The sequence below is a fragment of the Methanosarcina baltica genome, assembly GCF_055394095.1.
Window position 1 is genome coordinate 57,672 of record NZ_AP042463.1, and the last position, 57,671, is coordinate 115,342.

Consider the following 57,671-nt stretch of genomic DNA (forward strand, 5'->3'; position numbering starts at 1 on the left):
TGCTCCCTTACAACCGGCAGGTTGAGCTCCCCGAAGTCCCTTAACTTCGGGACGGCCAGAGGGTTGTTCTCCTTTCGAAGTAGCAGGTCCCGACCCCGGAACGCAAACCAGAGGGCAGACGCGGTCCGGTTGGAAGGTGGTTCAAGGCCGATTATGAATCTTGAAATCTTATCCCTGTGTGTGGGGTCCATATTGGTTATAGATTTCTTATTCTTCCTATATTACCTTATTACCGTTTTTTGAACATTATGGTATTTTTTACATAATATGCAGGTCCGATACGATTCCTCCAACGTGCGAAATCAGAACAATTTGTTAAAATAATCCCGAATAGCGGTTCTGGGGTGGTCCATTTGTATTCGGTTGGTGTTATTTTAAATAATCGGAATAGAGCCTTTGGCTCCTTTTGTCCATTTTTTGCTGCGACCGGAACCAACCTGCACCCAGAGTCCAAAAACACAGGCAAAAGACAAATTGGATATTTCACCATGAAAACATCAACCATTCAGCACTGGACGACCGACGACCAAAAAATTAATTCTGCCGGAAAATTGCGTTCCTGTTCATACAATATTATTGGAAAATTGGGACTAAGGGGAAATAAAAAAAGCTTAATTATATCTCAAATCGGCCCATAATATCCGTAATCCAGTTTAATGTGGTGTCTGATATGAGCCTGATATCTTTTGACCCGGAAAAGTGTACAGCCTGTGGGACCTGTTCGGAGATCTGTCCCATGCATATTATCATGCCCGGAGAGGACGGAGGGGCCCCCTCTGTTCCACCAGAAAATGAACCGTTTTGCGCTCGCTGTGGCCACTGCGAAGCTATCTGCCCGGCAGACGCTATCCAGGGAAATTATAAGACTTATCCTCCGGAAAACAATCTTTCCGACACCGAACAGATCAGCCCGGAAGTGCTCAAAAAGTATACCCAGAGCAGGCGCTCGATTAGGGTCTTTAAGGATAAACCGGTTGAAAGGGAGAAGCTTGAAGAAATTCTGGAAACGGTGCGTTTTGCCCCTTCAGGTATGAACGTCCAGCCCGTAAAGTGGCTTGTAATAAACGATGCCGTAAAGGTCAAAAAGCTGGCAGACCTCGCAATCGACTGGATGCGTCTGATGGCCGAAAAGGACACAGACCACCCGCTAAAACAGGTTTTACCCGCCCTCATTGCTCACCGGGATGCCGGACACGATCCGATCTGTCGTGGGGCCCCCTGCCTTGTATATGCCTATGCCGAAAACGAACTTGCGTATACCGACAGCATAATTGCCCTGAGTACTTTTGACCTGATGGCCCCCTCCTTCGACCTGGGCACCTGCTGGGCCGGACTTTTACAGATCGCTACCCTGATGTATCAACCCCTGAAAGAAGCCCTGGAGCTCCCCGAAGGAAACATTCCGCAGTATGCACTGATGGTCGGGTATCCGGAATATCAGTTCAGGAGGATTCCCGGAAGAAAACAGGCCGATGTAATCTGGAAATAACCCTCTGGAGCTGATCCGAAACCGCCTGGCCTGAAAAACAGTACCCAAATCTCAAATGTACTGCCAGATTAAGGCTAATAAGCACAGTACTTCCGGAAAAGAGGGCGAAAAAACATTATTTATCTACTTTTATATAATATCAAGTATTATTAGAGGATAAGGGCATCTGAGAAAAGCTTTTTTTCTCATATATTTTCCTCCAAACTACTTTACCCCCCACAACATCCCTCAAAAATCAGATGCCCAACCCCCCATATTACTTCTTTTTTTATAATCGTGCTCCACAATGCTTACAGAATTTAGCGTCAATGTCATGCCCCTCAAAACTGCAATTTTGACACACCCTTCCTTTGGAGTATTTGCTTGCATAAGTAAGCTCAGATGTGATAATACCTGTCGGAACCGCTATGATACTGTAACCTGTTATCATGACGAGTGACGCCAGGGCCTGACCGAGATTCGTCTCAGGGACAATGTCTCCGTATCCTACGGTTGTAAGGGTTATGATTGCCCAGTAGATACTCCGGGGTATGCTGGTAAACCCGCTCTCTGCCCCTTCAATAACGTACATCAGAGAACCTAATATTATCACCAGGGTCAAAACAGTAAATAGGAACAGGGTTATTTTTCGCTGGCTTGCACGTAAAGCTCTTATCAATATATCAGCTTCACCCATATATTGAGCAAGTTTGAGCACCCTGAAAACCCTGAGTAATCGTAAACTCCGGATCACCACCAGATACTGGCTACCTGGCAAGAGCAGGCTAAGATATGTCGGGATAATTGCCAGCAGGTCTATGATACCAAAAAAACTTGTGGCGTATCGGGTGGGCCGACCAACACAGATCAGGCGCAAAAGATATTCCAGTGTGAATAGTATCGTAAAAATCCATTCCAGGGTATAGAACAAATCGCCATATATAGCCGCGATACTACTTACGCTATCAAGCATAACAATAATAATGCTCAGCAGGATGCTAAGAATCAGGACTTCATCAAAAAATTTGCCAGCTGGTGTGTCTGCTTCAAATATTATTGTATATAAGGTGTTTCGCCAATTATTATCAGGTGGCCTATTTAGTGGGTTATTTTTTACTGAAACAGCCATTGTTAACATCCACGCAGCAAGAGTTTGATATGCAATTTAAGTTTTCGAAGCTGCGCTTATGATGCAGCATCTTTCAAAACAGTTACGTCTACCTATGCTTTAAAAGGTAATGCTATGAAAAGTTCTAATTATACTCGTTCAGGATTATAAATCCGAATTATATGTAATGAATTCATATATACATCAATGAAAAAAGGACAACGACTTTACAGGATAAAACTCACCCCCGAAGAGAGGCAACAGTTACTGGAGTTAGAAAAAACAACAGCTAACAAGAAACCTTACAAAAGAATTTTGGCAATTAAAATGCTTGATGAAAACAAGAAAAACAAAGAAGTTGCCGAAAGTTTGTCTATTTGTATTGATACAATTACTGATTGGGTAGAGATTTATCGAAAAGATGGTATTGAAGGTTTAGTTAATTTTCAATATAAGGGAAGGCCTTCGAAGTTAAGCGCCGAGCAAATCTCAAAAATTAAAGAAGAGGTTAATAAAGGATCATTTGCTGTTGCAGCGGATATACAGCATTACATTGCGGAAAATTTTGGAGTGGAGTATAGTGTAAAATATATCTCAGAATTGGCAAAAAAAATAGGATTATCTTACAAAAAAACGAAATCAATTCCTGGGAAAGCACCATCAATAAACACTCAAAAAAAACGATACATGAAATAACAAATCTTCTTGAAAGCGATTCTATTGTATTGTTCTTTGATCCATGCCATATGATACATAATCTTGTACCTGCAAGAATGTGGCAACTAAGAGGAAGAAAAAGAACCATTAAGATGAAAACAAATACGGGAAGACGAAGAATTAGTATTCTTGGTGCTCTCGATATTCTGGATTTATCAGTAATATCAACAATTACAGAAGAAAATTGCAATTCGGAAAGAGTAGTGGAGTTTTTTGCAAAAATAAGAGACATTTATCCAGACAAAAAAATAGTCATAATATTGGATAATGCACGCTATAACCATGCAAAATTCACAACCAAGTATGCCGAATGGTACAATATTGAACTATATTTCTTGCCTCCATATTCACCGAATTTAAATATAATTGAAAGGTTGTGGCGGTTTACCAAAAAGGAATTGGTAAACAATAAATATTATGAAAATTTTGAGAAGTTTTCAGGTAAAGTTAAAAGTTTCTTTGAAAACATTAATCAATATGAATCTGAATTGAAACAATTATTGACACTAAAATTCGAAATAATATAACTGAGTGAGTATAGTATCACAAACAATCATGAATTTATGATATAAACTGTTCTTTGTATAGGGGGTTAACACTAACAGGGTGAAGCACAACACCCTCTATCCCCTCTGCAAAGGCATTAGGGACTGCTTTTCTAATCATGTTGTATGCTGCATTTACATCAGCATTAAGGAGAACTCCGGTAGCACTCCGGAAAAGTCCTCTTTTTACCCGTTTTCCAATATATTTGTCCCGGTGCTCCATTGGTTCATTATCAAGGAAAGAGCATTTGCTTGTATAGGACTCTTCGATCCTTTCAACTGAAATTCCAACTTCCTCGGCCTTGTACTCGACCATTGAAATAAGAGTACTGTGGGGAATCTGAGCAAACTTCTGGTTATTTTTTTTGCCCATGTTGGATTTTTGTTTCCAGAACGGGTTACTTCCTATGACAATTTTCTCCACTTTCATCTCCTGAGCATAGTCTATTATTGCCCTGCTAAGTTTGTGAAGTGTGTCTTTAATCCTTGAGTTTCGTTTGTGGGTAAGGACTTCTATTTTCTTACCGGTTTTGAGCCCGTGGGACTCATAAATGCTCTGGAGCTTTGCTCTTTCTTTGTTGTAAAACTGGTTTACGGACTTGGCAACTCCGCCCTTAACAATAATTGGAACTTCACCAAAATTGTTTCCAATGGTTACGAGGTTGACAACTCCCAGGTCAATTCCCAGGACTCTTCCAGAATTAATGGGTTCAGGTTCTTCTATTTCGGTTTCAAAAACGATTTCACAGGTGTACCCTACGTGTTTTGGAATGATCCTGACTTCTCTTAAATTTATATCATCAGAAAGTCTTGTCTGGATGGACAATGGAACTACTCTGGGAAACTTGAGTTTTCCGTCTTTAATCCTGACCTGCTGATTGGTAAAAACTAACAGGAACTCTCCATCTTTTTCTTTGTAGTAAGGGGGTTTCGGTTTTCCTGTGAAAAGTTCGGGATTCTTTTTGAAAGCTTTCATAGCTTCAAAAAAAGATTTCCAGTTACTGTCAAGCATTTTTAGAGTCTGTTGAGCAGTTTGGGCCGGAAGCTCTTTGTAAGGCTCCGAATCCTTTACGAGTTTATAGAGTTCTCTGTACCTTATCCATTTCTTGTTTTTGAAAAACTCCTGTCTAACTATGTAGCTTGCAAAGTTATACAGGTTTTTGGATTTATGGCACAAATCACCAATTTCATTGGAACGAAATTGTATTTGCTCAACACGCTTAACCATCACTTTGATTCGACCCCAACTTTATACTATATTCTCCTCTTTTACTATAATGCTTGTGGAATAGCAGTGAAGCATTGAAATTATCTCGTCAAATTTAACTCTGATTTCTCCTTGTTTTACGTACATGGTGTAACGTTATCCTTGTGATTTTAAGAAAGCTTAGAACTCACTCAGCTTATATGTGACACAATATATATTATTATTTGTATACTATATATGATTATTATATGGAATTGGGCACTATATGTATTTTCTTGCAGTGAGTTTAATGTAATAGATGAAAGGCGACCCCGTGGACATTCCATTTCATTCCATTCTCTTTTTCAGGCCTGAAAAAACAGCGCCCCGATGTCAAAGGCACTGCCGGATTAAGGACGATAAGCACAGTACTTCCGGAAAATGAAGTAAACAAACATCATTTCTTTAATTTTATATAATATTGGGCATTATTATAGAGTAAGGGCATCTGAGAAAAGCTTTTTTTCTCATGTATTTTCCTCCAAACAACTTTCCCACCACCCATCAACACCACCTCCTAAAATCAGATACCCTCCCCCACCTTTATTCAGCCTTTTTTCCTAATCGAGAAAGCCTTCCCAGAGGCATTTACAACCCCTTAGTCGGTCCCGTAAACAAGCGACCTGACTTTCCAATATCTGGGAGTTACTTTTAATCCAGCACGACATCTCCCACTTTTATCTCAAGGATTTCTCCCACAAACATGATAATTATCTCCTTCCGGCAGAATACCCCCACTCTAAAACTTTCGCCTGAGGCTCATGTTAAGGAGAAGATTTTGACTCCCTGACAACACGCAGGCTGTACCTGGTCTCGGCCTTGTACATGCCCTCAAGCTCTTCATTTTTCAGGATTCCCCCTGCCAGAAGTTTGCTCATTGCCTTTCGGTCAACAGCCTCAACCTGGTCCCAGAGGTCTTTTTGCAGCAGAAAAAGTTTCAATTTCTTAAGGTTCCAGTTCCGCCATTCAGTCTTCTGCCGCCTTAGCTTGACATCCCCTATCCTTAGCAGGTCAATATCCTTTTCCGCGCAGATGTTCAGGAGATGTCCCCTTAATTCTTCTCTTCTCTTTTCCAGAAGCCTGATCGTGGAAACCAGGTCCTCATACTCAAGCACGATGTCGGAAAGGGCCATTTCCTCAGAGGCCTGTCGGTTGATTTCGATATCCATATCCTCTACTCCTTTCAATTAGTTGCCATCTGAATATTATTAAGGTTTTCTGGCAGCTTCCACCGGTCATTGGAAAATCGTTTTTTCGAATGCTTCTCAATCAGCCAGACCTTTTCGGAAACTTTTATTGACAAAAAGATTAATGTATTGAATAAAGTCAGAAAGAAAAGGTTGTAATAAGAAAAATACGCTTTTCAATTATTTCTTTATTTCTTTATTTCTTTCTTTCACGAAACTTCAGTCCATAAGGTAGTCCCGATGAATCCCGAAGAGAATTCAGAGAATTCAGAAAAAGGAACCGAAGAAGCTCCCCTCCTCTCCCCGACCGAATTTCTGAACAAAGAAAAATCAAAACAGGCCCTTCTGGCTCTTCTCCCTGAGGTGGAAGCCCTCTTTGAGTCCGAACCCGCCGTGCTCAGGCCCGACGCGGACCCTGTCCTCCTTATAGGAGACATCCACGGGGACCTGGAAGCCCTCGAATTTGTCCTGGAAAAAAGGGACGAAATGGGGATTGAACACATACTTTTTCTCGGGGATTACGTGGACAGGGGGCCAAAAGGAGTCGAGGTTCTGCTTGAACTTTTCCGCCTCAAGCTCAGGGAACCTGAAAATGTCCTCCTGCTCAGAGGAAACCATGAGACCGTGGAGATGAACCTGTACTACGGCTTTTTCCAGGAAACAGGTTTTGATGAGCAATTCCTCCAAAAAATTACCCGAACCTTCGAACTCATGCCAGTTGCAGCCGTGCTCCGGGGCGGGACTTTCTGTGTACACGGGGGCCTTCCGGGCCCGGAACCTTTGGAGAACATTACAAAAAAAGAGCCATTTTCCTACCTCTGGAATGACCCCTCGGAAAGGCCCGGACTCACGCCTTCGAGAAGGGGCTCCACGGTGAACGAATTCGGGCCGGACGTGGTTGAGGAATTCCTGCGAATCAATGAGCTGAATATAATCGTAAGGGGGCACACGGCCCTTGCGAGAGGTTACGAATGGTGGTTCGATGAAAAACTCCTTTCCCTTTTTTCCTGCCCCGATTATGTGGGTATGAAAAACAATGGGGCCTTTGCCCTGCACCGGGAAGGAAAAATCGAGATATATTCATTCGGCCATTCAAAAATTGGGGATGAATCTGAATTCTAAAAAATTAAAATCAGTTCCGAATCAGTTAAGAAATATCCAGGATCAGTCCAGAATTATCCAGGAATTTCCTTTTTTCCCCTCGAAGCGAGGGTCGGATTCCAGGGCCAGTTTATACTGTGCTTTTGCTTCCTCGTTTTTTCCCATTTTTTTGAGTAATTTTCCGTAACCATAAAGGCCGTCCTTATTCCCCGGGTCAAGGAAAAGGGCCTCCCTGTACTCCGCTCCGGCCTCTTCCAGACGGCCCGTTTTATTGAGCAGATGACCGTAATTACAGTGTATCTCCGGTTTATCGAAATTCAGGAACAGGGCTTTCATATATTCCCTTTCGGCTTCCGGATACCGGCCACATTCCGAGAGGAGGGTCGCGTAGTTGCAGTGAAGGCTGGCATCTTTCGGGGCCAGTTGCAGGGCTTTTTTGTATTCTGTTTCGGCTTCCCGGACTTTTCCTTCCCTGGAGAGGAGATTTGCGTAGTTGCAGTGGGCGGAAAGGTGGTAGGGGTCCAGAGCAAGCACTTTCCTGTAATGCTCTCCGGCTTCTTCAAAGCGGTTCTTCCCGGCGAGAAAAATTCCGTAATTGTAGTGAGTCCCTGTGTGCTCCGGATCCAAAGCAAGGGTTGCAAGATACTCGGCTTCGGCCTCTTCCGGTCGGCCGAGGTCAAGGAGCAGGTTCGCGTAGTTGGAATGAGCCGGGACATGGTCAGGGTCTGTCGCAAGCGCGGCCAGGTATTCCCTTTCGGCCTCCTCCGGCCGGTCCAGTTCGTCCAGGAGGTAGGCATAATTGCAGCGGGTGCTTACATGGGCCGGATCCAGAACAAGCACCCGGAGGTACTGGGCCTCGGCCTCCTCAAACCTTTCGAGGTCCGTGAGAAGAGAGCCATAATTGCAGAGGGCGGCAAGATGTTCCGGATACCGGGAAAGGAGCTTTCTGTATTCTTCTTCCGCTTCCTCCAGAAAACCCAGGAGATAGGCCATAGCTCCCGCAATAAAGCAGGCGTTGTCCCTGACCTCTTCCTGACCAAGCCTGGTACAGGCCTTTGCAAATACGTACTCTTCCCGGTACATGCCCTCTTTTTCGCAAACGGCCGCAAGCTCAAGAAAAAGTTCAGGAGGATAGGGGCCTTTTTCGCCAGCAAAATCAAGCACAAAATCAACCGCAGAACAGAGTTCGGCTTTACCCGGACCTGCCTTTTTAATTACAGAGGACACAAGTCCATCAACTGCATCAAGGTCCATAGTATCAAAACCTTCTAAAAAGGATTCTGACAGTCTGGCATAAATATCTATTTATATAGTTCTCAAGAAAATTAAGAGGTTTTTAAAATAAATGAGATATTCATAAAAAAATGATAATAAGGGGGAGAAAGCGGGAAAAAAATCTGCTGGAAAAGAATCTGCTGGAAATGAATCTACGAGAAAAGGGGCAGGGAGAAAAGAGCCCGGAAAAAAAATTAAAAATCTGCCCCCTTTTCAAGAAAGCCGGATCAAAAGAAAACCGGGAATGGATCAGAGACAATGGCTTTCGAATAATGTTTTTTGGCCTCTTCTACTCTTTCGAGTTTGAAAAGCAACATGCTGTAGCTGTAGCAGGCATATACGTTATCCGGTTCCTGGGCAAGGGCTTTCCTGTACTTATTCTCGGCTCTGGAATACAGGCCCAGCTTTTTCAACAGGTTCCCGTAGTTGCAGAGGGCCTGCACATGGCAGGGGTCAAGCTCCAGGGCTTCTTTAAAATGGGCCTCGGCTTCCCTGTGGTGCCCGAAATTGAAGAACAGCTGCCCGTAGTTGCAGTGGGTGTCCGCGTCTTTCGGGTCGAGCCTGAGAGCCAGCCTGTAGTGAGTGGAGGCCTCCTCGAACCTGCCGTACTCCGCAAGGAGGTTTGCGTAGTTGCAGTGAGCTTTTGTGTGGCCGGGGGACATTTTTAAGACTTCGAGGTAGTGTTCTTCGGCTTCCTCCGGTCTTTCGGCCTCTTTCAGGAACCCGGCGTAGTTGTAATGGGCGGCCACATGTTCGGGCACCAGTTCAAGTACTGTTTTGAAATGAGCCTCGGCCTCTTCCGGCCTGCCCAGTTCGAGCAGGAGGTTTGCGTAGTTGGAGTGGGTGTTTGCGTGGGCCGGGTCAAGGGCAAGCACCTTTTTAAATTCCTTTTCGGCCTCCCCGGATTTTCCAAGTCCATAGAAAAGGTTTCCGTAGTTGCAGTGGGTGCTCACATGTCCGGGGTCGAGAGCAAGGGCCCGGTCGTAGTTATCCTTTGCGTCAGCCACCTGCCCGAGTTCCGAGTAAACGATTCCCTCGTTACAGAGGGCATTGACATGTTCCGGGTCAAGCCTGAGCACTTCCTCAAATTCCTGCAGGGCCTGGAGCTTCCAGCCGATGAAATAAGCAAGCACCCCTGAGAGGAAATAGGCTTCAATTCGCATCGTCCCCTCCGCAAGGGCCGCACAGGTCTTCATGAAAATATACTCTTCCTTAAACATTTTCTTCGAGTCGCAGAGCTTTGCAAGATTAAGGAGGTAATCGGGAGTTATGCCGTTTTTCCCTGAAAACTCAACTGCAAAATCAACACCGGCACTCAAATCGTTTTCATCTGTCCTGACGCATTCAACAACGTCAAAGACAAGTTTGTTGATTATATCAAAATCCATAAAAACAGGTCTCCCAAAGTAATATGTCAAATAAAGTTTAATTGATGATTATATCAATCTCATAATAATTACAGTGTTGCAGACATATATACTTTTTTATGTGGGATTTGTGCATTTGAGAGGTTAAAACAAGCACAACAGACAAAAATTAATTATTTTCTGAACTGTCGTACTCTTCAACCGGGGCCTTCTCCCCTGAATGAGCTTTTTTACTTTTTAAGGCCCTGTATATAAAAAGCAGGATAAGGAAGAAAAGCAGAACCAGCAGGAAAAGCAGGACCATGTCCAGCATGGAATCATACGCGCTGTAAGGGATCTTTGGTCCGACACTCATATTATTTCACCTGTTAACATTATTTCAGAATAGTTCTCTATTTTGTTGGCTGTCCTATTTGTTGTTTTTGTTGAAAAAAGTCGCATCTAAATTTAGGGTCAGGAGTTTCGCATCCTCCTGATATTGTTTACTCCGGCCCTTAATAAAGTTTGTTTTGTCGTCTGCAAAGGCCGGGTCCGCTTTCCAGTCAATAACCCCTCCCTGCCTCCTCACGGAGTCATGTTAAACCATAGGTTTAACAGGAGTTTCTAATCTTCGATTAGAAACATCGAGGAAGGAGTCTTCTGCGACACGAGATAAATAGATATAGAGGGCAATGCCAGATGCTACAAAAAAGTCAATTAAATTGGAGTATTAATGGACAGCGTTGGATTTTTTATTTATGCCTTTATATCAATTTTTGTGATCGTAAACCCGTTGAGCGCAGTTGTTAGCTTCATATCCCTTACGAACAAAATGACATTTGACGAAAAAAACGATATCGCAAAAAAAGCCGTGGCTCTGGCCTGCGTGATGGCCCTTTTTTTCGCCTTTACGGGAAACTCTATCCTCCACCTCTTCAGCATAGACGTGGACTCCCTGAGGGTTGCGGGAGGAATCCTGCTTTTCACAATCGCTTTTGATATGATGCACGCCAGGGTTTCAAAGGAAAGCATTACGGAAGAAGAGATCTCAGAGTCGAGGGAAAGAGAGGATATCTGGATCTTTCCGATAGCTCTTCCCCTCCTTACAGGCCCGGGGACGATCAGCGCAGTTATCGTCCTCATGGGAAGTACACAGGGGATTGATCAAAAATTGATGGTCATCGTTTCCATCGTGCTAACCTTCATAATCTGCCTCTTCACCTTTCTCTTCTCAAGGAGAATCCACAAGCTGATAGGGTACAACGGGATGCTGGTCTTCACAAGGCTTATGGGCCTGTTCCTCGCAGCGATTGCCGTTGACCTTGTCGCCACGGGAGCTTTGAACATCTTCAAGGAGTTTATGGCCTGAAATCTATCTTTAAAATCTGAGTAAGTTATGGAAGTTTGACCCCGGGTATCTTGAGGGAGTTTCTGGCTTGAAACAGGCCTTTCCAGACCCCCTTTTTTCCTCAGGTCAATAACTATATATTGGTCCGGGCTCAGATTTTGACCGGTATGAGAAAGTTCGGCCCCCTCATAATAAAAACTTTCAAAAAATGGAGAGCGGCCAGCGGCCCTACTGATAGTGCGGCCCTTTCCTTTTACCTGATTCTCAGCCTCCCTTCACTTCTTTTATTTTTAATATCACTGGGCAGCGTGTTCTTAAAAAAGCAGGAAATCCAGACCATCATCTTAAGTTATGCCGGGCTTATTGTGAATGAGGATTTTATAACTATTTTAAATATATTTTTCAGGCAAATTCAGGAAACCCGTTCTCTAACCCTCGGGGTTCTGATCGGTTTTCTGTCTCTCCTCTGGAGTTCGGCCAGCCTCTTCAACAACCTGAAACAAATAATTGATAGGATGTGGGATGTTCCCGAAAAGAAAAAGGGCCCAATCCGCCGTTACGTTAAAAAGAACGTCAAGTCCATCGCCACGGTTTTCGTACTCGGGGGCCTTCTCCTGCTGGGGATCATGCTCGAACCGGTCGTGTACATCATTTTCGAAATTGTGCAACTTATCTTGCCTTTTTCTCCCGGAATCGCCCCTTACATCGGCTTTGCTGTAAACTTCCTGATTCTTGTACTTTTATTCATGCATATTTACAGAGTGTTGCCTGAAATCGACCTCGATTTCAAATCCGTCTTTGTGGGCTCTTTCCTGACGGTAACTTTTATAACTCTGGGTAAATACGTATTCAGGCTGTATCTTTCCTACAGCAGCATTACAAGCATTTTCGGGGCCATCGGCTCAATTCTTGCAATATTCCTGTGGATCTATTACTCCTCAATCATTGTCACATTCATGGTCATATTCACAAAATTTTATTCTGATGACAGGAGGCCGGAAATCGAATCTCCTGAATCTAAATCTCCGATCTGAATCCCCTATCTGAATCCCCTATCTGAATATCCGGAAACAAATTGTCCAAAATCTGAATTTCCAAAATTTGAATCCCCTGAGGCAAAATAATGATTACTCCCGCAGACCCTCTCTACTTAGCAGTTCTCCTCTTTACCGGCGCTTTCACGGGCCTCATATCCGGCCTTCTGGGAGTCGGAGGCGGTTTTATCATGTCTCCGATCCAGTACTGGCTCTTTCAGGCCGAAGGGCTGCCTCCAACGCTTGCGATAAGGCTGGCCTTCGGGACGAGCCTTGCCGTGATCCTCCCAAACGCCATCAGTGGGGTTCTCAAGCACCACAAAAACTCGTCCGTGCTCTGGAAAGAGGCCGGTCTTATAGGAATTTTCGCTCTGTTTTCCAGTTTCGGCGGAGCAGCCCTTGCGGCCCGGCTTTCGGCGGGTATCCTTAGCAAAATCTTCGGGCTGGTCGTGATACTCGGAGCTCTCAAGACTTACAGGACCCCTGCGGTCCGGCCCAAAAAGGGTGAAAATGCTCCGTCTCTCGTATCCGGCACTGCCGTTTATGCGGGCTGCGGGATCATTGTGGGGTTTTTATCCGGGCTTGTAGGAATTGGAGGAGGGGTGGTCTCAATTCCCCTCATGCTGGTCTTCCTGCGTTTCGGGATGCGAGAAGCTGTCGGGACCTCGGCCGCAATCATGCTTTTTACTTCGGCAGGAGGTACCCTGGGTTACGTCCTGAACGGTTGGGGAGAACCCGGCCTTCCTCCTTATTCCCTGGGTTACGTGAACCTTTTGAACCTGGGGCTCCTGGCTCTTCCGGGGATACTGGCAGCAAGGATTGGGGCAGGGCTTACCCACAGGGTCCGGCCCGAGGTCCTCAAGCACTTTTTTGTACTGCTCATGCTGTATATCGGGCTGAAAATGATCGGGGGGTTTTGAAAAAAAATTCGTGAGGTTTTCAAAATCCGTGGCTCTCAACGCCCGCTTGCGGGCGGCCTTCTTACAGATGATGCAAAAAAAAAGCATCTCCAAATGTCCCATACACCTTTTCTTATCCAAATTCAATTTGATTGAGACGTTTTTTGTGATTTTCAGCCAGTGAAAATTCGAATGTTGATTTTGTGGCATTCGTTCCTTACAAGTTTAGGGGTAAGTGTTGTTGTCTTCTATGTTTTGTCAAGAAAATACCGCTCGCAAGCGAGCGTGGACAGGCTCCACCTGAGATGGCCAGTTTCGGTTGCCCTGTCTTTTTGATCTGAATTCTTCAAGACGCCCCGATTTCCATGAATTTCCTTGGTCAAAAGACGCTCTAGCAAAAATATTGACAGTCCTATTTTAAACCACAGAAGGCACGGAAGCACACGGAAAAAAGAGTGAAAAAAGAAAGTAAAAAAGAGTGAAAAAAGAAAGTAAAAAAGAAAGTGAAAAAAGAAAGTGAAAAAAGAAAGTGAAAAAAAGGTTTAGAGCTGCACGTAGTGTGCAACATCTCCCAGGTCTTCCTCGATTCTGAGGAGCTGGTTGTACTTTGCTGTCCTCTCTCCCCGGGCCGGAGCGCCGGTCTTGATCATTTCGGCTCCGATTCCCACGGCAAGGTCCGCGATGGTAGTGTCTTCGGTCTCGGCGGAACGGTGGCTTACGACCACGGTGTAGCCGTTTCTGGCCGCCATGCTTGCCGCGTCAAAGGCCTCGGAGATGCTTCCGATCTGGTTGACCTTGAGGAGGAGAGCGTTTCCGGCCCCCATGTCAACTCCCCTGGAGAGCCTTTCTATGTTGGTTACGAAGAGGTCGTCTCCAATGATGATTGTGTCCCAGAGTTCATTTGTAAGGGCCTCGAAGTCCTCGAAGGCTTCTTCCTGGAAGGGGTCTTCAATGGAGAGGATAGGATAGGCGTCCACGAGTTCGACGTAGTAGTCCAGCAGTTCAGGAGGGGCCAGCTTCTTTCCATCGATTGAGTAAAAACCTTCCTCGTAAAACTCCGAAGCTGCGGCGTCCAGCCCGATAGTGACGTCGGATTCTGCGTATCCTGCGTTCTCGATTCCCTGGACCAAGGCGTCAAGAGCTTCCACGGTTTCGCTCATCCTGGGGGCGTACCCGCCTTCGTAACCCACATTGGTGGAGGAAGGACCATATTTTTCGTCAAGGAATTTCCCGAGAGCATGGTAGATCTCGGCTCCTATCTGCATGGCCTCGTAGAAAGTGCTTGCCCCTTTAGGCTGGATCATGAATTCCTGGATCGCAAGGTCATTTCCGGCGTGCTTGCCTCCGTTGAGGACATTCATGGTGGGGACAGGCAGGGTAAAGGCGTTTGAACCTCCGAAGTAACGATAGAGAGGCATGTTCAGAGAACTTGCCGCAGCTCTTGCGACTGCCATGGAAACCCCGAGGATAGCGTTTGCGCCGAGGTTCGATTTATTGTCTGTGCCATCGAGTTCGATCATCAGCTCATCGATTGCCCGCTGGCTGCGTACATCAATTCCAAGCAGTTCCTTCTGAATTATGGTGTTTACGTTCTTTACCGCGGTCAGGACACCTTTGCCCCCATACCTTTCAGCGTCCCCGTCCCGAAGTTCGAGAGCTTCGTTAGTACCCGTGGAGGCCCCGGAGGGAACACCCGCTCTTCCAAATCCCTTTTCGGTAAAAACATCAACTTCAACGGTAGGATTTCCTCTTGAATCCAGTATTTCTCTGGCATGTATTTTCTGGATCTGATACTCTCCGGAACCCTGCTGTAAACCAATATACGACATCATTTCACCCTTCCTAATATCTATATTATTAATACATATATTCTGTTACTTTAATCGAGCACATTTAGAGTACGTTAAGTTTCTGCCTGTAAGCTTAATCTTAACGTTTAAATGCGTGAACATGTATATAATTTTTCTAGTTATTCAGTTGAATATTTTTCCCTGATAAGAATAATTAAATGGTAAATATAAATTAAAAAAATCTAATTCAGGAAAATTCCATATTTAATAAGTTTAGCTCATAAGGACTTAGAACATCGTTACTTTTCAAATAATCTTGCCCACATGTCGATCAGCGCTTATAGAAAGAAAAGATCATTCTTAAAGCTTATCGTCAACTATCTCCCCTAAAATCGCAGGTTTTAGGGAGGGGTAATTCACATGGCAGAGTTGCCGCATTCCTGCGCCCCGCCTTCGCAAAACTCATGGTTAATTAGTATAAAGTGGGGATCCCTCAATTTTTTTCATTTTCAGTTCCAGTAAAGGTCTGAAATTGTATTTTCCCCGGACCTGCATGTCGATAATGTTTAAAAAATAATTATATCTACATAAATTATATAAACCTGAAAGTATTATTGAATTAAGATGACTGACGATTCTCCTGTTGCTTTGACCGAAAAAGAGTATTCAATCGTTGATATGCTCCAGTCCCTTGGCCTTCCGAGAACCGAATCTACGTCTCTTGTCTGCCTTAAGGATTGTAAGGAACTAAGGTCCCTTCATATCGAATTCGTCTCCGGACTCAGACAGCCTGAGGTGAGCGTGGCCATGCGCCCCCTGAAAGAAAAGGGATGGGTGCAGGAAAGATCCGAGAAGAAAAGTAAGGGAAAGGGAAGGCCCGTAAAGTATTATCAACTTATTGTACCGTTTCAGACTATTATAGAGGTCCTTGAAGATGAATATTTAAAAGAAAACAGAGAAAAACTGGCCGCAATCAGAAGACTCAGGGAACTTGGCGCTGTATTATAAGCTTAAGTTTAAGGAATTTTAATTTAGAATTCTTTCCTGAAAAACTGATTCATTTCCGAAAGGAACTCCTTTCATCTTTTATTTCGTATAAGGAGTTCTGACCTTCTTTTTTTCCTTCGTTTTGTATTTTTTTATAATAACGTCGTAACTTCTTTGATTAAGCTTAAACTACGAAAAGACTAAACGAAAAAATAGAATGAATATTTTTTCAACTCATTCAGCAGGATTCCCCTCCCTCAAAAACCTGAGTCGTCAGGCGAAGATTTTAGGGGGATGTAGTTGACTCAAAGTTCCCTGTCAAAGCTGATAGGTGCAAACCCCTGCTCCGGGTCCATGATTCGCCGGGCGGAAATGCCCTCTATTTCAAAAATAAATACTTCGGCGACCATAAACACTTCACTCTCGCCTCTGAGACAACCGAGTTTTACCGTATCTCCCCGACCTGCCCCGGTGTGCAGATGGAATTTAGGCTTTCCGTCTTCGAGAAACAGGTTCCCTATCCCGATGACTTCACGGGTCTCATCGAAGCCGAACCAGACTGGCTGAGGTGGCCTTACGTCTTCCTTCGGGCCAACCACAAGTTCACCTTTTTTAAGGGCCCCGAGCAGCACGAAAACGGCGGACTCGATCTTCTCAAGTTCTGCAAGTTTACCAAGTTCTCCGAGCAGGTCTTCCCCGTGATCTACCCTTACCGTAAAGACCCTTCCAATTTTTCCTTTGCTGTATTCCATTTTTTGTCCTCCTTTCCTGTTTTTTCGTTTCTTTTTTTCTATCCGAACCCTTACTGGCTAACGATTTTCCCGTCCACAACCCTGTCAACCCTGTCAGCTTTGAACGGCCAGCTTCCTCATTATGGGTGACCACTATGAACTACCCCCCTATAAATAAGGGGGCTTCCTGCTTTATCCCCCGGAGCAAACTCCACGAGTCCACAGGCTTGACCCCACGTTCCGCAGGGATTATGTTACTATTAAGGAATGAGTCAAATATAATATCAAGTATTTTTGTTTGCCATTTCTTAACCACGGAAAAACACGGAAGGACACGGAGTGCACAACCGGCCTGATGGCCGGTGAGTACGCCGGTCCTTTAAATAATAGATTCAAAGCCATTGTGGACAAAAAACCAGAACAATCTTAATTGGTGTCTTCCGGGATTCTTTTTCCGTGTGTTCCGTGTGTTCCGTGGTTTGAATGCACACACCAAATGTCTCAATCAACAAAAATACAACCTGTAGGGGTATAAAGTGATTTCCTACCTGAAAATATGAAGTTATTTTTCAGCCATTCCGAAGTTATTCTTTTTAAAATAATTTGATGCCCCTATACGGAAACGGGCGCCGGGACCAGGTCAGAAACCGGCACGTTTATTCCTCTTTTCCCGAAGAATTTCCCCTTCGAAAAGGCCTCTCAAAACTTACAAGGACCGCAGCCGCAAGGATAAAAACGCAGCCGAGGACCGTTCCCGTATAGAGCGGATTTTTCAGGATCGTGTAGTCGAAAAAGATTCCGAAGACCGGTTCAAGGAGGGCAAGAATGCTGCCGGGCCGGGCCCGGAGTCCGGAAAAGCCTTTCAGATGGAGCAGGATCGCGAAGGTTGCGGTAAGCCCCAGGAGGAAAAGGACGCTGAGGTTTTCAAAGAGCACGGGGAGAGGTGTGAAAAAGGCAAAGGGAAATGTGAGGATCAGGCCCAGGCCCGTGAGCCAGAAGGTCTTTGCAAGCCCCGTATAATCATCTTTGAGGTAGCGGATCGTCAGGATGACCCCGCTGAAGGAAAGCCCTGAGAGCAGACCGGCTGCCAGACCCAGGAAGGATGATGTGTCCCTTTCCGGACCCAGACCCGAGCCCAGACCTTCGATCAGGTTTTCCGGCCGGGCGACCAGCACAACCCCGACAAGGGCCAGAATAAGAGGCAGCGGGTTTTTGCTGCTGCTCTTTTCCCCAAGGACATGGGGAGCAAGAAAATTCACGTAGACCGGGGCCGTGTAGAGGAGCAGGACCGCAACGGACATGCCGCTTAACTGGATTGCCGTAAAATAAGCAAAGCCCGTAAAGGCGTTCAGGACAGCGAGCAGGACCAGGTACTTCCTGTATTTTCCCGGCCTTAGCTGCCCCAGGCCTCTGCTTAAGGAGAGGTAAAGCAAAAGGACACAGAGCCCGAAGAGCAACCTATAAAAAAGGATGGAACCCGCGGACATTTCCCGGATATGGTCCAGGAATATCCCGAATGTCCCGTAAATCATGCAGCCTATTATGACTTCGCTGTGAGATTTGAAAGGGCCGGCCTTCATAGGCAGAGTAGGAGGTTTTAATTATATATTAATATGGGGAAGTGTGGGCTTCGGAATAGGCCGTTTTTCCGGAATTGTTCAGCTTTCAAAAATTACTCAGTCTGTGGGAACTCCTTGATTTCCGGCCCATAAATAACAAAAAAATTAAGGATTGTCATTTGCGTTTTTAAACAGTTTGTGATACTATCCTCAACACTCAAAAGGCACCAGATATACTCCATCTTCTCTTTTTTGCCCTTTAAGGAGTTCACAGTGTCTCAGGAGAGCAAACTGATTATTTACCTCTTCGAGTGGGATATCGAGTTCTCTGGCAAGTTCCTCCGGCTTTGCCCCACCCCGGGAATGTATATAGTCGTACATTTTTTTCTGTAGTTCGGTAAGGCCTTCGCTCCCTTCCAGCCCGGCCTCTTTCCTGAAAATTTTCTTGGAACGCACAGCCCAGGGATCACAGGCTTTGATCTTATTATGGGCGGTTATATAGCATTCCTCGCAAAAATTCTGGCCCATTTCTTCGACACAGTCCTCTGCAGGCACTTCCCGGCCACATTTCTGGCATTTGATTACTTCGTTTGTTGTTTCTCCCATTATGTTCACCTTTTTATCAGAAATTCTTATTTCAGTCGAATACCCCGTAGCTTGCTGCGGGGATGGACACTTCCCCGGGAACCGTTGATGATAATGCTAATTCTCAATTCCACTTTTTGTTTGTTAAGTCCTGCTCGAACTAAACCGTATTATGTTTAATGTTCCCTTTTAAGGAATTTTCAGCGGTGGCGCGAACATACCCCGTCCTTTAGGGCGGGGTGGCCGCACGCAATTTGATTTCTCTCTATATTGTCTCGATCTCTTTTTTTTACTGATATAATATATAGTTTTTTAAAATATTTAATATAGATTCTCACATGTACTCAGTTTTTCCATAAATGAGGTTAATCGATCAAGCGAGTAAAAAAGGTATTCCCTGAATTTCCGGGGCTTTTCAAGCTCCTCTGCAATTAAGCTGGACTGTCTATTCCAGACTCAAGAATAGGGCTGTTTTGATCTCCCGGACAAGGGGCTTTGCATAAAACAGAATAAATATCATTTATATGTAGTTCAATTTGCTGTACAGTAAAATAGCACCATGCTGTTCTTTTTGATTCCCGGATGATGAATAAACCGGGCTTTGCCCATATAAGCCGTAGAATATCGATAAATTAAGTTAAAGAAAAATGACAAAAAGAAAAAAGTGATAGGGGCAAGAGCCCCCTTCTTTTCACATGCATACCCAAGTACTTAATAAAAAAAGTATACGTGTTTTCGGTATAAATAACTTTATCAATTCAGGCTAAAAATTCCTGAATAATCAGTTATTTTTCAATATGTATATTCAAACAAGTTCGGCCTTTATGATCTTGACTTCAGGATTTGGCCTGTCCTGTCTATCGGTCTTGACCTTTCCCATCTTTTCGACCACGTCCATGCCTTCAACAACTTTGCCGAAGACCGGGTGAGCTTTGTTGAGGTGGGTGTTGTTCACAAGGTTTATGAAGAACTGGCTACCCCCGGTGTTTGGCCCAGCATTTGCCATGGAGATTGTACCCTTGTCGTTTTTGTTGTTTTTTGTGAACTCGTCCCGGATTTTATAGCCGGGGCCACCCGTGCCTGTGCCTGTGGGATCTCCGCCCTGAATCATGAAGCCGGAGATTATCCTGTGACAGATTGTGCCATCATAAAAGCCCTCGCTCACAAGCTTTGCGAAGTTTCCGGCTGTTACCGGCATGTCGTTAAAGAGTTCGATTTTGATCTCGCCCATTGTGGTCTGCATAACTACTTTTTTACCTTTGTATTCTACCATTTTGACACCTCTATTTGTTATTATTTATTATGTTTCGTTTTTTTCGGTTAGTTTGTCTTTTGGCCTTCCGGACACTGCATGTCCATCTTAGCTGTGAACTACCCGCTAAATGGGAATTCCCTGCACCTAAAACTTTCGCCTCTCAGCTCAGCTTTTTGAAGAGGGATGCTTCAGGCGGAGCAGTCGGACTCTTTGATTTCTTCTCCGCCGCCTTAAAGGCGGAAAGGACGACAAATCCCCCTTTTCCCGTACCCGGCCGGGCCCTTTCAATTGATTTCATCTCTTCCGGGATGACGGATAGGGTCTGGCAGCTCTCAAGCCTCTCGAACCCGAGTTTCCGGAGCCAGGCCTCTACTTCGGCCGCAGCCAGAAAATTCATACCCGAAGAAAATCCGCTCCCCTTTTGTTTTGATTCATAGTACTGCCCGAGCGGGCTTTCCCTGTCAAGCATCCCGATTACGACCTGCCCCCCGGGTTTCAGGATTCTGGAAATCTCTTTAAAACTTTCGAGAGGGTCCCTGAAAAACGAAATTGTGGTAACGATAAGTACAAGGTCAAAAGTTTTCTTTTTGAATGGCAGGGCTTCGGCAACACCCAAAAAGACCTCGATTCCCCGTTTTTTCGCAAGCTCCAGCATGGGCCTGGCCGGGTCAAGCCCCTGCTCGATTCCCAGAGAGTCGGCAAACCTGCCAGTCCCGACTCCGATTTCCAGGGTATTCAGGCCTTTGAGGCTTTCGGGAAGGAACTTTTTCAGGGCCAGCAGTTCGGAGAAATAGGCCGGCCTGTTCCAGTCGTACCAGGCATCGTATTCCGCGGCGTGCTGTTCAAAGGTTTCTGTGGCCTCTTCGGTTTCTGAGGCTTTGGCTGTTTCGGAGGTTTGCATATGAGCACGACTGATTGCTTAATTAAAAATTAAAAGAGGAACATTTGCTTGAAACTGACCTCAATTAATATGGGGCCTGATAGTTAAAAATAGCTTCTAATTTTTGTTGACCCGGGGCAGGAAAAATGAGAAATCGGATTTTCAGAAGACCAGGGACTTTTTGTTGAATCGCTTTTCAATCCCGGCGCTCTCAACGGCCGACGGAGGAGGACGGCCGGTTCGAAATGAAAATGAAGACAAAGCACACTTCAAAAAAATCTGTCTGTGCTTTTGAGATCAATATTTTCCATTTCAGTCACGAAAAGGCCGGCCTTCGGCCGTTGAGTGCACCGGTCCTTTATATACTCAGATTCAAAACCTGCCCTGAATTCCTGAAAGCAAAATGGTAAAACCTGCCTGTAAAAAGGAGGGTTGAAATTAAGCCCCCTTCAAAGAACGGTTTCCTGCCTTGTTTTTACATTATATGACCTGTACTGGTCCGCCTTCTTGTCCTGCAGGTAGACATAATCATACTTTATGTCGTGGAGTTTGCTCCGGTATTCTTCCCGTGCCTCTTGCTGACATTCCTTGCAGGCGTAGATCGGGACCGAAAACCCGAAGATCTTTGTAGATCGGTGCCCGTGATTGCCCGTGGAGTCGATAGTCATGTAGCCGGGACATTTCGGGCACATCCTGACGCTTTCCTCCTGAGCCTCCTGGATCACCCGAATTCCGCTTCGGGAACACGGGTCTGTTTCGCTCGCTCCGCTCACTCAAGCAGACTGAAAAAGGGAACCGAGGGAGAGATCCCCTCAAAGAACGGTTTCCTGCCTTGTTTTTACATTATATGACCTGTACTGGTCCGCCTTCTTGTCCTGCAGGTAGACGTGATCATACTTGATGTCGTGGAGTTTGCTCCGGTATTCTTCCCGTGCCTCTTGCTGACATTCCTTGCAGGCGTAGATCGGGACCGAAACCCCGAAGATCTTTGTAGATCGGTGCCCGTGATTGCCCGTGGAGTCGATAGTCATGTAGCCGGGGCATTTCGGGCACATCCTGACACTTTCTTCCTGGAACTCCTGGATCATATCGGTATCATAAAAGATGTTCTTATTGTGCCGGTAGAAGTCCCCGTATCTTGCAAAGGCTTCTTCTGTCAGGAAGTCCCGGTTGGCCCAGTTTTCAAGCTGGGTTGAAATGATTTCGTCAAGCACCCTCCGGTCCCTTGAAGCCTGCACGAACATGCCTGGGGTGAAGTCCGGTTCAAGGACGTGGGAATAGTCAAGGCCCGCCATGGCCAGGATTATCCCTGTGTTTACGTAGGGAAGGGCGCTCTCGATTGCGTATCCCCCTTCCAGGACTGCGATGTCCGGGGCAAGTTTTTCGTTCAGTTTCGCATAGCCCTGAACCGAGAAGCGCATGTTCGCGAGGGGGTCGGTGTAGTGGTTGTCCTGGCCTGCGGAGTTCATGATGAGCTCGGGCTGGAAGTCTTTCAGGATTGGAAGTACCAGCTCGTCCAGGACGTGGTGGATGCCCTCGTCCGGAGTGGCCGGGGGAAGCGGGATGTTGATCGTCCTTGCAAGGGCTTTCGGCCCTCCGAGTTCGTTCATGAAGCCCGTACCCGGAAAAAGCGTCCTCCCGTCCTGGTGAAAGGATATGAAGAGCACGTCCGGGTCATGGTAGAAGATTTCCTGCGTCCCGTCCCCGTGGTGGACGTCGGTGTCCACGATGGCGATTTTCCGTATCCCGTACTTACTTCTCAGGTACTCGACCAGAATGGCCTCGTTGTTTATATTGCAGAACCCCCGGTTCCCGTGGGCCACCCGCATGGAATGGTGCCCCGGGGGCCTGGTAATGGAAAAAGCATTTTTTATTTCCCCGGCCATCAGGGCATCGGCCAGGACCAGCCCGCTTCCTGCGGAAATCAGGTGCGGGGTAGTGGCCTGCGCCGGGACGTCCGGGACGCAAAAGTGGACCCTGGCAATGTCTTTATACTCCGCAAGCCTGGGCTTGTACTCCGCAATCTCCGGCAGGTCCATCAGGCCCTCCTCGAAAATCTGGTCCCGCGTATAGAGGAGGCGTTCTTCCCTTTCCGGGTGGGTCGGAGAAATTGCCCAGTCAAAGGCCGGGAAAAAAATCAGACCGGTTTTCCCTGCCTCATTTCCTTCTTTCCCTCTTTCCTTTCCCGCTTCCCGGAGCCTGAACATCCTGGCCTGCCTCTTTGGCTTTTCCACGGAGGTCTCGTTTTCCATTCCGCTTTTTTCTGCCGCTCTTCCTGCCTTCATACCCATTATCTCCTTTGTTCCAGTCTTTCCTGCCTCTTCCACCTGTTCCACTGCTTTAACTTCAGGTTTTCTCTTTTCTTCTGCTCCCCCAGGCCCGCCTTTCAGAGCCTCCTTAATTTTCCCTAGCCTGAACTTCATGCCTGTCCACCCCGCTTCCATTCCGGGATCAGCCCTGCCGGGATCTGCATACTCACATCAAAGAGCCGGCCCACCGTGGACCAGCTCCGGATCATATTGAAGACCTCGCTCCTGGTAAGCTCGGCTTCACCCGCATACTCGGAAATCCCGAAATTTTTGGCCCTGGCTCTGAGGAGCTCCGCCGCAAGGGCCTCGACTTCCCCGGAACGCATATTGTTTATGTTTTTTATGCCGGTTGTGTAGAGCTTGACAATGTCCCCTTCCTCGGCCACCGAATACTCTTTTCTTTCAGTGTCCACATGCAGGTTCAGGGTAAGGGTAGGCCTGGCAACCGCAGCTCCTATGGCGTTTCCGACTTCCGCGTGTTCCGGGACCAGAGCTACAGCTCCGAGCTTTTCGGCAACCCTTTCGATCAGGCCCCTTGCTCCGCCTCCGATCCCGACAACGTTTTTAGGCATTGCCTTCTTCTCCTGCAAAACCTCCCAGATGCGATATGCGGGTTCCTGCTCCCACTCCAGAAACATCTCCCGGACGGCAGTTGCTACGAGTCCCGCGGCCGTGTCCAGAATGAGCTCTGCGGTCTCCTTTTCCGCCATTTCGAGCCTGGAGGCCACCCCGGCAACCGCTTCCTTTGCAAGGGCCAGGTCTCCGATTTTACTCAGGCCAAGCACCCGGAGGGCATCGGTCGGGGTGGTTTCCGGCCCCCCCTGGCAGTATGCCGGGCCTGCCCTGTCGGGTCCTACGCTTATTTTCTTCTGTGTTTCTCCGGTTTCGGTTTCGGTTTCGGTCCCTGTCCCGGTTTCCACGATTCGGACGGCACTGTCTCCTCCCACTGGAAGAGAGCGGACCGCAAAAGCCCGGATGTGGGTGAGGTAGGGGGGGAGTTTTGCGCCTTTCGAAGCCATAAGGGGTTTTCCGGAAAGGATAAGGGCCAGGTCTGTCGTGGTCCCCCCGATGTCCGCGACCACCGAACTTTCCCCTTCGGGAGTAAGAGCAAGGGCCCCCATGGTGCTTGCCGCGGGGCCTGAAAAGATTGTCTCGACCGGAAGTGAGGTGGACTTTTCCAGAGGCAGGGTCCCCCCATCGGCTTTCAGGATGTAAACGGGAGCTTTTATTTTACGCTCCGTAAGGGCCTGCAAAATTTCGGAGACAAAGGCCTGGTACTGCTCTTTTGTTGCGGCCGCAAGCATTGTTGTCGCAATACGCCTTGGAAAATTCAGTTTCCCGCTGACCCTGTGCCCGAGTTCCACCTTTGAGCCCGGAAGTGCCTCTTCAATAAGTTCCCTGACCCGCAGTTCCTGGACCGGGTTGCGCTGGCAGAATTTGGAGACCACAGCAACTCTCGATATTCCCTCTTCTCTTATGCGGGCCGCCGTCTCCTTAACCTCTTTTTCGTCAAGGGCCTGAATTTCCCGGCCCCGGTAGTCCACGGCCCCTTTCAGGACAAAACTGTTCGGAAAATTATAGCCGGAGGGGTTCATGCCAAGGCCCGGGATGAGCAGGAGAGCTACGGGTTTGGTCTTGCCCTCGGCAATAAGGTTGGTTATTACGGTTGTGCTGAAAACAACCCTTTTGAGCTTTTCTGGAGAAACGTCCTGGCTGACCGCGTCCAGGGCGGAAAGCAGGGATTTCAAAAGGTTCCGGGGTCCCCCCCCTCCGGACGGGACCTTTGCACTGCTCTTTACTATTCCATCATGGATGAGCACCGCATCGGTGGTAGTGCCCCCAACATCAATTCCTATTAACATTCAAGATTCGCCTGTCCTCATTTGGATTCATTTCTTATTTTTAGTAAGTTTCAAATGAATAACTGCCTGTAGAATGAAATAACTTGTGTAATGAGGTGGCGCAAAAACCCCGGGTTTTCGGGAACTGTAAAAAAAAGAATTGAATAATTGAAATTAAGCTCTGTCCGCATTTAGTCAATGTCCTTGAATCTGATAATGAATTTCGTGCCCCTTTCTCTTTTAATTTCGATACTGCCTTCAAGCTGGGACACCAGGACGTTTATTAGCTTCATGCCCAGAGAGCCCTCTTCCTCTTCTTCATCCCCGTTTTCTCCGGGATCGGGTTTTACCGGAAGTCCGATTCCATTATCCGAAAAAGTCAGGGTGAAGCCTTCTTTTTCTCCGGAATTTTCATATTCTTCCGCAGTCCTTCTCCTGAGCCCGATATAAATATCTCCGTTTGCTCCTTTGGGAAAAGCGTATTTCAGGGAATTGGAAAAGAGTTCATTTATAATAATTCCGAGCGGAATCGCGGTATCAATTCCTAAAGAGACGTTTTCCACATCCAGAAGCAGGCGGATTTCCTCATTTCCCACTTTATATGAGCTGAGCAGGTCCGCTGTTAATTTCTGAAGATAGGCGGTAAAATCGATGGACTCCACGTCCGCGGACCTGTAAAGCTCTTCGTGGATAAGGGCCATTGATATGACGCGCTGCTCACTTTCCCGGAAAGCTTCAACAACTTCCTCATCGTCGAATTTATCGGATTGCAAAGAGAGAAGGGAAGAGACCACCTGCAGGTTGTTTTTTATACGGTGGTGGATTTCTTTTTTGCGGATTTCTTCGGCTTTAGAAAGGGCTTTCTCGGCGGCTTTGTGCTCGGTGATGTCCTGCATCACTCCCACAAGCCCTGCGGGCCTGCCTGAAACTTCCCCATGAGTGGATTTACTGAACATAAAGTCCCTCCTCTGCCCATCGGCGCACATAACCTTTGACTCATAAAACTGAGTGCCTCCTTCTTTTAGCAGTTTCCGGTCCATCTGTTTATAAATATCCCCAAGATCTTCGGGGATCACTTCCGAAAGCTCTTCGAGGGAATGGCCCGGGATCTCTTTTCTGGGGAGGCCCAGAATCTGCCTGGCAAAGAGTTCATTGCAGCCCAGGTAGAGACCTTCCCTGTCTTTATAGAAAACGGGTGCAGGAATGGCATCAAGCAGGGTTTCCAGAAAATTAACCTTATTTAGAAGGGACTGTTCACCTTTCCTCCGCTCAATGGTTTCTGAAATCAGAGCTGCAGCCGAATTGAGGAAATACACGTCTTCTTTTGTAAACTCCCTTTTTTTCTTGCTGTGGACCGTTATTACCCCACAGGGCCTGTCCCCGCACTTAATGGTAACACTTATCCCGCTTACAAGTCCACTTTTCCTGAAAGAATCAGGCCCGAAGAAATGTCCTTTAGCTATGATTTCCGGACCCATGGACTCCACACCTCCGGGTTTGACTGAAAATAGAGTGCAACCGGCCCGGGAATAAGCTTCCCTGTGTAGAGAAATTTTTTTTCCGAAAGGCACCTGCCGACCGGCTCCGGCCTGAAGAAGGAAATCCCCTTCAGGCAGAATTTTGAATATTTTGCAGTATTCGATCCCAAGGGTTAAAGAAACAAGCAAAACGGTCTCATCGAGGAGGGGCTGAAGGCTGATAGGAGAAAGGGCCAGTTCTCCAAGCCTGAAGAGGGCTTCATGCTGTTTTTCCTGTACCTTCAGTTCAGTTTCCGTTTTCCTCCGGGAAGTGATATCCAAAGCTGAGATTACCACAGATTCGGCCCTCGTGGAAGGGGTAAGAGTAAGAGAATACAGCTGACCCCCTGCCTCAATTTCAAGGGTATCGAACCGGGACTCAAGGACCGCCTTCCGGATGAGTTTTTTTATTTCTAATGGAAATTCGTGGAAATTCTCATGGAGCTTGTCTCCTCCTCCAAATCCCCATTCTCCAAGCAAAGGGCCGCTGGCCCGGTTTGCATAAAGGAGTTTTCCGTCATTTCTTATCCTGAAAATAGGATACGGGCTTTCTGAAAGGAATTGTTCCATCCAGTTATTTTCGTTATCCCTTTCCCCATGCGCGTCTGCGGTAGAGTGAATGGTGAAACACATCCTGTTTTTTAGAGAAAATGGTCATCTTTATATATATGCATATAAAGTTGGATGAAATAATAATGCATACAAATTATAATAATGTGATGCTAAAAAAGGTTTAGGGGTGAACTTTATCCTTATATATGGTGTATTATAATAATAGTCATAGTTTTTTTATCCATAAGGTCTGCTTTAATTTTGAGAAAATCTGTTAAAAATTGGAAAATTGATGTTGTACATGGTGTGTAATATGGAAGATTTTAACCAGCTCAAACGAAAACTTGATGATATGGACGTGTCCGAACTTTCCAAATACGTAATGGAAAAATACCCGGAGAACGAGGAACTGTGGTTCGGATCAAAAAAAATACTTGTCAGGAAGGTCCTGAACTTTGAAAGGAACCTTCTGAATGCAAAAGAACTGGCCGAACAGTAAGGAATTATTCAAATATAATATCAAGGATTTTTGTAACAAGAATGATTTTTAGGGAAATGGAACTATACTCACCCAGCTTTATCGTTTGAAATTCTCGATCAAAAATCACTAGCAAGAGGAATTTCAACCACGGAAGACACGGAAACCGGTCTTCAGCACCCGAGTTTCGCTTCGGCACCCGAGTTTCGCTTCGGGAGCACGAGGTCCGTTTCGCTCGCTTCGCTCACTCAAGCAGACTAAAAAACGCCAGAGCAACCTTCAATGGCGTCTTCCTGCATTCTTTTTCCGTGTGTTCCGTGTGTTCCGTGGTTTGAGTGCACACACCAAACGTCTCTACCAACAAAAACACAATCTGTATGAGTATAAAGCAATTCCTGAAATAAAATATGGAGTTATATTTTAACCATTTCCAAACACTTTCATACGTTTTTTTAAAAGCAGGTATTTTCCCTGTTTTTTCCAGATTTTCCTTCAAAAATCCTGATTGCGGCTCTGTTAACCTGGGACAGTTATAAAAATGCTAGAACCAGCCAGAAAATACCAGAGCCTGCCGGAAAAGGTTCACATTTTTTCGAACTTTTCTTTCGGGACCCCACACCTCGGGCATTTCCAGGATTTAGGGAGTTCCTCAAACAGCGTGTCAGGATTAATGGACTGGGAAGAATCCCCACAGCTAGGGTTATAGAGATAACCACAATTCGTGCATCTGTACATTTAACCACCTGATTTAATTCGTGGACTCAATTTCTGATTTAATTCCGGACTCAATTTCTGACCCAAACTCAAAGGTCAAAAAACCACATTTTCAGATCCAGCCCCGGAGTTGCATGGCCTCAACGACCCTGCCAACTGCAAGCGTATAGGCCGCCTGGCGCATATTTACTTTATTTTTGTTTGAAAAATCCAGCACCGAACGGTATGCTTCTTTCATCTTTTTTCCCAGCAGGGCCTGGACCTCCGGCTCTTCCCACTGCATCCTGTACTGGTTCTGTACCATCTCAAAATAGGATACGATAACTCCGCCCCCGTTGCAGAGGATGTCAGGGATCACATGCGTACCGTTATTAAAAAGGACTTTATCCGCGCTCTTTGAGGTAGGCCCGTTGGCAAATTCGGCCAGAATCCTGGCCTTTATCCTTTCCGCGTTTTTTCCGGCAATCACATTTTCAAGCGCTGCCGGGATCAGGATGTCCACTTCCAGTTCCAGCAGTTCCTCGTTCGTGATATTCTCAGTTCCCGGATAGTCAATTACGGAACCCGTGGAAAGCTTGTGCCCGGAAACGTCCTCGGGGTCGAGCCCTTCTTCGAAGTAGATCCCCCCTTTACTGTCGCTTACCGCAACCACCCTGCACCCGAAAAGCTTCTTTGCAAGATATGCCGCGTGATAACCGACGTTTCCGAAGCCCTGCACCGCAACCGTGGAATTTTTCAGCCCCATTCCAAGCGCCTCGGCAGCTTCCCTGATAGCGTACCAGCCCCCCCTAGCCGTGGCATCGTACCTCCCTGCGGACCCGCCCAGGTTCGTAGGTTTTCCGGTAATGGCCCCAAATACGTTTTTCCCGGCAAGTTTCGAGTACTCGTCCATCATCCAGGCCATGACCTGGGGATTTGTGTAAACGTCAGGGGCCGGAATATCCCTGTCCGGCCCGATAATCGGATAAATTCCCCGGATATAGGCCCTGGAAAGCCTTTCAAGTTCCCGGTGGGAAAGCTCCTTGGGGTTGCAGACAACACCTCCCTTGGCTCCTCCCAGAGGTAGCTTATGCAGGGCACATTTCCAGGTCATAAGGGTGGCGAGAGACCGGATGGACTCGATGGTCTCGTCCGGGTGAAAACGGACTCCCCCCTTGGTAGGACCCAGGGCCCCATTGTACTGGACTCGAAAACCCCTGAAAACCCTGATCGAGCCGTTGTCCATGTGGACAGGCAGGGCCACAAAGAGTTCCCTCATGGGTATTTTTAGAAAAGCTTCAATGTCAGGAGTGAGCTTGAGGCCTGCGACACAGGTGCACACCTGGTCCTTTACATCATCAAGAAGATTGGGATCAGAACTCATCTTTACCCCCCTCAAAATAATGGGGCTTCCGATGTTAAAAAGATATTCATCAAAAAGAATTTATAACCCAAAGGAAATATTTGAATAGGGTGTGTAATGGGTATGAGGGACAGGGAAGCCTCAAAAGGGGACATCCACGGGGGAAAGAACAATTATCGAACCAATCACAGAATTAATCACAGAATTTAACCGACAGGCGGAAAACTGCCTGCTTAAATATGACTGGAAACTTTTTGAAATCGAAAAGCAGTTGAACATCCTGCGCTACATCAGTCCTCTCAACGCGGAGAGGGAAAAATCGAAGTTTATGAAGGCCCACGCCGCCGGAAAAACCTATAACCCTGTTCTGGAATACGAACCCCTGGGCCCTGAGATTAAGGGCTTTTGCAGGGACCTTTCAAAAATCCGGGGAAAAATAGAAAAATGCAGGCGCTCCCTGCTTGCTCCTTACTGCATCAAAAAAATAGACAACGTTCTCTATTTACTCGATCTTTTCAAAATGCGGGACCAGGCCCACGCCCCATCCAGCTTCGGGGAAAAAATGGCCGAACTCCACGGCAGCCCTCCCGAAACGCTCGTCCGGACTGCCTGGGGCAATTTAAAAAGATTGAAGGAAGTTGAGGAGGTCGAGACCCTGGACTCCGCAGCCATACGCCGGGTCTTTGAGAAAGAAATCCATATTTCCGGGTTGGACTGGGAACTCAGGCCCGCAAGGGGAAGTGGAGCCAAGCTGGCGGTAAACTCTCTCCGAAGGGAAATTTATATTGATCATTCCGCCCGTTTTCCCGAAACCAGCGTGAAAAGGTATCTCTGTCATGAGATCCGGACCCATGTCTTCAGGGCGGAAAACGGGAAAATCCAGCCCTTCAGGATTTTTCTCTCGGGCTTTCCGGCCTATGGGGAGACCGAAGAGGGCCTGGCGGTTTACAATGAGTACAGAAGCGGCTTCCTAGACCCGGCAACCCTCAAGAAATACAGCGCAAGGGTTGTGGTGGCGGCCGAATGTAAGGAGGCCACATTTTCCGAACTTTATGAGGAAATTCTCCCGTATTTCCCTCCTGATATGGCCTATACCCTCGTCCAGCGGGTCAAGCGGGGCCTTACGGACACCTCCCTGCCCGGAGGCTATACCAAGGACTTCATCTACCTTTCCGGCTACGAAAAGGTCAGGGCTTTTATGGAGAAACAGGCTTCGGAGAGTGAGGCCCTGAAGGTGCTCTACTGCGGAAAAATCGGGCTTGATAACTTCGAACTGGCCCGGGGCCTGCTTGAGGAGGGGATTTTGAGGGCTCCTCGCTTCCTGCCTGATTTTGAGGAGGTTAAACCGGGGCCGGTCCGGTGAGTTTATTTTTTTGTTTTTCCAGGCTCCTGTTTCTTTTTACAGGTGCTTCCTTCAAGGTTTCTTTGGGCCTACGTGCCGGGTTTGTGGATGGATCTGTTTTTCAAACCCGGCCCTGTTTATGAGTGGGTAAATTTTTGTAAGGCCCAGCCTCTGTAAAAGTGAACGGGCTTTCAAAAAGCCTGTGCGGGAAATTTTCTGGAGCTTGTTATTCATGCCGGGGTTTTTTGCTCCGGTTTTTTCACTTCGGCCAGCTGGCGGTTTTTGACGCGTTTTTCGTGTCCGTTTTTTCACGAAAAGCCCGGCCTCCTTCGTCGGCCGTTGAGAGCGCCGGTTTCTGAGACTTGAATCAAAAAAGGTTGGACAGATAAACCAGAAAGCCCCGGAAAGCAGTTTACAGGATATTTTCTTCCGGAAAAATACTTTCAGACCTCCCTCCTTTCAAAACAGGGTCTTCAAAAAGGTCCCGAAGGCCCTCATCATTCGCAGAGAGTTTCCGGACAACACAAGTTTTCTCAAAAGGATGGAGGGGTGATCCATGTCCCCATATTCATTAATCGTTTCAAGGATGGAGGGTTTGTTAAGGGCCCCTATCAGTTCGTTCAATTGCTCATCTTTCAAATTCCCAATGTAATCGTGGACTCTCATCCCGATATCAAGCTCTTTTCCAAGGCCCTTTTTCCAGAGCCGGTCGTATTCTGAAAGCCGCTCTTCGGAACTATCCCCTTCAAGCGCAGCCTCAGCCGCGACCCGGCCCGCGATTTTTGCGGCAAAGGCCCCCGGATAGATCCCTCCTCCTGAAGTTGGTTTCGCCTGTCCGGCCGCATCTCCTACAAGCATCACTCCATCGCTTACCGTCTTTTCCAGAGGGCCGATTGGGATTCCCCCCACAACAAAATCGAGCATACCCCTACCGTACCTGGCTTTTACATGAGGGTTTGTTTCCAGCAGGCGGTTGAGGAAGTATAACGGAACCCTTTTATCTCTTCCGATATCCCCGACGAAGCGAGGGTCCAGTGCAAGCCCGATCCTTGAGACCTTTTCATTAAGTGGCACGGCCCAGGCAAAAAACCCGGAAGCCTGCGATCCCGGAAAGAGTTCGACAAAATTAGAGTCATCGGAGGCGTAAAGGGCCTCTATCTGGATTCCGGTAAGCACACTTTTTGGCCGGCCGAGGCCTGCAAAGCGAGCGATCTGGCTTTTCACGCCGTCGGCCCCGATTACCACGCCTGCGTTTATGGTTTCGGGTTTGCCGCTTTTAAGGACCTTTAGCTTCACAGAAGGATCATTCCTGAAATTCCCGATTTCGGCTTTCAGGTCTGCTTTTTCAAGCCCTATGGCCCGGGTCCGAAGGGAAAGTTCAACCCCTTCCTCAATGGCCATAGCTGTCAGGCTGCGGTCGAAGTTTTTCCTTGAAACCACGTAGGCTTTTGTTTTTTTCCCGTCGATGGGAAGAAACTGCCCGTCCGGGGCGTGCACAAAAGCTCCCCTCACGGAATTGAATACGAATTCTTCCGAGGGCTTGAGGTCGCACTCGGAAACGGCCTTTGTGCTAAGGAGGCCCGTACAGCTCACAGGGGAGCCAATGAAAGCGTCTTCCTCAATTAAAAGCACCTTTGCCCCGTTCATGGCTGCATATCGAGCCGCAGTTGAACCGACGGGGCCTGCGCCCACAACTACCACGTCATACTTCATATTAATATTATCCATGTTGTTTTTCTTTTTTTTGTGTTAAACTATACGGGACCAGGCTTATTATATGATTTGGGAGGCAGGCCCGGAACTGTTTGATATTTTTATATAATTTCTGAATTTTTTCGATTTTAGTATTGAGTCGGGTCGAGCAGGGTCCCTCCGTTTGTTTCCGGCTTTTTTGATCCCCGGCAACCGTTCTCGTTCGCTTGCAAACGGCCCTTTCTTAATGACAAAACAAAAAGATACGCATTCAGGAGCTTTAACTTTTGAAGAATGATAAAAAGCTAATTATGTTTATCTCAGACAGCAGAAGACTCCTTCCTCGATGTTTCTAATCGAAGATTAGAAACTCCTGTTAAACCTACGGTTTAACACGACAGCCAAAGGCTGACAGGTGGGGGTAGTTCACTCAACCATTTTTCTCAGGGAGGTCCCCTCGATTTTACTGTTTTTTTCATAGCATCTTCGTTTTAATTCCGGTTTAGGAATGATGAAAATATAACTTCAAGTTTTATTTTGGGAGTTGTTTCATACTCATACATATTGTGTTTTTGTGTGAGGGGGTGTTTGGTGTGTGCATTCAAACCACGGAACACACGGAATACACGGAAAAATAAAGGCCGTAAGACGGCAATTAAGGTTTTTTCGGCATTTTTTATTCATCTTTAAAGAATCAAGGGTCGTTTTTGAATCCTATTGCATAAAGATCCAACTTACTCACCGGCCAAAGGCCGGTTTCCGTGTCTTCCGTGGTTAAAAATGGTACACAAAAATACTTGATATTATATTTAACGATTTCTTCCGTGGTTAAAAATGGTACACAAAAATACTTGATATTATATTTAACGATTTTGACTTTACTTTCAAAGATGCATGTTTTTCCGTTATCAAGCGGCTTTGTTTGTGTGGGCCTAAGGAATGAATAATCCTACTGATGACGTTTTTATTGGGGTGGCAGGTAATTACCCAGGTTCAAGAAAGAAAATAATGATGCTTGCTTTGTACTCATCTCTTCCAGAATAATATTACACTTATTTGATTCTTTATCCTGGATAACTGCCAGCCTAATTTCGGACAAATTTTCAATTAGTCTTCTCATAGAAAGACCATATCTCTTTGTCTCCCAGGCTAAATATCTGTAGAAAAGTAAGCCAATTATAGACAGAAATACGTGAACTTTGATATTTTCATCTTTGTGGTGGTACACCGGTCCCACAGGGACAAGCAGGTGATCATTCAATAGCTTAAAATCATCCTCTATAGCGCCTTTATTGTTGTATGTTTGCACAATTTTTTTAGTGTGCCAACGGTGCTTATCTGTAAATAGTATATTTTTTCCTAATGAATTTTCGCGCTTATTTTTATTCTCTTCGTCAATCCAGAACTTTAACTGAGGTTTTTTCTTACCTTCAGGAGCATCAGTAATTTCATATTTCACCATACTTCTGTATTTTTTGATAATAATGTCTGCAACCTCTTTTTCTACACTGCTCCTGTTTCTTGCTTTTCCTCTGTTGCTTTCCAGTCTCCTCTGTAGGTCTTCCAGATTCTCAGTTATTTTTGACATATTTGACTCACAAGTTCTTTTTTGAAGTTTGTGAGTTCCTTCATTGAAAGTAATTACTGTTGTAAATTCTGTCCCGTAAAACTGATGCTTTGTCCGATAGCCATAAATTTTGTGGCCTTCTGAGCTTTCATATAAAAATTGATATTTAGATAATGGCACTTCAAGAAGATCATCTGCCTGATTTGCTTTTACAGCCCCTACAAAATTCATCTTTGAAGTTGCTTTTTCAATGTTGTCCTTTGAATTGTTTCCCTTATCAAAAACAAGAACAAGGTCTTCCGAACAAATATTCAATTCGGTTAGACGGTTTACTATTTTGTCAACCAGACCTGAAAATTCCTCTGAATCATGCACATTTCCTGGATATGTCTCGTGAATAAAAGGTAAGTTGTAATCATTAGCAGCCAGCGCTACAGATACCTGATTTTTGTCTTTACGATGCTTTTTGTTATACCCTTTATGAAGCAATTCACTTTTTTCATCATAATTGGTAGCATAAGTGAACCAGTTTGATTCATCCACAAACAGTACTGAAGGGGTTAGTCCTTTTTCGATGAGAACTCGGCACAAATCGTCTTCAATATTTTTCATTGTGTCGGAATCAATGTAATTCATATGATTCAAAAAATTCTGACAATTTAATTTATGAGGGAATTTCCACTTAAAAGATAAGGCCGATTTTTTGAACCATTCCCCAATACCGTTTTCACTTAAAACTCCATGAGATTTCCCCACTATATCAAGTAAAAGATACTCTCCGACACTTAAACCATCGATTGATTTTTTCATAGTGTGCTTGTTCACTATGTCAACGAATCCAAGCTCTTCATTCACATGAAGAAGTGCGGCAAGTTTGCCGTACTCAAAAGATTTCAGTTTCATGTAGGGCAATGATTCACTCTGTTTTTTCATTTCAAATATTTTTTCGGCATTGCCTAAATATATCTGAAATATAGTTTTCACTTTTCCATCAATTCTGCCAGTTTTAATAATATACCAGTATTTTTTACCGTTGATTATTTTCTGTTTTAAAAAAACCATGATATAAATTTAGGTTCTACGTATATAAAGATATTTCTTCAAAAAACAGATACAATAGGCTTTTTAAATGTAATTTAGAACTTAGGCCTTACAAATATTTTTTTTAACGGATCTTCCTTGCCACTGATTTTTGTGGCAAATCAAGGCAAAAATAGCTCTTCTTTGAAAGCTGAGTTTGAGAGCGTTTATGAGTCCCGCATACACGACGAGAGCTGTCCCGTGCTGGTCGTCGTGGGTGACGGGGACATCCAGCTCTTCCTTTAGCCTGACCTCGATTTCAAAGCAGCGGGGGGCGCTTATGTCTTCCAGGTTGATTCTTCCGAAGGTGGGAGCCAGGTATTTTACAGTTTTTATGAGCTCTTCCGGGTCCTGCGTGCCGAGGCAGATGGGAAAGGCGTCTATTCCGGCCAGTTCCCTGAAGATTATGGCTTTTCCCTCCATCAAAGGAAGAGCGGCCTGTGGCCCGATGTTTCCGAGTCCCAGCACGGCCGAGCCGTCCGTAACGATGGCCACGGTATTGTTCTTGAGGGTGTAGAGGTAGGCAAATTCCGGGTTCTCGTGAATCTTCCGGCAGGGCTCGGCCACCCCGGGCGTGTAGGCAACGCTGAGGTCGTGTATGTTTTCAAGCGGAACCTTGCTTCTTACCCCGAGGACTCACCTGTGAGCTTTATGAAATTTCAGCGACTCCCTATAAATGGTGGTGTGAATATCCCTGTTTCCGGAAATTTTATTTGGATCTGAACCTAAACCTGAACCTGAACCTGACATTTCCGATCTCCTCCATGATCAAAAAATGGCTTATTAGGTGATGCATAAATTTGTACAAAATTATAGATAAAGCCGCCGGAGAAGTGAAATTATAAATATATAGAAAAAGGAAAAACGGAGTTCCGTTCACTCTTTTTCATGTATTGCCCTGAGCTTAACCGTGCTGAACCTTATTTGCCTGCTGCCTGCGATCTTTATCATTTACAGCTATTTTCCCTTCATCCTGGGAAAAAAAGATATTCGGGGACTTTGAAAGTCTCTTGATTTATTTTGGGAAACCTGTAAATTAATGATAATTTCCAAGCGAACCGGATAGTTTTACCGGCCCTGAATTTTACAGCAACCTTCAAGTGACCCTTATAATAACTTTTGGAAAAATATTAATATCATTAATTTAATACAGAGCTAGAGAATGATGGTCTGGAGGTTATTGAGTTGGAGGTCTTTTGTTGAGCTTTTCAAACGGTTTAGTTGAACCTATCAGAAAAAGAAGTCGTAATTCTGCAGGCTTGAAAGTAACTATTCTTTTACTGATTCTTCTCTGTCTGGTGCCTGCTGTCAGTGCAAGAGACTACGCACTGGAAGAGGCAACGACGAATATAACCATTGGTCCATATGGCCTGGTCCACGTTGAAGAATCAATTTCCTACAGATTTGAGGGTAATTACCACGAGGTGTTGAGGGTTCTTGAAGAGTGTCCCGGTGAATCTATCCGGAACATTCAGGGATATTGTTCCGATGAAACCTGTAACTTCATTGTAAGCCCGACTTCCGAGGGGTATGAACTGGTGGGTAGTCTTCCGACTCCCACTCCAGAAAAAGTAACTTTTTTCGTTTCATATGACCATTATGGCGCAGTAAAGGTCCACAGTGACGTTTCCGAATATCACTATAAGCTCTGGGGGAATGAATGGGGAAAACCTCTTGAGAGCTTGAAAGGAAGCATTACTCTGCCTGTGGAAAACGAGGATGAGGTCCAGTACTGGATTCATCCGACCGATTACACACAGGTTTCGGAGGTGGAACAGAATGTGCTCAATATAAAAACAACCAAAATACCCTCTAATCAATGGTATGAAGTCAGGGTTGTTTTCCCGAGAATTGAATCTCCCAATTCCAGCCTGGTCCAGATTGACAATGAAGCAGGCCTTAAAAAAATAAAATCCATTGAAAACGAATACAAAATAAAAGGTTTGATCTTAAAGGTCCTTTATATACCGATAACTGTATTTGCAGTTTTTGCCCTTGCATTTCCTTTCATCATTTATTTCAGGTACGGGAGAGAACCAAAAATTAATTATGATGCAATCTATGAGAGAGAGCCTCCTACCCATTCCCACCCTGCCGTGGTCAATGCCATAATGCAGGGGAAGATAGGGACTCCTACAATGGGGGGGTTTACGGCCACGGTTATGAACCTTGCTAACCTTGGTTATATTTCTCTTCGTACTGTAAAAGCAGAAGAAAACAGGGTATTTGGCCTTTTCAAATCCGAGTCAGAAAACATTTTAATTGAACTTGCCAGTCCGGACTCGCCTGAGGATGCTAATGGAATGCTCCCCAAACTGGAAAATTACGAAGAAGATGTGTTCAATTTATTGAAAAAACATGCTTCCGAAAATAAGGTTTCCTGGGACCAGCTCAAAAAGGAACTTGGAAAGGGAACCGATTTCTATAATTTTATTCACAACTGGAATAAAAAAGTTGAAAGGCATATTGTAGTTAAAAAACTCTTCAGTTCCAGAGGGAATGCACAGACGAGTATTTTCGGTATGGTAACTGTAATAGCGGCATTTGTTTATTTTGTTGTAATTTTCAAATATTTCCCTTCCAATGCATTTCCCCAGGTTTCAAATATGAATATACTGATGGCTCTGGTAGCAGCCTTCGGGACAGTTATGATCATTTTCTCCTCGACATTCGAAAAGGTTATGGGCCACTGGACTCCTGAAGGAAAGCTCTATTACAAACGCTGGGATAATTTTAAAAAATATCTTATTGACTTCTCCGCACTCAAAGAGCACCCCCCGGAATCAATACAGCTCTGGGATTCTTATCTGGTGTATGCAACCGCTCTGGGGGTTGCGGAAGAAGTCCTCAAAAACATGGCTTTAGTCGTGCCTGACGAACAGCTGAGAAATAGTCGTATCTACTCCGTGCACCACAGTTACGTCCTTTTAGGCTCCGGTTTCGGGAGTGCATATTCGGCCTCTACTCCATCATCAAAAGGAAGTGGCGGAGGAGGAGGAGTAAGCGGCGTTGGCGGTGGCTCCGGTGGCGGTGGGGGAGGGGCCAGGTAACTCCGGTGAATGCCAGGCTAAGTGATTTTCATATAAAGATGGTGATCTACTTTGATAGTTGAAATTCTGATAATATTGCTAATAATTCTGGGTTTGCTCTTCGTTATATTTTACAATGACCTTATTAAACAGAGAAACAGGATAGAAAATGCCTGGGCTCAGATCGAAGTCCAGTTGAAAAGGCGCTATGACCTTATCCCCAATCTGGTAGAAACAGTGAAAGGTTATGCTAAGCACGAAAAAAACCTTTTTGAAAACGTTACAAAAGCCAGGGCTTCGTTAATGACTGCAAACGGTGTCAATGAAACGGCAGAAGCATCCAATTACCTCACCTCTACCCTGAAGTCCCTCTTTGCAGTTACAGAAAACTATCCCGAACTTAAAGCCAACCAGAACTTTATGCAGCTCCAGAAAGACCTGATGGAGACCGAAAACAAAATTGCCTATTCAAGACAGTTTTATAATGATACCGTTATGAAATATAACATCAGCATTCAGACAATCCCTAAAAATATTGTCGCATCTTTGTTGAGCTTTAAGAAAAAAGAGTTATTTAAAGTCGCGGAGGGAGAAAGGCAAACCCCGAGGGTTGAGTTCTAACAGGGTGGAGTCCTGGTAATATATACTGCTTCAGCTCAGGCAGCAGGGGGGTCCCCATCCTCGACAGTTCCGGCTTTGGCGGAACTGGCAGGTGGGGGTAATTGACGCTACTGAACCAGTTACATGTTTTTCGATTTCTTTAAAGTACTCTTGTCCACAAGTTTTGCTTCGAGGATTTCCAGGACACCCCTGTCCCCCATCCACCTGACTTCGCTCTTCTCTATCTCTATCCGTTTTTTGAAAAAGGGCGCGTCCAGGACAAGGGTCTCGTATTCCCCGCCTTCTCCGGCCAGATGGACCATACGGCGGCGGTTCAGGACCTTCAGGCTCTCGATGGAATCGAGGGATATCTGCCTTCCGAGCCAGCCCTCGTCAAGCCCGTCCGCGGCCACGCAGACGATCCGGATATCAAGCACCTTTATCATATCAAGGAGAAGCTCCTCGGGGTCCAGGTGCCAGAGGGGGGCGTACATCGTAAGCCCGAGGGAATCGCAGATCTTCTGAACCCGGTCTGCCTGGTATTTGGACTCGATGGCTCCGACCGTTACCCCGTCAACGTCCACTTTCCGGAGGGCATGGGTAAGGTCCTCCAGTTCAAGCTCCTTGATCCCGCTCGAAGGCTGCCGGATAAGCGGGATTTCACAGGCTTCCGAGATCATATCGACAATGTGGAGGTTGATGGAGTGGTACATGTAGGAATCGTCCCGCTCCGGGACAATGGTGATAAGATGGGTTACTTCATGCCCCTCGTCGAGGGCTTTCTGGATGGAATAGACCGAGTCTTTTCCTCCCGAAATCAGTGCTGCAAGCTTCATATTATCTCTGTCCTAAACTGAAATATCCCGGTTCTCTAATTCCTCAAATTAAACTGCTTCAAGTTCCCCGAAATTTACCTCATACCGGGCTTTCATCCCTTCCCAGTCCGGAAGGTCGGTCTGACAGCCCACGCTCTGCACGGCAAAGGAGGCCACGGTTGACCCGATTTTTCCGCAGGTGGGGATTGAGTAGCCTCTTGTGAGGGCAAGCAGGAAACCGGCCCTGTAGGCGTCCCCTGCTCCGGTGGGGTCAAGGGCCCTAACGGCTACGATTGGGATATCGAATTTTTCGGAATCGGTGTAAATGCGGCTCCCTTTTGAGTCGCAGGTAACAATGATTATACCGATCATCTTTTTAAGTTCGGCAAAGTCTTTTCCCGTTATCTCGGAGACTCTTTTTATCTCATGCCGGTTCGCAAAGAGGATGTCGGTATGAGCAAGGATGGTTTCCAGGTTTTCCTTTGAGTAGGTCATAAGGTCCTGGCCCGGGTCGAAGGACACGAAGTTTGAAAGCTGTGCGATCTTCGCATTATAGACGGCGTCGGCAGTTGCGAGGTGGACAAAATCGGCAGGGGATGCTTCGAGTTCTTTAAACTTCGAGGAAGCCCCCCAGTAGAAGTAGGTGGCCTGGTTGTGCTCCTTATCCGTGAAAATAAAAGCTTTCGGGAGCTTTTCCTCTTTTAAACGGTAGAGATGGGAGAGGTCAACCCTTGCCCCATTCAGAATCTTTTCGTAGTCCGAGCCCTCAAAATCGGCTCCCACAGGAGAGATGAGCTGGCTTTTTCCTCCGAGCTTCCCGATGGCGACCGCGATGTTTGCGGCTCCTCCTCCGGGATATTCCTCATAATCAATTACCGGAGACGATTCGTTTTTTTCTGCGATTCTTTCCACGTCGATAATATAATCAAGGGCTATATGCCCGACTACGGAAATCACTCTGCCCATGGTTTTCCTCTACCTTTCCTCTACCTGTTTTTAGGTCCTGGCGGAAATTAATAATTCTATATTTTGTTTAATAACTCTATTTTTTAGCTTTATTTTTTCGAGCGTTCATGGCGTTCGGTTCCACGTTCGAACCCACGTTCGACCCCGCGTTCTGGCCCTCTTTCAAATTCCTCGACCTCGATAACCTTCAGGGGGACGTCCCGCAGGGATTTTCCTATAACGGATTTTGCGATCCTTTCTGCGTGTTCCGCTGATTCGGCATCAAAGACCTTCATCTCGAAAACAAGCCCTACAAGTGCAGTGTTTGCCGCAATGAAAACACTGCTGAAAGCTTCATTACATGCAGGACAGAATGTTGAACCGACATCGACCTCTACGTAGTCCAGTTTAGGGTTCAGGCGTTTGCCTGCTTCTGAAACCGCGACCCCTATTGCGTCATCTGCCGTCTGTACGTCTCTAACCAACCAAGCTGCTTCAAGTATTACGTGAAAGTTCTTCATAATAGTCGCCACATTTATTTGTAAAGTATTAAAGTGAAGTGTTCCTGCGCTTGCCGCAGAAAAATCCTATAGAAAACTGTAAAATGAGCTAAAGTATATAAAATATCAGTTTTTCGGAATTTTCAAACATCAGATTATATATTATTTAAATTATACTGTTAATCCCGGTTTTACCCCCCACCTTATATGGTAAAAAGGGTTTCGTCGTCCACGTCGAAAACTCCGAGTTTTGCTCCGGCGTCAAGCCAGGCGTGTCCGTAGCTGAAGGCCACAAGAGCGTTTACCGGGTCTTTCTGCTTCAGGAAATACAGGCCGTCTTTGTAATAGGCCTCGGCCATCGTGTGGTAGTCCTTTGCCACGGCGTACATGTGAGAATCCGGGATCGGAGCGAATTTTGCCTTTTCCAGGGCCCTTTTTAGCATGTCCTCGTAGCGGACAACCTTTTCGTTCAAATCGGCAGGCATCTTCTATAACCTTTCGTCCGGATCAACAGACACTGTTATCTTTTTACTCAAGCTCTTCCAGGAGCTCTTCCGGTCCGCCCGCAAGTTTCACAAGGGCTTCGGCCTCGATGAAGTGCAGTTTTCCGGGGATGACCAGGATATGGAGGGGGGCTCCGAAATCGAAGTCCTTTAATTTTTCCGCGTAGCCGGCCTTTACGACGGGCTTTTTTGATCCCGCCCGGGCGATTCCGACCACTATTTTATTTTCCATCACGCCTTCTCCCCGTAGTTTTTCAACATGGAGGAGGAGTTCAAGTGCCCTGTTTACCGTCATGTACCCTTTATCCTTATCGATGTCCAGGAAGACAAGGGTGTGCAGGCCCAGTCCGGAGTTCAGCTTTATGGTATCGTAAGGAGCTTCCGTAATAACCAGGACATCCCGCCTGCTCCTGTAGGGATGGGGGACGCTTATGGACTTTCCGAAATGGTAGTTCTGGAGGCCACTCAGGCCCGCGACGGCGGAGCTTATGGAAGAGCCGTGAATCATCCGGGTCTCGATCCCGAGTTCTTTTGCCCGCAGGCGCAGGTCCACATGGGTTGTGGAGACCATGCTATCTCCCCCGGTCAGGAAAACTATGTCTTTTTCCCGGGCCTCGTTGATCCAATCGGGTTGCTGTTCCACGTCTTCCCTGTCGAGCACCCGGACCTTTTTCCCATAAAGTTTTTCCATTTTTTCCAGGTCCGTGCCCATGAGTGTGGAGGTGTAAAACTCCGCGTAGACGAGTTCGGCGTTCCTTATGGCTTCAAGCCCTTTTAAGGAAATGTCGGATTCATCAAAAAGGCCCAGTCCTATAAATGTGAGCATAGCCCTGTTTTACAGGCTTCATTGTTTAAAGCTTTTGGCGGAAAACGGGCTTTCAGGATGTTTATATATATTCGCAGGTCAATAATAAAACCGGGAAATAGAGAGGTCAGGGAGACTTAAGAAGGCTTACGGAGACTTACAGAGGTTTTTAGAACCTTTTGCAGGTCCGGATGCATTTAAAAATAGTTTTTTCAGAAGGGGTTGAAATGGTAAAAGTCACGCTTGTACATGCCCGGTGGTGCACGGTCTGTCCGTCGGTCCGCAAACTCTGGCGGGATCTAAAAGCCGAATATGGCTTCGAGTACGAAGAAATCGATGTGGATACGCCGGAGGGCCAGGACTTTATCGCAAAATACGGGATAAGCGGGGTTCCGACAACGCTTATTGACGGGAAAATCGTCTTTGTGGGAGTCCCGAAAAAGGCCGAGGCCCTCTCCAGGATAGTCTAAAATATTGTTATTGAGTTGATGGGACGAAGTGTCCAACAAATGAAGTATTTTGGGTGTGTTGGTATGTATGACCTGATAATTATAGGAGGGGGGCCTGCCGGGCTTACTGCGGGAATTTATGCGGTTCGCTTCGGGCTGAAAACCCTTGTGCTGGAAAGAAGCGCCGTCAGCGGGCAGATAGCACTTACGGATATTGTGGAGAACTATCCGGGCTTTAAGGCCATCACGGGCCTGGAGCTTATGCAGAGATATAAGGAACATGCGGAGGTGGCCGGGGTGGAGACTAGGTTTGGAGAGGCTCTTTCCGTCCGCTCCGGGGCCGGGAAATTTACTGTTTCCACGGACGGCGAGGAGGAAGCCGGAGGGCCCTTTGAGACAAAAACCGTGATCCTTGCAAGCGGAGCAAATCCCAAACACCTGGGGATTCCCGGGGAAGAGGAACTGGCAGGAAAAGGGGTTTCTTACTGCGCCACCTGTGACGGGCCTTTTTTCAAAGATAAGACCGTGGTCGTTGTCGGGGGAGGAGATTCCGCGGTTACGGAGTCCCTTATCCTTTCAAAAATAGTAAAAAAAGTTTATCTTGTAAACCGACGGGAAGAGCTCAGAGCCGTTAAAGTGCTTCAAGACAGGCTGCTTTCGGCTCCCAATTTTGTCTTTGTCCCGGACACTGTTTTGCGGGAAATCTTGAGAGGAAAAGGCGAAATCCCGAGGGTTGAGAAGGTGGTCCTTGAAAACGTCAAAAGCGGGGAGAAGAGGGAGCTTCCCACGGCCGGGGTCTTTATTTATATAGGCATCCACCCGAATACCGAAATCCTTGATGTTGAAAAGGACGAAAACGGGTTTATTATTACTAACGAGTGGATGGAGACCTCGGTAAAAGGGATTTATGCTATAGGAGACTGCCGGGCAACTACCATCTGGCAACTTGTAACGGCTGTCAGCGACGGGGCCGTTGCGGCTACTGCTGCGAATGAATATATTCTGGGGCTGAGGGTGTAAATAAGGGGTTACCGGCATTTTTTTCTCGCTAAATATACGGAATTTGGTGCCTGCTTTTCGGGTACTTTTACACTTTACTTATTATAGATCTTGTTGATGCACAAACATTTATATTATTTATACAATGAAAACTTTATCTTTATTTATAACCTGTTACATTTGATATTAATTCTTGTTGTAACTATTCAGCCTACTGATAAAAAAAGCATAGTTTCAGCTAATGTTGCAACTATCGGATAATAGCGGCGCTCCATTGAGCGCCGCTCGAATAGCATCCATGACATTCAAGCTATTCTTTCTAATAGTGGATATGTATCCCCGAATTCTGCAGAAAGCTACCGCTCCTTCGATGCTTCGGAAAGTTCCCGAAATCTTCTGTTGTAGCTTCATCATTCTGATGTCTCGCTCTGCTTGATTATTATCAAATGGAACTCTCAGGTCATTGAGGAATTTCAGAATCCTATCCTTGTATTTTATGAACCTATCAAGGAGATTCTTTGCTTTTGTTTGTGCTGGTCTTCCTCTTTTTTTAACCTGTTTTGAGAGGTCAGGAGGTGGATTTTCTTCAATTCCCTCTTTAATTATTTTATCGTATATTTCCTCGAATGCCCTGACTTTTATTGGATCTATTGGAATTTCCATTTCTCTGCATTCGTCGGTATATTTTTTTACTTCACTCAGAAGTTCATTTACTTTTTTAGCCCATTGCTGCTCAAAATTCTCTTCAACTCCAGTGAGGTCCCTCTTAAGATGAGCATTGCAGAGAGCATGTTCACATCCATATTTGTTGTATGATGCCCAACCATCATGAACTACTACCCCCTTGTATTCTGGAAGAAAACCCAAAGCATTCATTGCCTCTGATCCTCTTTTTGGATGTACAAAATAGTATGTCCACAGACTGTTTGAAACAACATGGAGCCACCATTTTGTCCCTAAAACCCTCATTCCTGTTTCATCACAATGTACAGAATAGGCTACCCGTAGATGTTCGAAAACAGCTTTTTCGAAAGGTTCCAATTTCTGGAATAATTCCTTTTCAGCTCTTTTTATGGTAGCAGGGCTGATACGTATTCCATAAAAGTCCTCTGACAAATCACAAATCCGTTTATAAGGAATCAATTGAAAGTTCCTTAAATATACAAGAGAGGATAAAAGGCGAGGTCCATATTGAATAGGGAATTTTATAGAGTCTGGAAAAGTACCTTTGTTTATTTTCCCACAGTGAGGGCATTTCTTGGACTCAGCACGATGTTCGGTAAATATGATGTTCACAGGAGGAATATCAGCTTCTTGCCTGCGTTCACAGTCCCGAACTTCAGTATCTTCAAGATCATGACCACAATTTTCACAGCAGTGAGGGGAATGAAATATTATATGGTCAGGATCCCCAACCATTTCGAAAGTACTTCCAGAATGACCTTTTTGACCACCAGGTTTTTTCCCACTTCTTGTGCGGCTACTCTTAGGTTTAGGTTTTTCATTCACAAAAACGTCAGTAGAAGGAGGTTTACTGCTGTTTTGGCTGTTTTGATTTAGACGAGCCTCTAAAACCCTTACACGTTCCTCAAGTTCAGCAATTTGAGAAGCCTGTTTCTCTATGATAGTCTCAAGTCTCTGAATTACAGCAACGACTGCTTCAGGGCCTTCTTCATAGATTTCAAGAATCTCTTCACGTGTAAGCATGATACTGAAGAGATAGAGTTATTTTATATGCAATTTTTCCTCGAAACGAGGAAAAATTGCCTTTGTTCAAAGTATGGCTGAATAGTTACTTCTTGTTTTGCCCACGAATAGTTTGTAAGTGGCGGGTAAACGAGTATACATTTTAAAAATTTTGTAGGACGGGTGAATTTTTTATGATATACAGTTATCTGAATCCACGACTGGCCCTTATGGGTGCGGGATGCGTAAAGGAAATAGGGACGCAGGCAAAGGAACTGGGAGGGACGAAAGCCCTTATCGTTTCCGGGACCAGTAAACACGGGCTTTCTCTTGCAGAGCAAATGGCAAAACTGCTTGAAAAGGCAGGAATCGAGTCGGAAATCTTTGCGGGGGCGGATCCTAATCCCACGGATACATCCGTTATGGAAGGGGCAGCCCTTTATGATAAATCCGGCTGTGACATGATCGTTGCGGTAGGGGGCGGAAGTCCCATGGACTGTGCGAAGGGCATAGGCATAGTGGCCGGAAACAGTGGGTTGATCAATGAATACGAGGGAATCGGAAAGGTTGCAAAGGACATGCCCCCTCTGATTACGGTAAACACGACCGCGGGAACTGCCAGTGAGATGACGAATTTTTCCATCATAACTGATACCATTCGCCATGTTAAGATGGCGATAGTGGACGCCCGTCTGACCCCTTCCGTTGCGATAAATGACCCTGAGCTGATGCTCAGCATGCCTCCTGCCCTTACCGCAGCAACAGGGATGGACGCCCTTACCCATGCGGTTGAGGCTTATGTCTCCACTATCGCGACTCCAACCACGGACGCGGCCGCAATCAAGGCAATTGAACTTGTTTCAAACTACCTCAGGAAGGCCGTTGCCCATGGGGACGACCTGAATGTCAGGGACATGATGGCCCATGCCGAATATCTGGCAGGCATCGCCTTTAACAATGCAAGCCTGGGTTACGTACATGCCATGGCCCATCAGCTCGGAGGCTTTTATGACCTCCCGCACGGGGTCTGCAACGCAATCCTCCTGCCCTATGTTGAAATGTACAACAAGAGTGTCTGCCCGGAACGCTTTTCCGATATCGCAAAGGTCATGGGCGAAGACGTGGAAGGCCTCTCCGTGGAAGAAGCGGCTGATAAGGCCATCGAGGCAATCCGAAAACTTGCAAAAGATGTTGGAATCCCCTCTGGCCTCAAGGAACTGGGAGCAAAGGAAGAAGACCTCGAGATCCTGGCCGAAAGCGCAATGAAAGACATCTGCCGCCTGACCAACCCCCGGAAATTTAAGAAAGAAGAAGTCGTGGAAATCTACAGGCAGGCTCTGTAATTTTCACCATTTTTTTCTATTTTTTAGATGAAATTGCTATTTTCCCGGTAGAATCAGGATTGATTCTATCAGATGCCTCCCGGAAAATTGCCGAAAAAGCAGGATTCAGTAGTCGATATCCTGCTTTGCAAATACGGCTATTCCGCAGTAGAGGAAAAACACTGCAGCCCCTGCCTGAATGAGTATATACCTGGCAAACATTTTTTCTTCAAAAAGAGCAAGAAGGGAGAGAGTAAAGGGGGAAAGCAGGGTCACACATTCAAGAATTTTCAGTGTACTTTCTTCCAGATAGGGCAGGGCCGGAAGGAGAAGCCAGAGTGCTGCTAGGGAACCCATGACCTTCAGGACCTGAGTCCCATAGTTCACAGCGTTTTCTTCGTTTGAGGTCAGTGTGGAAATCAGCATTGCAATTGCGGCAAAGAGAAAGGAGGTGACCGCACAGACCGCAAGCATCCGGAGGCTCAGGAGGTGTGCGTTTCCTCCATTCATGTGCGGCAGGAAGGTATTGTTCAGTAGCAAGAAAGAACCACCATAAACCAGGAGTATTATGGGAAAAACCGCGGAAAAAGCCCCGAAGAACTTACCGAGATATATGAACCCTCTGGGCTGGGGGCTTGCTGTCAGCTGGTAAAGGGTCCTGCATTCCCGTTCCCGGGCAAGGCTGGAGGCGCAGAGGCGGACTGCCAGCGTGGAGGCAGTTTTTATACCCTGGAAGCCGGGGAGCAGAATAAAGAGCGTCAGTCCGATATCCACAGGCATCACGACCCTGGGCATTTCTCCCATGTTCAGAGCCTCAAGCCCTGAGGAAATAAAACTGGCCAGGAAGATAATTATATTAATCAAAGGACCTTCTTTCGTTTCCAGTCCAAGCCCAAGTCCTTCAAGGGAGATGCCGGGTTGTATACTCCCAAATTCCTGGGCGCTGATGCCAAAAAGGGTTAAAACAAAGAAAAATGTAAAAATGATGTAGGTGGTCAGGGTCTTTTTCTGGAAAGTGCAATTCAGTTCACTGCAAAAGACCGTCCAGAACCCTTCTAAAAAATCAAACATTTCTGATCTCTTCCGTAAACTTCAGGAAGATGTCTTCGAGAGTTAGCTTTATGGGACGGGCCCCCAGCAGTTCCGCGTTTGCAGAAGCTGTGCGGATGAGGGAGGGTATGTCCGATTCTGGCTCACGGACCCGAACGAGGAGGCTTTTACTGCGTTTTGAGATGTCGGTTACATAGTTGAGGGAGACGAGGATTTCCATCAACCGGCCTGCTGCTGCATGTTCACGCATTTCCAGTTCGATACCGGTGTTCATAGTTAGCCCGCGAAGTGCCTCTATACTGTCTTCAGCAACCGTTTTTCCGTTTTCAATAATTGTCACGCGGTCGCAGACCTCTTCCACGGTAAAAAGATCGTGGTCCGAGATCAGGATGGTTTTTCCTTTTTCTTTCAGTTTCAGGATGATGTCTCTGAACTGTTTCCTGATGGCAGGGTCCAGCCCGGACATGGGTTCGTCCAGCAAAAGAATTTCCGGGTCGTGGAGCAGGGCAAGGGCCAGACCGGTCCGTTTTCTCATCCCTGTGGAATATCCGGCTGTTGGACGGTCTGCGACATCTTCAAGGCCCAGGTCCCGGAGGAGAGTTCTGATCCTTTCACCGGCTTCCTTCATTCCGTAAAGCTTTGCATGAAACTCCAGTTCCTCTCTTGCGGATCTGGTCTTTTCAAGGCCTGGAAATTCAGGCACAACTCCTATCATGTCCCGGATTCTGGCCCCTTCGTTAAGGGCGATGCCATTTAAGAAAACCAGGCCCGAGTCAGGCCTGACAAGTGTGGAAAGGATTTTGATCGTGGTGCTTTTACCTGCTCCGTTTGGCCCGATTAGCCCATGAATTGAAGCTTTTTCAACATGCAGGGAAAGCCCCCTGAGGGCCTGTACTTTCCCATACTTTTTTTCCAGATTGTCAACTTTAATCAATGTACCACCGTAAAAATTCCTGTTTTTCACCTTGACTGTTAGGGTAGTTTTCAAACTGTGTCGGGTGTGAGCATACAGTACAATCAAGAATTACAATGAAGCTTAATGTTGTTGATCAGAGTCTATAATTATACTATATTTTGCACTTATAAAGAGGTTTAATTTAAATAAGGTTATACGTTTAAAATTTCTGTGCATTGCAATATGCAGGCTTTTGAAGTGCAATTAACATATTATATTCTATGTCAACGTTTTGAACAAATATACTCACTCAGTTTTAAAATTCGGAATTTTTACATCAAAATGCAGGCAGCAATTCCCGGTTTGGATAAAAATGCAATCGGAAGGCGGTTAAATTATTTAATATCTCGTAATACTTTTATTACACTGTCTACCTTTACAAAATACGTATCATAAGGCACGTTTTGAATATTGACTGCAAAGAATGAAATGAATTACAACATCAAATTCTTTAAAAAGTAGCTGACGGGTGAAATAAAGTTTCAAGAACTGTCACCTTATTTTATAAAAATATTTGAAATTATAAGGCAAGTGGTTGTTGATTTTTCTTGTAAGTGAGAGCTTGAAAAGACTTGGGGCCCATAATTAAATTTGCACAGTCGTTAAACTTAACTCCAAAAATTGGCATCATGTAAACTTATTAAAATTATTAGCGATAAAAAAATGAGTCAAAACTTGGATAATCATATACGTTTCCGACGTCTCCAAATAGAAAAATCAGTATAAAATAAAATGGTTACGAAATATAAAAATATTATGCCTTCGCTTGCATACGTTTATTGTCATAACGGGAATAGCTGAAATGCAGGCAACACCCCAGCATAATTCTGAAAACCAAATCTGTATGAGTATATTTATCTCAAACAGCAGAAGACTCCTTCCTCGACAGTTCCGGCTTTGCCGGAACTGGCAGGTGGGGGATGAATGCGTCGAGACTACGGGGGCCGGATTCTATATTTTTTTAACGTGGTACTGATTGGTCAATCCAACAGAATCCTTTGCCGTACTTTACAATTTTAACTTTTTGAATATTTACTACTTTGGATGATTTAATTGCTGAGGCTCGAAGTTTCACATACTTTCCGTAATTTTGTGCTCCAGCTACATAATATAGCTCTCCTTCGTACTCAACTAAATCCATTGGTTGAATTGGATAATGATTTTTCCTTATGCTGTACCTTCCTTTCTTTGTTTTCCTACCCCTATACACTCTCAAATTTTCCCCGTTAAGATTTTTGTTTCTGGTAGTTCTTCCAGAATTTAAGTCCTGTCCGGTTTTTTGAGTGCCATCCCTCAAATCAATATACTTCGCATCGTAGAATTTCGAGAGACTTCTGTTATTTCTTCTTATTTGTCGTATTTCATGGGGAGCACATCGAGCCTGAGTTCCCCCTCCAGCAATACAGAAAGCATCGGTTGAATGAGTTTTCTCAAGATTAAGCTCGCACCTTTTCGCTTTTGTGACATATCCGAAAGTGTGCTCAACATCATACTTTTCTTTTAAAATATCAATGAGCTTCCAACGTACTATATTCATGAATGTAGCATCTTTGAAGCCTCTTACCTTTGGTTTCCATGTTAAAAGGAATCCTTTGTGGTTTTCAGGGGTATGACACTTATTACAAAGTGTGATAAGGTTCTCAGGCCGATCAGAACCACTGTTACTTCTGTACTGGATATGATGCACCTGGAGCAAAGGCTGTTTTGATTTGTTTTTGCAGTCCGGGTTTTGGCAAGAGTAGCCGTCTCTGTGCAAAATATAGGCCCGAACGTTATCGTAGCCTGCCTGTTCCCCTTCCTGATACTGTTTGCCTTCAATTTCCGGATTTTTGATTTTTTGAATGTCGAAGTTCGCAACCTCGACAACGATTTTTGTTATGGGTAAGATTTCGGCAAGATCCTCTATTAATCTGATATGGCTTTCAAGCTTATGCTTGATAGATGGAGCTAACCAATCTTCTTTGTTGGTGTTTTTGTTGTACCCAGGTTTCCTGTGTCTTATCTGGTTTCTTCGGTTTCCTCGGTACATTCTCCGCTCTTCGTTTCGCTCTGGCATTCCAGCAAGAAGTTTTACCTCTCCTGAAATAAGTTCTTCTTTTTCGGAAACTGCCGAAAATCCTATGTTAAGGAACCCAGTATCGATTCCTAGGGTTATTTCCTGAGTATTTTTTCCCGAAGGATAAAGAAGTTTGATAGTGAAAGGATTCCTTTGTACCACTTTTGCCCCACCTGATTTAAGTAATATTCTTGCTTTCCTCGGGGTCGTGGGCATTAATGGTTCATTGTGTATATTGATGACAAATATTTTCATAGATTTGTCCTCCTTGATTGGAGTGGGTCCACATCGCCACTGTTATACTGGCTTGTTAATGACCTGAACACTTCCCCTACCTCTCAGGGATGTTTAATCCAGATCGAAATCTCCGAGAACGTGTGGAGTATCCTCGAATATCATGACCAGTATAACGAAAGGCTATTCAACCAGGGACTTGTCGAAACAAGCCCCTTCCTCAAAAACCTGAGCCGTTAGGCGAAGGTTTTAGGTGGGGGTAGTTGACCTACAATTGGATTTCCGGAAGAGCCGAAATTGAGAGTCAACAAGCTATTTATCTCAGACAGCAGAAGACTCCTTCCTCGACAGCCGGAGGCTGGCAGGTGGGAGATGAATGCGTCAAGGCTACAGGGGCCGGTTTAAACATGTTTCACTGTAAATAAGTATTTTTAAATGATATTAAATATATATAGGGGTTTGCATGAAACAGGGGCTTGTGTGCCGGATCTATCCGGCAAATGATGAACAAAGAACGCTAATTGAAAAGCATATAGGGTGTTCCAGATTCATCTATAACAAGCTACTAGAGTACAAACAAATTTACTATGACAAATTTAGAATCAACATATCTCTTACAGAACTTGATAAGCTAATTCCGGTTCTCAAAGAAATATATCCGTGGCTTAAAGAAGTCAATTCGCAGTCATTACAGCAGGCCAGAAGGAACCTGCAAGATGCATATACAAGATTTTTCAAAGGCCAGAATGGATTTCCACAAAGGAAATCAAAAAAAGACACTAAACAATCATTCAAGGTGCCCCAACGATACAAGATTAATCTCACTTCCTCAGAGATATTTTTTCCCGGAATTGGATGGATGAAAATTAAAATCCATCGGGAACTATTAAGTCCTGAAATTATGGATAACCTCATTGAAAAAACGCTAGTCAATGGGGAAACCATAATAGAACAGAACTTAAATTCGAAGTTTTTTAGAACGGCAACAGTTCGAAGAACGCCCACTGGTAAGTACTACGTAAGCATCTTAACCGAAGACGGAGAAGAATATCCAGAAGTTCAAGAGTATTCTGAAAGTACTACAATAGGCGTAGATGTAGGGCTAAAAGATTTTGCAATAACTTCCACCGGGGAAAAGATCGAGAACCCAAGATTTCTTAAAAATTCTCTTAAAAGGCTCAAAACTCTTCAAAGAAGAGTGAGCAGAAAGGAAAAAGGTTCAAAAAACCGAAGGAAAGCAGTACAAAAACTTGCAAAAATTCATGAAAAGATAAGCAATCAAAGAAACGATTTTCAGCACAAGGTTAGTAATGACCTTATAAGCGAGAACCAAGCTGTAGCGGTAGGTGTGACAAGAAGTTATAACATGAATTGCAGAAATGCTATCTCCTCCATCTGAGATAACCTTACTATGACATGCGTGGCTGGCAACGGCTGGGTGTGAAGCTCATAGGACAATATGGAGAAGTTTGTAAATCTAATACAAACGATCTGTTAAGGTAAGAGTGCTATGAAGAAACGTAAGTTGAACCATCGTAAGAATCGTTAACAGCAACAAGCGAAACTAGATTGATACGCTTGAACCAAAAGGTGTAGAATTAGACCTCAGCGGTTCTATTGACGCTGAGGGAAATGGACATATGATTCTCGGTTTATAGATGGCTTCTAAGGTACTCACAATTATTTATGTTATAGAACTTGGTAAGCCCTATAAGTTCCCACAAGGGTAGAAATCCTGCAAAGGATAACGATGACTTAGAGGGTAAAGGAACGGAGTAAAAAGCGAATGACAATCTGTAATGAATTGTATAAGGGTTCAAAATTTGCCCCAATCCGAAAGGATGCAGACTTACTCTATGGTAGCTCAACGTATGAACGAAGGCATACCCTATGAATGTGAGACATTCAAATACATTGATTGAAGAAGCGGAAGCATTAACCATTAAACTGTTGTGGGAAAACCCTGAAACAGCCAACGGCATAAACATTGCTCACACCAAACCAACCAATGAGAAGCTCACAGACGTTCGACCCTATTCCAGATGGAACAACATCAACTGGAAAAAGGTAGAGGAACATGTCAATTGGATGCAAGTCCGAATTACGAAAGCTGTTAAAAAAGGTAACTGGAATCTTGTCAAAAGGCTAAGCTACCTGTTAACCCATTCGTATTATGCCAAATTATTGGCAGTCCGTAAGACAATACAGAATAAGGGCAAGAGAACCCCCGGAATCGACGGCGAACAGTGGAACACACCTAAAGCCAAGATGGAAGCGGTTCTCTAATTAACGGATAAAAGGTACAAATCCAAACCCTTAAAGCGTGTTTACATCGAAAAATATGGGAAAAACAAGAAACGACCCCTAGGAATCCCTACAATGCACGACCGAGCCATGCAATCCCTATATGCTCTGGCTCTAAACCCTATAGCAGAAGCAATAGCAGACGCAAGATCATTCGGGTTTAGAAAATTCAGAAGCACACACGATGCATGTTCAATAATATTCGGAAATCTTAGCACCAAAAGATCAGCTAAATGGATTCTAGAAGGGGATATTAAAGGCTGTTTCGACAACATTAGTCATCAGTGGTTACTTGAAAATATCCCAATGGACAAATCTGTTCTAAAACAATTCCTAAAGTCAGGTTACGTGTTCAACAAAACCCTATTTCCAACAGTTGCAGGAACCCCACAAGGAGGTATCATTTCCCCAATTCTAGCCAACATGACGTTAGACGGAATTGAAAAACTCCTAGAAGACAAATACCACAGGGGCAAAACTGGAAGGATAACTGATCATCAACGTAGAAAATACAAAGTAAACTTTGTAAGATACGCTGATGACTTTATAATTACTGCAAACACAAAGGAAATAGCAGAAGAGGCGAAGGAACTGATTAAAGGATTCCTAAAGGATAAAGGTCTGGAACTATCAGATGATAAAACTACAATCACCCACATTGACGATGGTTTTGACTTCCTAGGCTGGAACTTTAGAAAATATAAAGGGAAACTTATTATCAAGCCCTCCAAGAAATCTATCCAGAAAGTGGTCGATAAAATCAGCAACACAATTAAAAAGGGTAAAACATGGCCACAAGAAGCCCTAATCAAAACCCTCAACCCTATTATAAGTGGATGGTCGAACTACCACCAAGGAATCGTGGCAAAAGCAACATTCAGCACAATAGACCACTTAATCTGGAAGATGCTATGGAAATGGGCTAAAAGAAGACACCCGTATAAAAACAAAGAATGGATACGCCATAAGTACTGGCATACCTACGAAACCAGATCTTGGATATTCTCTACCAAATATAACACGCTCAAACGACTATCCGACAAAAGGATAGTAAGAAATACCAACCTATCCATTGATAAAAACCCTTACCTTGACAAAGACTACTTTATAAAACGTCAAAGAGATCAAGGCTCGAAAAGACTGTCAGGCATATTTAATACAATTTGGAAAAAACAGGCAGGTATATGTCCATTTTGTGAACTCCCGATAAACATTAACAATGATGCTGAGGAAAGACCTCTACACCACATAAACGGAAATCACAAGGACAACAGACAGACCAATCTGATATATACACACGCTCATTGCCATAGACAACACCATGCAACTTTATAACGACTGCCCCTACAGGGTTTTGAGATGCTTGAGCTGTATGAGGTGAAAGTCTCACGTACAGTTCTTAGGCGAGAAAGAGGGAGCAATCCCTCCGACTTAGCCGACAATCGTTAAACATTGCTGGCATGAAGAAGAACCATAAACTTGCACAGGCTATAAGTGACGCTGCGTGGGGGGGTTTTGTGAGTAAGTTGGAGTACAAGGCCAAAAAGATAGGGAAAACAGTAATCCGTATTGAGAGCGTCGTAAAAGTCGGGAATCTCTAATTAATCACATACAGTAATCGAATATCAATTCCATAAATCGGCATCATAAGAACTTATTAAATTTGGTCGCCCTGATGAAATCGGCCGAATTCGGAGTTATTCTGGACTTTTACGACAGCATCGTATTGGCCAGTGGGAACCTTCTACTAAAAATTGTAGTGTCTGCGGGTTCCACAATAAGAAAATAACATTAGATGTTAGAAACTGGAAATGTCCAGAATGTGGAACAGAACACGATAGGGACATAAACGCAGCTATAAATATTAAAAAGTTTGCACTTGCGATCTAAATTAAAGATACACCGATGGGACATCGGGAAGAGCCTGTGGACTCGTGGAGGTTACTCCGGAGAACGAAGCAGGAAGCCCCTTCCTCGATGTTTCTAATTGAAAATTAGAAACTCCTGTTAACCCTATGGTTTAACATGACAGCCGAAGGCTGACATGTGGGGGTAGTTCACTTATGATTCGTTGATGAAGGGGTAGAAAACAAGTGGAAAAAGTTGATGTTAAAATGGCAGGTAATAACAAAGAGACAGAGGACAGGTTATGGGATGTAGCGAATGAACTCCGGGCAAATTCGGGCCTGAAAGCTTCGGAGTATTCCGTCCCGGTCCTGGGCCTTATTTTCCTTCGGTATGCTGATTTTAAATTCAGTCAGGCAGTGGAGGAGTTAAAGCAGGAGCGGGAGCAGGAACAGGAGCAGGATAAAAACCCTTCCGGCAGACGGCGAAGAAATGAGGTCTCGAAACTGGACTACCAGGCGAAAGGAGTCCTTTTCCTTCCGGAAAAGGCCAGATATTCCTACCTCCTTAATCTGCCTGAAAGCGAAAACGTGGGCCAGGCCATAAACGAGGCCATGAAGGCAATTGAGGAGGAAAACCCGGAACTTAAGGGAATCCTGCCAAAGACCTATACGGCTTTTGAAGCCGAGCTGCTTGTTGCTCTTTTAAAAGCCCTCAGGCTCCCCCCCAGCATAAAAGGAGACGCCTTCGGGAAAATCTATGAGTATTTCCTGGGCAAGTTCGCCATGGCCGAGGGCCAGAAAGGAGGCGAGTTCTATACCCCGACTTCTCTTGTCAAACTGATCGTTGAGATAATTGAGCCCTACCACGGGAAAATCCTGGACCCGGCCTGCGGATCGGGGGGCATGTTTGTCCAGAGTGCCCGTTTTGTGGAACAGCACCAGAGAAAAGCCAGTTCCGAAATCTCGGTTTACGGCCAGGAAAAGGTTGCGGATACCGTTAAGCTCTGCAAGATGAACCTGGCAGTGCACGGCCTTTCCGGGGATATCAGGGAAGGAAACAGCTATTATGAAGATATTCACGAGTCGGTTGGCACTTTCGATTTCGTGATGGCAAATCCCCCTTTTAATGTCAAGAAGGTCGGTTTCGAAAAAGTCTCGGAGGACCCTCGTCTCCCCTTTGGCACACCTTCCACGGACAACGCCAACTACATCTGGATACAGCATTTCTGGTCCGCCTTAAACGAGAAAGGCCGGGCCGGTTTCGTGATGGCTAACTCGGCTTCGGATGCCAGGGGCAAAGAAGCCGAAATCCGCAAGCAACTTATCGAAAACAGCGCCGTCGATGTCATGGTTTCCATTGGCTCAAACTTTTTCTACACAGTCACCCTTCCCTGCACCCTCTGGTTCCTGGATCGGCAAAAAGCCGAAACCCCCAGAAAAGACAGAATCCTTTTCATTGACGCTCGTGAAATCTTCACGCAGATCGACCGGGCCCACCGGGAATACACCTCCGCCCAAATAGACAAAATCGCCGAAATCGTCCGAAGCTACCGGGAAGAAGAAGGCAGCGCCCCCTACGAAGACATCAAAGGCCTCTGCAAAGCCGCAACCCTCGAAGAAGTCCGCGAACAGGCCTATTCCCTGAACCCCGGCCGATATGTGGGAGTGGCCGACACAATCGAAGACGATTTCGTTTTTTCCGAGCGGCTTGAAGAGTTGAACGAAGAACTCGAAGGACTGAATAAAGAGGGCCGGGAACTGGAAAATCAGATTGCGGAAAATGTTGAGAAATTGCTGGGGAGATAATTAAATGAGTGAAATAAAGGAAGGATGGAATCATAATAAGCTTAATGAAATTGGGACAGTAGCAAGAGGAAAATCAAAACATCGGCCTCGTAATGATCCTTGTTTATATGGCGGAAAATATCCATTCATCCAAACAAGTGACGTGAAAAATTCAGAGTTATATCTCTCAAAATACAGCCAGACTTACAGTGAAGAAGGTCTCAAACAGAGTAAGTTGTGGAAGCCTGGCACTTTATGCATAACAATAGCAGCACACATTGCGGAAAACGCT

The 57,671-nt window shown here is 45.5% G+C and carries 51 protein-coding genes and 3 pseudogenes (2 of these 54 cut by a window edge); 22 read left to right on the plus strand and 32 right to left on the minus strand.

Annotation, left to right across the window (positions count from 1 at the left end; translation table 11 throughout):
* A protein-coding gene (gene nudC / locus ACZ5QV_RS00545; RefSeq protein WP_464600748.1) for an NAD(+) diphosphatase crosses the window boundary here: on the minus strand, positions 1-191 show its 5' portion. It extends 673 nt beyond the left edge of the window; only the first 191 of its 864 coding nucleotides appear in the window; it begins with the start codon at positions 189-191; the stop codon falls past the left edge of the window.
* A 479-nt stretch (positions 192-670) separates the two neighbouring features.
* On the opposite strand from nudC, the gene ACZ5QV_RS00550 reads away from it, so the two are divergent.
* Positions 671-1,489 (plus strand): nitroreductase family protein, encoded by an 819-nt coding sequence (locus ACZ5QV_RS00550; protein ID WP_464600749.1) that lies wholly within the window; start codon positions 671-673, stop codon positions 1,487-1,489.
* A gap of 268 nt (positions 1,490-1,757) precedes the next feature.
* Here ACZ5QV_RS00550 and ACZ5QV_RS00555 read toward each other — a convergent pair whose 3' ends face one another.
* Entirely contained in the window at positions 1,758-2,597 is an 840-nt protein-coding gene (locus tag ACZ5QV_RS00555) for an ion transporter (RefSeq protein ID WP_464600750.1), read from the minus strand.
* 186 nt (positions 2,598-2,783) lie between these two features.
* On the opposite strand from ACZ5QV_RS00555, the gene ACZ5QV_RS00560 reads away from it, so the two are divergent.
* On the plus strand, positions 2,784-3,272 hold the full coding sequence (locus ACZ5QV_RS00560; RefSeq protein WP_464600751.1) for a helix-turn-helix domain-containing protein: 489 nt from the start codon (positions 2,784-2,786) through the stop codon (positions 3,270-3,272).
* Positions 3,273-3,295: 23 nt separating this feature from the next.
* On the plus strand, positions 3,296-3,820 hold the full coding sequence (locus tag ACZ5QV_RS00565; RefSeq protein WP_464602039.1) for an IS630 family transposase: 525 nt from the start codon (positions 3,296-3,298) through the stop codon (positions 3,818-3,820).
* Positions 3,821-3,854: 34 nt separating this feature from the next.
* Here ACZ5QV_RS00565 and ACZ5QV_RS00570 read toward each other — a convergent pair whose 3' ends face one another.
* Both ACZ5QV_RS00570 and ACZ5QV_RS00575 read right to left on the minus strand, forming a co-directional pair.
* Positions 3,855-5,066: an RNA-guided endonuclease InsQ/TnpB family protein gene (locus tag ACZ5QV_RS00570; protein WP_464600752.1), complete on the minus strand. Its 1,212-nt coding sequence runs from the start codon at positions 5,064-5,066 to the stop codon at positions 3,855-3,857.
* Positions 5,067-5,848: 782 nt separating this feature from the next.
* A complete protein-coding gene (locus ACZ5QV_RS00575) occupies positions 5,849-6,253 on the minus strand; it encodes a hypothetical protein (protein ID WP_464600753.1) in 405 nt (134 codons plus the stop codon).
* A gap of 258 nt (positions 6,254-6,511) precedes the next feature.
* On the opposite strand from ACZ5QV_RS00575, the gene ACZ5QV_RS00580 reads away from it, so the two are divergent.
* Positions 6,512-7,393, plus strand: coding sequence for a metallophosphoesterase (locus tag ACZ5QV_RS00580; RefSeq protein ID WP_464600754.1), 882 nt, complete (start codon positions 6,512-6,514; stop codon positions 7,391-7,393).
* 42 nt (positions 7,394-7,435) lie between these two features.
* On the opposite strand, the gene ACZ5QV_RS00585 is transcribed toward ACZ5QV_RS00580, so the two are convergent.
* The 3 genes from ACZ5QV_RS00585 to ACZ5QV_RS00595 all read right to left on the minus strand — a co-directional run bounded on the left by ACZ5QV_RS00585 (position 7,436) and on the right by ACZ5QV_RS00595 (position 10,369).
* A complete protein-coding gene (locus ACZ5QV_RS00585; RefSeq protein ID WP_464600755.1) occupies positions 7,436-8,626 on the minus strand; it encodes a tetratricopeptide repeat protein in 1,191 nt (396 codons plus the stop codon).
* Between the two features lie 248 nt (positions 8,627-8,874).
* Complete coding sequence (locus ACZ5QV_RS00590; protein WP_464600756.1) at positions 8,875-10,035, minus strand: tetratricopeptide repeat protein; 1,161 nt, start codon at positions 10,033-10,035, stop codon at positions 8,875-8,877.
* 148 nt (positions 10,036-10,183) lie between these two features.
* Entirely contained in the window at positions 10,184-10,369 is a 186-nt protein-coding gene (locus ACZ5QV_RS00595; RefSeq protein WP_464600757.1) for a hypothetical protein, read from the minus strand.
* 357 nt (positions 10,370-10,726) lie between these two features.
* Between ACZ5QV_RS00595 and ACZ5QV_RS00600 the strand changes: the two genes are divergently transcribed.
* From ACZ5QV_RS00600 to ACZ5QV_RS00610, 3 genes are all read left to right on the plus strand, one after another.
* Positions 10,727-11,362 (plus strand): MarC family protein, encoded by a 636-nt coding sequence (locus ACZ5QV_RS00600; RefSeq protein WP_464600758.1) that lies wholly within the window; start codon positions 10,727-10,729, stop codon positions 11,360-11,362.
* Positions 11,363-11,508: 146 nt separating this feature from the next.
* Positions 11,509-12,375 (plus strand): YihY/virulence factor BrkB family protein, encoded by an 867-nt coding sequence (locus tag ACZ5QV_RS00605; RefSeq protein WP_464600759.1) that lies wholly within the window; start codon positions 11,509-11,511, stop codon positions 12,373-12,375.
* Positions 12,376-12,464: 89 nt separating this feature from the next.
* Positions 12,465-13,295 carry a sulfite exporter TauE/SafE family protein gene (locus ACZ5QV_RS00610; protein WP_464600760.1) on the plus strand — a complete coding sequence of 277 codons (831 nt, stop codon included), beginning with the start codon at positions 12,465-12,467 and terminating at the stop codon, positions 13,293-13,295.
* Positions 13,296-13,816: 521 nt separating this feature from the next.
* On the opposite strand, the gene eno is transcribed toward ACZ5QV_RS00610, so the two are convergent.
* Entirely contained in the window at positions 13,817-15,103 is a 1,287-nt protein-coding gene (gene eno, locus ACZ5QV_RS00615; protein WP_464602130.1) for a phosphopyruvate hydratase, read from the minus strand.
* Between the two features lie 609 nt (positions 15,104-15,712).
* Here eno and ACZ5QV_RS00620 point away from each other — a divergent pair.
* Positions 15,713-16,072: a transcriptional regulator gene (locus ACZ5QV_RS00620; RefSeq protein ID WP_464600761.1), complete on the plus strand. Its 360-nt coding sequence runs from the start codon at positions 15,713-15,715 to the stop codon at positions 16,070-16,072.
* Positions 16,073-16,356: 284 nt separating this feature from the next.
* Here the strand turns inward: ACZ5QV_RS00620 and ACZ5QV_RS00625 are convergent, their stop codons facing one another.
* The 9 genes from ACZ5QV_RS00625 to ACZ5QV_RS00665 form a co-directional block, all read right to left on the minus strand.
* Positions 16,357-16,803 carry a PPC domain-containing DNA-binding protein gene (locus ACZ5QV_RS00625; protein WP_464600762.1) on the minus strand — a complete coding sequence of 149 codons (447 nt, stop codon included), beginning with the start codon at positions 16,801-16,803 and terminating at the stop codon, positions 16,357-16,359.
* Between the two features lie 635 nt (positions 16,804-17,438).
* Positions 17,439-18,362, minus strand: a complete 924-nt coding sequence (locus ACZ5QV_RS00630; protein ID WP_464600763.1) for a DMT family transporter — start codon at positions 18,360-18,362, stop codon at positions 17,439-17,441.
* Between the two features lie 189 nt (positions 18,363-18,551).
* The gene (locus tag ACZ5QV_RS00635; RefSeq protein ID WP_464600764.1) at positions 18,552-18,947 is read right to left on the minus strand and encodes a hypothetical protein; all 396 of its coding nucleotides are present in this window, start codon (positions 18,945-18,947) and stop codon (positions 18,552-18,554) included.
* Between the two features lie 784 nt (positions 18,948-19,731).
* Positions 19,732-20,199, minus strand: a complete 468-nt coding sequence (locus ACZ5QV_RS00640; protein WP_464600765.1) for a peptidylprolyl isomerase — start codon at positions 20,197-20,199, stop codon at positions 19,732-19,734.
* A 142-nt stretch (positions 20,200-20,341) separates the two neighbouring features.
* Positions 20,342-21,082 (minus strand): class I SAM-dependent methyltransferase, encoded by a 741-nt coding sequence (locus tag ACZ5QV_RS00645; protein WP_464600766.1) that lies wholly within the window; start codon positions 21,080-21,082, stop codon positions 20,342-20,344.
* A gap of 428 nt (positions 21,083-21,510) precedes the next feature.
* Positions 21,511-21,834 (minus strand): hypothetical protein, encoded by a 324-nt coding sequence (locus ACZ5QV_RS00650; RefSeq protein ID WP_464600767.1) that lies wholly within the window; start codon positions 21,832-21,834, stop codon positions 21,511-21,513.
* A 39-nt stretch (positions 21,835-21,873) separates the two neighbouring features.
* Entirely contained in the window at positions 21,874-23,484 is a 1,611-nt protein-coding gene (locus tag ACZ5QV_RS00655; protein WP_464600768.1) for a histone deacetylase family protein, read from the minus strand.
* Complete coding sequence (locus ACZ5QV_RS00660; RefSeq protein WP_464600769.1) at positions 23,481-25,232, minus strand: hydantoinase/oxoprolinase family protein; 1,752 nt, start codon at positions 25,230-25,232, stop codon at positions 23,481-23,483. The genes ACZ5QV_RS00655 and ACZ5QV_RS00660 overlap by 4 nt, the downstream gene beginning before the upstream one ends.
* Before the next feature lie 170 nt (positions 25,233-25,402).
* Positions 25,403-27,298 (minus strand): histidine kinase dimerization/phosphoacceptor domain -containing protein, encoded by a 1,896-nt coding sequence (locus tag ACZ5QV_RS00665; RefSeq protein WP_464600770.1) that lies wholly within the window; start codon positions 27,296-27,298, stop codon positions 25,403-25,405.
* 295 nt (positions 27,299-27,593) lie between these two features.
* Here ACZ5QV_RS00665 and ACZ5QV_RS00670 point away from each other — a divergent pair, with 295 nt between their 5' ends.
* Positions 27,594-27,779: a hypothetical protein gene (locus ACZ5QV_RS00670; RefSeq protein ID WP_464600771.1), complete on the plus strand. Its 186-nt coding sequence runs from the start codon at positions 27,594-27,596 to the stop codon at positions 27,777-27,779.
* A 561-nt stretch (positions 27,780-28,340) separates the two neighbouring features.
* Here the strand turns inward: ACZ5QV_RS00670 and ACZ5QV_RS00675 are convergent.
* Together ACZ5QV_RS00675 and ACZ5QV_RS00680 are read right to left on the minus strand one after the other, a co-directional pair.
* Positions 28,341-28,493 (minus strand): rubredoxin, encoded by a 153-nt coding sequence (locus tag ACZ5QV_RS00675; RefSeq protein WP_464600772.1) that lies wholly within the window; start codon positions 28,491-28,493, stop codon positions 28,341-28,343.
* Positions 28,494-28,584: 91 nt separating this feature from the next.
* Positions 28,585-29,835 (minus strand): Glu/Leu/Phe/Val family dehydrogenase, encoded by a 1,251-nt coding sequence (locus ACZ5QV_RS00680; protein ID WP_464600773.1) that lies wholly within the window; start codon positions 29,833-29,835, stop codon positions 28,585-28,587.
* Positions 29,836-30,142: 307 nt separating this feature from the next.
* Between ACZ5QV_RS00680 and ACZ5QV_RS00685 the strand changes: the two genes are divergently transcribed.
* Positions 30,143-31,177 carry a tyrosine/phenylalanine carboxypeptidase domain-containing protein gene (locus tag ACZ5QV_RS00685; RefSeq protein ID WP_464600774.1) on the plus strand — a complete coding sequence of 345 codons (1,035 nt, stop codon included), beginning with the start codon at positions 30,143-30,145 and terminating at the stop codon, positions 31,175-31,177.
* 51 nt (positions 31,178-31,228) lie between these two features.
* Here the strand turns inward: ACZ5QV_RS00685 and ACZ5QV_RS00690 are convergent, their stop codons facing one another.
* The 4 genes from ACZ5QV_RS00690 to ACZ5QV_RS00705 all read right to left on the minus strand — a co-directional run bounded on the left by ACZ5QV_RS00690 (position 31,229) and on the right by ACZ5QV_RS00705 (position 36,095).
* The gene (locus ACZ5QV_RS00690) at positions 31,229-31,468 is read right to left on the minus strand and encodes a hypothetical protein (RefSeq protein ID WP_464600775.1); all 240 of its coding nucleotides are present in this window, start codon (positions 31,466-31,468) and stop codon (positions 31,229-31,231) included.
* 147 nt (positions 31,469-31,615) lie between these two features.
* Complete coding sequence (locus tag ACZ5QV_RS00695) at positions 31,616-32,869, minus strand: NAD(P)/FAD-dependent oxidoreductase (RefSeq protein WP_464602131.1); 1,254 nt, start codon at positions 32,867-32,869, stop codon at positions 31,616-31,618.
* Between the two features lie 943 nt (positions 32,870-33,812).
* Positions 33,813-35,477, minus strand: coding sequence for an IS1634 family transposase (locus tag ACZ5QV_RS00700; protein WP_464599431.1), 1,665 nt, complete (start codon positions 35,475-35,477; stop codon positions 33,813-33,815).
* An 81-nt stretch (positions 35,478-35,558) separates the two neighbouring features.
* Positions 35,559-36,095, minus strand: coding sequence for an NAD(P)-dependent malic enzyme (locus ACZ5QV_RS00705; RefSeq protein ID WP_464602132.1), 537 nt, complete (start codon positions 36,093-36,095; stop codon positions 35,559-35,561).
* Positions 36,096-36,754: 659 nt separating this feature from the next.
* Here ACZ5QV_RS00705 and ACZ5QV_RS00710 point away from each other — a divergent pair.
* Together ACZ5QV_RS00710 and ACZ5QV_RS00715 are read left to right on the plus strand one after the other, a co-directional pair.
* Complete coding sequence (locus ACZ5QV_RS00710) at positions 36,755-38,545, plus strand: DUF2207 domain-containing protein (protein WP_464600776.1); 1,791 nt, start codon at positions 36,755-36,757, stop codon at positions 38,543-38,545.
* Between the two features lie 51 nt (positions 38,546-38,596).
* A complete protein-coding gene (locus ACZ5QV_RS00715) occupies positions 38,597-39,145 on the plus strand; it encodes a LemA family protein (protein ID WP_464600777.1) in 549 nt (182 codons plus the stop codon).
* A gap of 119 nt (positions 39,146-39,264) precedes the next feature.
* Here ACZ5QV_RS00715 and ACZ5QV_RS00720 read toward each other — a convergent pair whose 3' ends face one another.
* From ACZ5QV_RS00720 to dph5, 5 genes are all read right to left on the minus strand, one after another.
* A complete protein-coding gene (locus ACZ5QV_RS00720) occupies positions 39,265-39,960 on the minus strand; it encodes a diphthine--ammonia ligase (RefSeq protein WP_464600778.1) in 696 nt (231 codons plus the stop codon).
* 48 nt (positions 39,961-40,008) lie between these two features.
* Entirely contained in the window at positions 40,009-40,905 is an 897-nt protein-coding gene (locus ACZ5QV_RS00725; RefSeq protein WP_464600779.1) for a carbohydrate kinase family protein, read from the minus strand.
* Positions 40,906-40,994: 89 nt separating this feature from the next.
* Positions 40,995-41,405: a DUF555 domain-containing protein gene (locus ACZ5QV_RS00730; RefSeq protein WP_464600780.1), complete on the minus strand. Its 411-nt coding sequence runs from the start codon at positions 41,403-41,405 to the stop codon at positions 40,995-40,997.
* 182 nt (positions 41,406-41,587) lie between these two features.
* The gene (locus tag ACZ5QV_RS00735) at positions 41,588-41,869 is read right to left on the minus strand and encodes a DUF357 domain-containing protein (protein WP_464600781.1); all 282 of its coding nucleotides are present in this window, start codon (positions 41,867-41,869) and stop codon (positions 41,588-41,590) included.
* A 43-nt stretch (positions 41,870-41,912) separates the two neighbouring features.
* Positions 41,913-42,713 (minus strand): diphthine synthase, encoded by an 801-nt coding sequence (dph5, locus tag ACZ5QV_RS00740; RefSeq protein ID WP_464600782.1) that lies wholly within the window; start codon positions 42,711-42,713, stop codon positions 41,913-41,915.
* 206 nt (positions 42,714-42,919) lie between these two features.
* On the opposite strand from dph5, the gene ACZ5QV_RS00745 reads away from it, so the two are divergent.
* Both ACZ5QV_RS00745 and trxB read left to right on the plus strand, forming a co-directional pair.
* Entirely contained in the window at positions 42,920-43,162 is a 243-nt protein-coding gene (locus tag ACZ5QV_RS00745; protein ID WP_464600783.1) for a thioredoxin family protein, read from the plus strand.
* 63 nt (positions 43,163-43,225) lie between these two features.
* Complete coding sequence (trxB, locus tag ACZ5QV_RS00750; protein ID WP_464600784.1) at positions 43,226-44,161, plus strand: thioredoxin-disulfide reductase; 936 nt, start codon at positions 43,226-43,228, stop codon at positions 44,159-44,161.
* A 213-nt stretch (positions 44,162-44,374) separates the two neighbouring features.
* Here the strand turns inward: trxB and tnpC are convergent, their stop codons facing one another.
* Complete coding sequence (gene tnpC / locus ACZ5QV_RS00755; RefSeq protein ID WP_464599339.1) at positions 44,375-45,847, minus strand: IS66 family transposase; 1,473 nt, start codon at positions 45,845-45,847, stop codon at positions 44,375-44,377.
* Between the two features lie 173 nt (positions 45,848-46,020).
* Here tnpC and ACZ5QV_RS00760 point away from each other — a divergent pair, with 173 nt between their 5' ends.
* The gene (locus ACZ5QV_RS00760) at positions 46,021-47,169 is read left to right on the plus strand and encodes an iron-containing alcohol dehydrogenase (RefSeq protein WP_464600785.1); all 1,149 of its coding nucleotides are present in this window, start codon (positions 46,021-46,023) and stop codon (positions 47,167-47,169) included.
* A gap of 105 nt (positions 47,170-47,274) precedes the next feature.
* Here the strand turns inward: ACZ5QV_RS00760 and ACZ5QV_RS00765 are convergent, their stop codons facing one another.
* From ACZ5QV_RS00765 to iscB, 3 genes are all read right to left on the minus strand, one after another.
* Positions 47,275-48,219 carry an ABC transporter permease gene (locus ACZ5QV_RS00765; RefSeq protein WP_464600786.1) on the minus strand — a complete coding sequence of 315 codons (945 nt, stop codon included), beginning with the start codon at positions 48,217-48,219 and terminating at the stop codon, positions 47,275-47,277.
* Entirely contained in the window at positions 48,212-49,132 is a 921-nt protein-coding gene (locus ACZ5QV_RS00770) for an ABC transporter ATP-binding protein (protein ID WP_464600787.1), read from the minus strand. Before ACZ5QV_RS00770 ends, ACZ5QV_RS00765 begins: the two co-directional genes overlap by 8 nt.
* Before the next feature lie 982 nt (positions 49,133-50,114).
* Complete coding sequence (gene iscB, locus ACZ5QV_RS00775; protein WP_464600788.1) at positions 50,115-51,464, minus strand: RNA-guided endonuclease IscB; 1,350 nt, start codon at positions 51,462-51,464, stop codon at positions 50,115-50,117.
* A 442-nt stretch (positions 51,465-51,906) separates the two neighbouring features.
* Here iscB and ACZ5QV_RS00780 point away from each other — a divergent pair, with 442 nt between their 5' ends.
* The 7 genes and pseudogenes from ACZ5QV_RS00780 to ACZ5QV_RS00810 all read left to right on the plus strand — a co-directional run.
* Positions 51,907-52,842, plus strand: coding sequence for an RNA-guided endonuclease TnpB family protein (locus ACZ5QV_RS00780; RefSeq protein WP_464600789.1), 936 nt, complete (start codon positions 51,907-51,909; stop codon positions 52,840-52,842).
* Positions 52,843-53,333: 491 nt separating this feature from the next.
* Entirely contained in the window at positions 53,334-53,729 is a 396-nt protein-coding gene (locus tag ACZ5QV_RS00785) for a reverse transcriptase N-terminal domain-containing protein (RefSeq protein WP_464599831.1), read from the plus strand.
* 12 nt (positions 53,730-53,741) lie between these two features.
* Positions 53,742-55,082 (plus strand): annotated as a pseudogene (gene ltrA / locus ACZ5QV_RS00790) (group II intron reverse transcriptase/maturase); the annotation flags it as partial.
* A gap of 104 nt (positions 55,083-55,186) precedes the next feature.
* A pseudogene (locus tag ACZ5QV_RS00795) lies at positions 55,187-55,318 on the plus strand (RNA-guided endonuclease TnpB family protein); the annotation flags it as partial.
* Positions 55,319-55,469: 151 nt separating this feature from the next.
* Positions 55,470-55,637, plus strand: a pseudogene (locus tag ACZ5QV_RS00800) (zinc ribbon domain-containing protein); the annotation flags it as partial.
* 203 nt (positions 55,638-55,840) lie between these two features.
* The gene (locus tag ACZ5QV_RS00805) at positions 55,841-57,400 is read left to right on the plus strand and encodes a type I restriction-modification system subunit M (RefSeq protein WP_464600790.1); all 1,560 of its coding nucleotides are present in this window, start codon (positions 55,841-55,843) and stop codon (positions 57,398-57,400) included.
* 4 nt (positions 57,401-57,404) lie between these two features.
* Positions 57,405-57,671 carry the start of a restriction endonuclease subunit S gene (locus ACZ5QV_RS00810; RefSeq protein ID WP_464600791.1) on the plus strand. The gene runs 921 nt beyond the window's last position, so 267 of the gene's 1,188 nt are visible here — the first part of the coding sequence; the start codon lies at positions 57,405-57,407; the stop codon falls past the right edge of the window.

Bases quoted from the DNA above. Each gene is read 5' to 3' on its own strand.
- ACZ5QV_RS00760 (WP_464600785.1), top strand. From the start codon at position 46,021: ATGATATACAGTTATCTGAATCCACGACTGGCCCTTATGGGTGCGGGA.
- ACZ5QV_RS00660 (WP_464600769.1), bottom strand. From the start codon at position 25,232: ATGTTAATAGGAATTGATGTTGGGGGCACTACCACCGATGCGGTGCTC.
- ACZ5QV_RS00610 (WP_464600760.1), top strand. From the start codon at position 12,465: ATGATTACTCCCGCAGACCCTCTCTACTTAGCAGTTCTCCTCTTTACC.
- tnpC (WP_464599339.1), bottom strand. From the start codon at position 45,847: ATGCTTACACGTGAAGAGATTCTTGAAATCTATGAAGAAGGCCCTGAA.
- ACZ5QV_RS00670 (WP_464600771.1), top strand. From the start codon at position 27,594: ATGGAAGATTTTAACCAGCTCAAACGAAAACTTGATGATATGGACGTG.
- ACZ5QV_RS00575 (WP_464600753.1), bottom strand. From the start codon at position 6,253: ATGGATATCGAAATCAACCGACAGGCCTCTGAGGAAATGGCCCTTTCC.
- ACZ5QV_RS00780 (WP_464600789.1), top strand. From the start codon at position 51,907: ATGAAACAGGGGCTTGTGTGCCGGATCTATCCGGCAAATGATGAACAA.
- ACZ5QV_RS00640 (WP_464600765.1), bottom strand. From the start codon at position 20,199: ATGGTAGAATACAAAGGTAAAAAAGTAGTTATGCAGACCACAATGGGC.
- ACZ5QV_RS00735 (WP_464600781.1), bottom strand. From the start codon at position 41,869: ATGCCTGCCGATTTGAACGAAAAGGTTGTCCGCTACGAGGACATGCTA.
- ACZ5QV_RS00595 (WP_464600757.1), bottom strand. From the start codon at position 10,369: ATGAGTGTCGGACCAAAGATCCCTTACAGCGCGTATGATTCCATGCTG.
- ACZ5QV_RS00785 (WP_464599831.1), top strand. From the start codon at position 53,334: ATGAATGTGAGACATTCAAATACATTGATTGAAGAAGCGGAAGCATTA.
- ACZ5QV_RS00585 (WP_464600755.1), bottom strand. From the start codon at position 8,626: ATGGACCTTGATGCAGTTGATGGACTTGTGTCCTCTGTAATTAAAAAG.
- ACZ5QV_RS00765 (WP_464600786.1), bottom strand. From the start codon at position 48,219: ATGTTTGATTTTTTAGAAGGGTTCTGGACGGTCTTTTGCAGTGAACTG.
- ACZ5QV_RS00635 (WP_464600764.1), bottom strand. From the start codon at position 18,947: ATGGGAGAAACAACAAACGAAGTAATCAAATGCCAGAAATGTGGCCGG.
- ACZ5QV_RS00680 (WP_464600773.1), bottom strand. From the start codon at position 29,835: ATGAGTTCTGATCCCAATCTTCTTGATGATGTAAAGGACCAGGTGTGC.
- ACZ5QV_RS00590 (WP_464600756.1), bottom strand. From the start codon at position 10,035: ATGGATTTTGATATAATCAACAAACTTGTCTTTGACGTTGTTGAATGC.
- ACZ5QV_RS00720 (WP_464600778.1), bottom strand. From the start codon at position 39,960: ATGAAGCTTGCAGCACTGATTTCGGGAGGAAAAGACTCGGTCTATTCC.
- ACZ5QV_RS00555 (WP_464600750.1), bottom strand. From the start codon at position 2,597: ATGGCTGTTTCAGTAAAAAATAACCCACTAAATAGGCCACCTGATAAT.
- ACZ5QV_RS00730 (WP_464600780.1), bottom strand. From the start codon at position 41,405: ATGAAGAACTTTCACGTAATACTTGAAGCAGCTTGGTTGGTTAGAGAC.
- ACZ5QV_RS00655 (WP_464600768.1), bottom strand. From the start codon at position 23,484: ATGAAGTTCAGGCTAGGGAAAATTAAGGAGGCTCTGAAAGGCGGGCCT.
- ACZ5QV_RS00645 (WP_464600766.1), bottom strand. From the start codon at position 21,082: ATGCAAACCTCCGAAACAGCCAAAGCCTCAGAAACCGAAGAGGCCACA.
- dph5 (WP_464600782.1), bottom strand. From the start codon at position 42,713: ATGCTCACATTTATAGGACTGGGCCTTTTTGATGAATCCGACATTTCC.
- ACZ5QV_RS00700 (WP_464599431.1), bottom strand. From the start codon at position 35,477: ATGGTTTTTTTAAAACAGAAAATAATCAACGGTAAAAAATACTGGTAT.
- eno (WP_464602130.1), bottom strand. From the start codon at position 15,103: ATGTCGTATATTGGTTTACAGCAGGGTTCCGGAGAGTATCAGATCCAG.
- ACZ5QV_RS00580 (WP_464600754.1), top strand. From the start codon at position 6,512: ATGAATCCCGAAGAGAATTCAGAGAATTCAGAAAAAGGAACCGAAGAA.
- ACZ5QV_RS00600 (WP_464600758.1), top strand. From the start codon at position 10,727: ATGGACAGCGTTGGATTTTTTATTTATGCCTTTATATCAATTTTTGTG.
- ACZ5QV_RS00605 (WP_464600759.1), top strand. From the start codon at position 11,509: ATGAGAAAGTTCGGCCCCCTCATAATAAAAACTTTCAAAAAATGGAGA.
- ACZ5QV_RS00570 (WP_464600752.1), bottom strand. From the start codon at position 5,066: ATGGTTAAGCGTGTTGAGCAAATACAATTTCGTTCCAATGAAATTGGT.
- ACZ5QV_RS00725 (WP_464600779.1), bottom strand. From the start codon at position 40,905: ATGGGCAGAGTGATTTCCGTAGTCGGGCATATAGCCCTTGATTATATT.
- ACZ5QV_RS00625 (WP_464600762.1), bottom strand. From the start codon at position 16,803: ATGGAATACAGCAAAGGAAAAATTGGAAGGGTCTTTACGGTAAGGGTA.
- ACZ5QV_RS00695 (WP_464602131.1), bottom strand. From the start codon at position 32,869: ATGAAGTATGACGTGGTAGTTGTGGGCGCAGGCCCCGTCGGTTCAACT.
- ACZ5QV_RS00675 (WP_464600772.1), bottom strand. From the start codon at position 28,493: ATGTACAGATGCACGAATTGTGGTTATCTCTATAACCCTAGCTGTGGG.
- ACZ5QV_RS00560 (WP_464600751.1), top strand. From the start codon at position 2,784: ATGAAAAAAGGACAACGACTTTACAGGATAAAACTCACCCCCGAAGAG.
- ACZ5QV_RS00630 (WP_464600763.1), bottom strand. From the start codon at position 18,362: ATGAAGGCCGGCCCTTTCAAATCTCACAGCGAAGTCATAATAGGCTGC.
- ACZ5QV_RS00685 (WP_464600774.1), top strand. From the start codon at position 30,143: ATGAAGGCCCACGCCGCCGGAAAAACCTATAACCCTGTTCTGGAATAC.
- ACZ5QV_RS00550 (WP_464600749.1), top strand. From the start codon at position 671: ATGAGCCTGATATCTTTTGACCCGGAAAAGTGTACAGCCTGTGGGACC.
- trxB (WP_464600784.1), top strand. From the start codon at position 43,226: ATGTATGACCTGATAATTATAGGAGGGGGGCCTGCCGGGCTTACTGCG.
- iscB (WP_464600788.1), bottom strand. From the start codon at position 51,464: ATGAAAATATTTGTCATCAATATACACAATGAACCATTAATGCCCACG.
- ACZ5QV_RS00665 (WP_464600770.1), bottom strand. From the start codon at position 27,298: ATGGAACAATTCCTTTCAGAAAGCCCGTATCCTATTTTCAGGATAAGA.
- ACZ5QV_RS00745 (WP_464600783.1), top strand. From the start codon at position 42,920: ATGGTAAAAGTCACGCTTGTACATGCCCGGTGGTGCACGGTCTGTCCG.